This is a genomic window from Candidatus Polarisedimenticolaceae bacterium (genome assembly GCA_036376135.1).
Taxonomy (GTDB): Bacteria; Acidobacteriota; Polarisedimenticolia; order Polarisedimenticolales; family DASRJG01; genus DASVAW01.
This window is the reverse complement of sequence record DASVAW010000093.1, coordinates 1-54,196: the sequence shown is the minus strand read 5'-3', so window position 1 is coordinate 54,196 and position 54,196 is coordinate 1. Positions and strand designations below refer to the sequence as shown.

Sequence of the window (54,196 nt, the reverse complement as noted above, 5' to 3'; positions counted from 1 at the left end):
CGCGTCTCGAGAACGACGGCGTCCGCGGGATCCGCCTCTGGGCGGTCGCCTCCGAGGCGGGGGTCGCGGCCGCCGAGCAGGCGCTGCGGCTCGCGCTCCCCGCGGCGGGTTTCGCGAACTAGGACGGGAGCGCGCGTGCCGGCATCGTTCGAGTGGACGCTGGCCCTCCGGTACCTCCGGTTCCACCGGGGCCGGTCGTTCCTCTCGGTGATCACGTTCATCTCGGTGGCGGGGTTCGCGGTGGGGACCGCCGCGCTCGTCATCGCGCTCGCCCTCGCGAGCGGGTTCGAGAAGGACGTCCGCGACCGGATCCTCCGCGGAAGCGCCCACCTCCAGGTCCTCGCCGCGGGGGGCCCCTCCATCGAAGGGGCCGACGCGCTCGCGGAACGCGTCGCGGCGGTGCCCGGCGTCGTCGCCGCGGGGGCGGTCGTGTACACCCCCGCGATGATCACGGCGGACACGACGGGGGTTCCCGGCTACGGGGAGGTGCACGGCGTCGATCCGGTTAGGCACGACAAGGTCGTCGACCTCGAAGGGTCGGGCGGCGATCCGTTCGCGCCGCTGCGGGGGGAGGCGGGCGCGCACGGGATCGTGCTCGGACGCGATCTCGCCCGCAGGATCGGCGTCGGCTCCGGGGACACCGTCCGGGTGGTGGTCCCGAAGATGCGCCTGACCCCCTTCGCCCCGATTCCGAGAAGCCGCGTGTACGAGGTCGTCGGGACGTTCCGCTCCGCCGGGCAGGACGCCACGCGGGCCTATCTCACCCTCGACGCGGCGCGCGGACTCGTGGACGCCGGGGGCCGCGCCTCGTGGGTCGAGGTGCGCATCGACGACCTCGCGAAGCTCGAGCTCCGGAAGGGGGAGATCGCCCGCGCCCTCGGCGAGGGGTGGATCGTCATGGACCTGCTCGAGCAGAACGCGGACCTGATGAAGGCGCTCAACACCGAGAAGCTGATCCTGTTCCTGGCGATCGGCCTCATCGTCGTCGTCGCCTCGCTGAACATCGTCTCGACCCTGATCCTGATGGTGAACGACAAGATCCGCGAGATCGGCACGCTCACCTCGATGGGGGCGAAACCCGTCGAGATCGCCCGCGTGTTCATGCTGCAGGGGACGGTCATCGGACTCGCGGGCACCGCGTCCGGGCTTGCGCTCGGCGTCGTCGCCGCCGGGGCGCTCGACCGGTGGCGGATGATCCCGCTGAATCCCGACGTCTATTTCATGGACCACGTCCCGTTCGCCGTGCGCGCGGGCGACGTCGTCGCGGTGGGGCTCGTCGCGCTGGCCATCGCCTTCACCGCCACGCTGTACCCCGCGATCAAGGCCGCGCGCCTGGAGCCGGTGGATGCCCTTCGCTACGAGTGAGCCTCTGCTCGACGCGCGCGGGATCGTGAAGGCGTACCCCGGCGCGGGCGGCGCCATCGAAGTCCTCCGGGGCCTCGACTTGACGGTCCTTCCCGGCGAGGCGGTCGCCGTCGTGGGGGACTCCGGCGTGGGGAAGTCGACGTTGCTGCACGTGCTCGGGGGCCTCGACCGACCGCAGGCGGGGACCCTGCGTTTCCGCGGCGCCGACGTCTTTGCCGGCGACACCGCCTCGCTCGCGGGGTACCGCAATCGCCACGTCGGATTCGTGTTCCAGTTCCACCACCTCCTCCCCGAGCTCACCGCCCTCGAGAACGTGGTCATGCCGTTCCGCATCGGCCGCCGGACCGGCGGCGAGCCCGTCGCCCGCGCGCTCCTCGCGCGCCTGGGGCTGGGCGACCGGATCGACCACGTGCCGGGCGCCCTTTCCGGCGGCGAGCAGCAGCGGGTGGCGATCGCGCGCGCGGTGGCCCCGGGGCCCGCCCTCGTCCTTGCGGACGAGCCGACGGGGAACCTCGACCCCCGGACGGGGGCGTCGACCTTCGCGCTGCTCCGGGAGCTCCAGCGGGATCACGATTTCGCACTCGTGGTCGCCACGCACAGCGGTCGGCTGGCGTCTTCTTGCGATCGCGTGCTGCGGCTGGAAGACGGCCGCTTGCGAGTGCTGGACGCGGGAGAGGCCTCGTCGTATTTCGAAGGGGGCGGGGCCGACGGGGGGGGTCCCGATCGGATGCTACGATGACGGTCGTTCCCCCGTAACCGCCGCCGCGGTTGCCGAGGTGATCGCGCATGTTCGAGAAATTCACCGAGAAGGCGAAACGCATCCTGTTCCTCGCCCGCTACGAGGCGAGCCAGCAGGGGGGGAAGGTCATCGGGACCGAGCACCTCCTGCTCGGTCTCCTGAAGGAGGGCGAGGAGACCACCCGCGAGCTGTTCACGCGCGCGAACGTCTCGATGGACCTCCTCCAGGCCGAGCTCGAGCGCCGGAATCCGCCTCGCGAGAAGCTGTCGACCTCGGTCGAGATCCCGTTCAGCGAGGAGACGAAGAAGGTCCTCCAGTGCGCCGAGGAGGAGGCCGAGCGCCTCATGCACCCGCACATCGGGACCGAGCACCTGCTCCTGGGCCTCCTGCGGCTGGAGGACTCGGTGGCCGGGCGGATGCTCGTCGAGCGCGGCATGCGCCTGTTCGCGGTGCGCGAGGACGTCGTCAACATCTACAAGCGGCGGCAGCTCCCGAAGAAGAAGAAGGAGACGCCGTTCCTCAACGAGTTCGCGCGCGACCTTTCCGAGATGGCGCAGCGGCGCGTCTTCGACCCCCTCATCGGACGCGAGTCCGAGCTCGAGCGCGTCGTGCAGGTCCTCTCGCGCCGACGCAAGAACAACCCCGTCCTGCTCGGCGAGCCCGGCGTCGGCAAGACCGCGATCGTGGAGGGGCTGGCGACGCGCATCGTGGACGCCGACGTTCCGCCGACGCTCCTCAACAAGCGGATCCTGGCGCTCGACCTCTCGCTCGTGGTCGCGGGGACGAAGTACCGCGGCCAGTTCGAGGAGCGCCTGAAGGGGATCATCTCGGAGCTCACCTCCTCCGACGACGTGATCATGTTCATCGACGAGATCCACTCGCTGATCGGGGCGGGCTCCGCGGAGGGCTCGCTCGACGCGGCGAACATCCTCAAGCCGACGCTTTCCCGCGGCGAGGTGCAGTGCATCGGGGCGACGACCCCCCGCGACTACCACAAGTACATCGAGAAGGACCGCGCCCTCGTGCGCCGGTTCCAGCCGATCAGCGTGCGCCCGCCCACCGAGGACGAGACCTTCTCGATCCTGGAGGGCGTCAAGGAGCGCTACGAGCGCTTCCACGGCGTGCGGTTCGAGCCGGAGGCGGTGCGCGCGTCGGTCTACCAGTCCAACCGCTACATCACCGACCGGTTCCTTCCCGACAAGGCGATCGACGTCCTGGACGAGGCGGGGGCCCGGGTGAAGCTGGGGAAACGCATCTCCTACGCCGAGATCCGGAAGGTCGAGCAGGACCTCCGCCGCGCCGTCGACGGGATGAAAAACGCCCTCGCGCGGAAGGACTTCGACGAGGCGGTGGCGTACCACGACAAGGAGGTCACCCTCCGGCGCCGGCACGAGGAGCTCAAGCAGCGCTACGAGGAGGAGTCGAACCGCATCCTCGACGTGACGCGCGCCGACGTCGAGGACGTGATCGCGCGGTGGACGGGGATCCCCATCCAGTCGGTCCAGCAGGAGGAGATGGAGAAACTCCTCAACATGGAGGGTTACCTCCACGAGCGGATCGTCGGGCAGGACGCCTCGATCTCGGCGCTCGCGCGGGCGATCCGCCGCTCGAGGGCGGGGCTCAAGAGCCCCAATCGGCCGATCGGCTCGTTCATCTTCCTCGGCCCCACCGGCGTCGGGAAGACCGAGGTCGCCCGGACGATCGCGGAGTTCCTGTTCGGATCGGAAAAGGCGCTCGTGCGCTTCGACATGTCCGAATACATGGAGAAACACGCGATCGCGAAGATGATCGGCTCGCCCCCGGGGTACGTCGGCCACGAGGAGGGCGGCCAGCTCACCGAGCGGATCAAGCGCAAGCCCTACAGCGTGATCCTCCTCGACGAGATCGAGAAGGCCCATCCGGACGTCCTGAACATCCTCCTGCAGGTGCTCGAGGACGGGATGATCACCGACGCCTACGGCGAGGTCGTGGACTTCAAGAACACGATCGTGATCATGACCTCGAACATCGGCTCCCAGCACGTCGCCCGCACCGGCGGGAAGATGGGCTTCAAGAGCGACGACCGGGAGAGCCAGTTCAAGGACCGCCAGGACCTCGTGATGAACGAGATGAAGCGGACCCTCAGCCCCGAGTTCATCAACCGCATCGACGAGGTCGTCGTCTTCGACGCCCTCAGCGAGGAGCAGCTGCGGGGGATCGCCCGGATCATGATCCGCCGGGTCAACGGCGCGCTGATCGACCGCGGGATCGAGATCGTCGTGTCGGACGAGGTGTGCGACTGGCTGGTCCAGACGACGTGCACCGACCGGGCGTACGGGGCGCGCCCCCTTCGTCGCGCGATCCAGCGCTACATCGAGGATCCGCTCTCGGAAGCGCTGATCCGCGGGAGCGTCACGGCGGAAGCCGGTGCGATCGAGGTCTTCCTCGAGGACGGCAAGCCCGGGTTCCGATCGGCGGTACCGGAGCCGTCGGGCAGCTGAGCCGGGCGCCCCCTTTCCCCAGGGGCTACAATGGCGCGCCGCTTTCGGGACCCCCCGGTCCCGAAAGGGGTGCTGCGTCCATTTCGCGCGATTTCGCGCGGAGCGCGGCGAGGGGACGTCCGACGGTGATGATGTCCGCATGACGCTTCGCTCGACCATCGCGGCGCTGGGCCTCGCCCTTTGCGTCGCAACGCTCGCTCCGTTCCCCGCACGCGCCCAGACCGGAACGGTCGAAGGCGTGGAGGTGCAGGGTCTCGTGCGCATGTCCAACGAGGCGTTCCTTCGGGCCTTCGGGATCCGGGCGGGGGACCCGTACGAGCCGGCGCGCATCCGTGCCGCGTACAAGCGAGCTTGGGACCTCGGCCTGTTCGACGACCTCTCGATCGAGGCCGAGGACGGCGCCGGCGGCGGGAAGGTGCTCATCATCCGCGCGAAGGAGCGGCGGGTGCTCACCGGGATCACTTACGAGGACAACAAGGTCCTGACCCGCACCTCCATCGAGGACCGGCTCCGGGAAAAGAAGGTCAGCCTCGACGTCGGCAAGCCCCTGAACCTGCGCACGATCTTCGACGCGCAGCAGGAGATCCGCCTCCTGCTCGGCGAGAAGGGGTACCTGGACCCCGCCGTCCGTTACACGCTCGCGGAGCCGACGACCTCCACCGCGACCGTGCGCTTCGAGATCCGGCCCGGCGCCAAGACGCGCATCCGGGAGATCGAGTTCGTCGGCAACACCATCTACTCCGACCGGAAGATGCTCAAGCAGCTCAAGTTGACGCAGGAGTGGCGCTGGTGGTGGCCCCTCTCGCAGAAGAACCTCTACCACCCGGCGAAGTGGGACCAGGACACGGGCGGCATCCGCGACCTCTATCTGAACACCGGGTATCTCGACGTGGAGCTGCGCCCGCCGGTCGTGGAGGTCCGCGAGAAGGGGCGGGACGCCGGGAAGACCGCGGCCGACGTCGCCGCCCAGGCGCCGGCGCCCGAGCCCGCTTCCGAGCCGCCCAAGCCGGACACGGCGCCGATCTCCCCGGACGACCTCAAGCCGCAGTCCGAGCGCCAGATCCGCAAGCGCGCCGAGCGCGAGCGCAAGGAGGCCGAGAAGGCCCTCAAGCGCGCGGAGAAGGACGTCAAGAAGAAGGAGCCGAAGGTCAAGCGCTGGGCCTACCTCACCGTGCCGGTCGTCGAGGGGAAACAATACAAGTCCGGCGAGATCACCGTAACCGGCAACACGGTGTACTCCGAGGACGACATCAAGAAACGAATGGTCTTCCTCCGGCCCGGCCTCGTGTTCAACAACGGCCTGCTCGACCTTTCGATCCAGTCGATCCAGCGTCAGTACCAGGACAAGGGGTACGCCTACGCGACCGCGCGGCGCGAGATCACGCGCCGGCCGGGGGACGACCCCGTCGCCGACGTGAAGATCATCGTGACCGAGGACAAGCAGTACACCGTCGACCGTATCGAGTTCGCCGGGAACTCGGCGACGCAGGACCGGGTCCTCCGCCGCGAGTTCCGGCTCGCCGAGGGGGACCTCTTCAGCCAGTCGCTGCTCGATCTGTCGGTGAACAAGGTCAACCAGCTCGGTTACTTCGAGGCCAAGCGCGAGGACGTCACGGTCACGCCGGTCGAGGGGAAGGACAAGGTCCGCGTCACCGTCCCCGGCGAGGAGAAGGGGCGCAACGAGGTCCAGGTCGGCGGGGGCTACTCGGGACTCGACGGCGCGTTCTTCACCGGCTACTACTCCACGCGCAACCTTCTCGGCCGGGGGCAGGTGTTCTCCGCCTCGGTCCAGGTGGGAGGCAACGCGAACCGCTACCAGATCGCCTTTCAGGAGCCGTATTTCCTCGGGCGGCCCTGGTCGGCGGGATTCAGCCTGTTCCGCCGCGACATCGACTACAACTCGACGCAGTCCAGCTCGGGCTCCGGATTCGGGATCGCCCTGGGCCGGCTGCTCGGCAACTTCTCGAGCGTCGGCGCGCGCTACGACTTCGAGCGGGTCCGCACCAAGGGCTTCAACTTCTCGACGACCGTCGCCGAGAACGAGATCTCGAGCTTCACCCCGACCTTCGCCTACAACCGCATCAACAACCCGTACCGTCCCAGCGCGGGCTGGCAGTTCTCCGCGGACATGCAGGTCGCGGGCGGCCCCCTCGGCGGCGACACCAACTACCTCCGCCCCCGCCTCAACTACACCGGGTTCAAGCGCGGGCCGCGGCGCACCTTCTTCGGCTTGCACGCCGAGGCCGGCCAGATCAAGGCCTGGCAGGGCGGGGCCGCTCCGAGCTCCTCGAACATCAACGGCGTTCCCCGGTTCGAGCGGTTCTGGCTGGGCGGCGACACGACCGGGCCCCGCGTCTTCGAGACGCGCGCGGTCGCGCCGCTCCGGTACATCCGGTTCGACCCGAGCCGGCAGTACGTGGTCGAGGTCACCGACGACCCCTCGAATCGGCCGACGAGCGACTTCGACCTCACCCTCGACGGGGTCGTCGACGAGCGCGACCTCGTCGACGTCGGCGGCGACCGTTATTACCTCGCGCAGCTGGAGTACGTGATCCCGTTCTCGGGGCAGAGCCCGGTCGAGGCGGCGGTGTTCCTCGACGTGGGGAACGCGCTCATGGAGGACCAGCCGTGGGGATTCGACGACGTCCGGGCCGCGTGGGGCGTCGAGGTCCGCTTCTACATCCCGGTCTTCCCCGTACCCCTGCGTCTCATCTACGGCGCCCCGATCCGCAAGCTCCCGCAGGATCGGACCAGCGCGTTCACCTTCTCGATCGGCAGGAGCTTCTGAACCGGCCCGAAGAAAGGACTCCCATGAGCAAGACCGTCGGATTGACCCTCGCCGCCTTCACCCTCGCGGCCCTTCCCGCGTTCGCGCAGGGGGCCACCAAGATCGCCGTCTTCGACGCCGGCCGCATCTCCGAGGAGACCGACGAGGGCAAGCGCATCGCCGGGCAGCTGACCTCGCTCCAGGACAAGAAGCGCGCGGAGCTGCAGGAGAAGCAGAAGAAGGTGGCGGACATCCAGCAGCAGCTGCAGGCGCAGGCCCTGTCGCTGTCGGCCGAGAAGCGCCAGGCCCTCGAGAAGGAGGGGCAGAAGCTCGCCCTCGAGCTCAACCAGGCCCAGGAGTCGGCGCGCAACGAGCTGCAGATCGAGGTGCAGGAGGCGCAGAACCGCTTCCAGAACCAGCTCCTGCAGGTCGTGGAGCAGTTCGGCCGCGACGAGGGGTTCGACCTCATCCTCGAGAAGAGCCTCGTCGCCTACGCCGCCAGCTCGATCGACGTGACGACCGCGCTCGTCGACCGCTTCAACAAGCTCATCCCGGCCCCGGCTGCGGCGGCTCCCAAGCCGGCCGCCCCGGCGCCCAAGAAGCCCTAGGTTGTCCCAGGCTCCGAAACTCGGCGAGCTCGCGGCCCGTTTCGGCGGTCGCGTGATCGGCGACCCCGAATTGCGGGTCACGGGGGTGGCGAGCCTCGAGCGCGCCGGGCCGACCGAGCTCGCCTTCCTGACGAACCCGCGGTACCGGCGCGCGGCGGAGGCCACCGCCGCCGGCGCCGTGCTCGTCGCTCCGGGGACCGAGCTTGCCGGAAGGACCCTGCTCGAGATCGCGGAACCGTACCTCGCGCTCGCCGGGATCCTCGACCTGCTCTACCCCCCGTCGCGACCGGTTCCGGGAATCTCCCCGGACGCGCGCCTCGGGCGGGAGGTCCGGCTGGGGGAGGCGGTTCAGGTCGGGCCGTTCGCGGTGATCGGGGACCGATCCTCGATCGGCGCGCGTGCCGTCGTCGGCGCGGGTGTGGTCGTCGGCGAAGGGTGCGTGATCGGGGACGACACCGTGCTCGCGCCGCGCGTCGTGCTCTACCCTCGGAGCGTCGTCGGCGCGCGTTGCCTCGTGCACGCCGGCGTCGTGCTCGGCGCCGACGGGTTCGGTTTCGCGACGTCGCGAGGGGTCCACCACAAGGTCCCGCAGGTCGGCCGCGTGGTCGTGGGCGACGACGTCGAGATCGGCGCGAACGCGGCGGTCGACCGCGGCGCGGTCGACGACACCGTGGTCGGAGACGGCACCAAGATCGACGACCTCGTGATGGTGGCCCACGGCGTCTCCCTCGGGAAGGGATGCCTGCTCGCGGCGCAGTCGGGGATCGCCGGCAGCACCCGCGTCGGCGCGTACGGGGTCTTCGCCGGGCAGTCGGGGTCGGCCGGGCATCTCGAGATCGGGGAACGCACGGTCGTCGCCGCGAAGACGGCGGTCTTCGCCGACGTTCCCGCGGGGTCCTTCGTCGCGGGGATTCCCGCCGTGGATCACCGGCAATGGAAACGCGCCCAGGCGGCGCTGAAGAAGCTCCCGGAGCTCCGCGCCGAGCTGCGCGAGCTGCGCGCCCGGCTCGAGGCGCTCGAGAACCGGGCGAAGGGGGAGGCGTGAGCGCACCGTTGGACGTTCGCGGGATCATGAACTCGATTCCGCACCGGTATCCGTTCCTGCTGGTCGACCGCGTGCTGGAGATGGAGCCCGGCCGGCGCGTCGTGGCGATCAAGAACGTCACGATCAACGAGCCCTTCTTCCAGGGGCACTTCCCGGGAGCGCCGGTGATGCCCGGCGTCCTCATCATCGAGGCGCTCGCGCAGGCCGGAGCGGTGCTCCTGCTGCACGACATGCCCGATCGCGAGAAACGCCTGGTCTTCTTCACCGGCATCGACGAGGCGCGGTTCCGGCGCACGGTCGTTCCCGGGGATCAGCTCCGCTTGACCATGGAGGTATTGAAGCTCCGCTCCCGCACCTGCAAGATGCGGGGGATCGCGGAAGTGGACGGCCAGCTCGCCGCCGAGGCGGAGATCCTCTCGGCGATGGTCGACCGGGAGTAGGACGATGGGCGCTGCGGCGATCGATCCCAGGGCGGTGGTCCATCCCGACGCGACGATCGGCGACGACGTCGTGATCGGCCCCTTCTGCGTCCTCGGACCCGAAGTCGTCGTGGGCGACCGCTGCCGCCTCGAGTCGCACGTCGTGATCGACGGCCGGACCACGCTCGGTCCCGACAACGCCGTGTCCCCCTTCGCTTCGCTCGGTGGGCCGCCCCAGGACCTCAAGTACAAGGGAGAGCCGACCGGGCTCGTGATCGGGGCGCGCAACACGATCCGCGAATACGTCACGGTGAACCGCGGCACGCCCGGAGGGGGCGGGATCACGAGGATCGGCGACGACAATCTCCTCATGGCGCAGGCGCACATCGCCCACGACGGACAGGTCGGCTCCCGCTGCATCTTCGCCAACGCGGCGACCCTCGCGGGGCACGTCGAAGTCGGCGACGACGCCACCGTCGGCGCCTACAGCGGCGTCCACCAGTTCTGCCGGGTCGCGAAGTTCGCCTTCATCGGGGGGTATTCGGTCGTGACGCAGGATGCGCTCCCGTGGGTGATCACCGTGGGGAACCGCGCGGCGACGCACGGCATCAACCTCGTGGGGCTCAAGCGCCGCGGTTACTCCACCGAGACGATCGAGGGGATCAAGCGCTGCTACATGACGCTGTTCCGCTCGAAGCTCCTCCTGGAGCAGGCGCAGCGGAAAGTCGAGCAGGAGCTCGGCCACATCCCGGAGGTCGCGTACTTCCTCGACTTCGTCCGCACCGCCAAGCGCGGGGTGTGCCGGTGAGCGCGCCGGTCCCGGTGGGCGTCGTCGGCGTCGGCCATCTCGGTCGCCACCACGCGCGCCTCTATGCGTCGAATCCGAAATGCCGGCTCGTCGGCGTCGCGGACGCGAACGCCGAGCGCGCCCGAGAGATCGCGAAGGAGTTCGGGTGCCAGGCGTTCGCGCAGGCCCGCGACCTCGTGGGGAAGGTGGAGGCGGCGAGCGTCGCGACGCCGACCGTCCACCACCGCGAGGCGGCGGAGATCCTGCTCGCCGGCGGCGCGGACGTCCTGATCGAGAAGCCGATCGCCTCCTCCCTCGAAGATGCCGACGCGATCCTGAAACAGGCGGCCGCGTCCGGCCGTCTCGTGATGGTGGGGCACACGGAGCGTTTCAACCCGGCGATGCGGGCGCTCGCGAGGGCGGTGGACGCCCCGCGATTCCTCGAGATCCACCGTCTCGCGGGGTTCTCCGCGCGGTCGACGGACGTCGACGTCATCCTCGACCTCATGATCCACGACCTCGACCTCCTGCTGTTCCTCGACGGCACGGACGCCGTCTCCGTCGACGCGGTCGGGGTGGCGGCGCTGACCGACAAGGTCGACATCGCCAACGCCAGGATCCGCCTCGCGAGCGGATGCGTCGCGAACCTCACGGCGAGCCGGATCTCGGCCGAGCGCCTTCGCCGCATTCGCGTCTTCCAGTCGCGCACGTACATCGCGTGCGACACGGGCGCGAAGACGGTCGAGCGCTGGAAGCTCGCCTTCGGCGCCGACGGAGCTCCCGGGATCGCGCACGACCACCTGCCGGTCGAGGACGGGGAGCCTCTCGCCATCGAGCTCGACGCGTTCCTCGACGCCGTGGCCTCCCGGACACCCCCCCCGGTGGACGGCCTCCAAGGTCGTCGCGCCCTCGAGCTCGCCTTCCGGGTCCGCGACGCGATCGCCGCGAACCCCGGTCGCGTGTGAGCAGCGACCCGCTCCGCGCGTTCGTCGAGGCCGAGGTCTCCGCCGGTTCGATGCCCGGCGCCTGCTGGCACGTGGAGTCCTCCGGCAAGACGCTCGCCCGGGGCGCCGCGGGGTCCGTGACGTTCGAGACCCCCTTCGACCTCGCGTCGCTGACGAAGCCGCTCGCGACGGCGCTCCTCGCGGCCCTGGCCGAGCATCGCGGCGCGATCGATCTCTCCGCTCCCGCGGGGGCCTGGCTTCCCGAGCTTTCGGGCTCGGCGTGGGAGCGCGCCACCCTCCTGGACCTCGGCGCCCACCGTGCCGGGCTTCCGCCCTGGCGGCCGCTCTATCTCTCCGGATCGACGCGGGAGGCCTATCTCGCGGCGATCGCCGCGGAGCCGGCGGCCGCTCCCCCCGGCACCACGCTCTACTCCGACCTCGGGTACATCCTCCTGGGCATCGCGATCGAGCGGGCGCTCGGACGTCCCCTCGACGTCCTGTTCGACGTGCGCATCGCGGCCACGCTCGGCCTCGCCCGCGCGGGATACGCGGGGACCTCGGACCGATTCGAGGACGCCGCTCCCACCGAACGCGGGAACGCCTTCGAGCGCGAGCTCGCGGGGGAGGCCGGGCACGATCATCCGTTCCGGACGGAGGTCATCCGTGGCGCGGTTCACGACGGGAACGCCTGGGGGCTGGGCGGCGTCGCCGGGCACGCCGGCCTCTTCGCGACCGCCGACGCCGTCGCCGCGATCGCGCGCCACGTCCTGGACTCGCCGGCGCGGCGCCGGATGCTCGCCCCGGTCGCCGGGGAGGGGACGCGGTCGTTCGGCTTCACCTTCGCGCCGCTCACCGAATCGGTGCGCGGGGTGCTCGACGACGACGCGGTCGGCCACTTCGGGTTCACCGGGACTTCGGTCTGGATCGAGCCCCGTGTCCCGCGGATCTACGTGCTGTTGACCAACCGCGTGCACCCGACGGTGCCACGGGCGGAATTCTCCCGGGTGCGCCAGACTTTCCACCGGGTCGCCCAACGATGCAGCAACTCCACCTGACGGGCCCGGAGCCCCTCGAGAACGAGGAAACCGCGGCGCTTCGCCGGATCTTCCGGATGCAGCTCGCGGTGTTGCTGTCGGTGATCGCCCACCTGCTGATCGTGATCGGGATCCTCGTCATGCCCGACTGGAAGCAGCAGACCCTCGCGCAGGTGCAGCCGGCGAGTCCCGAAGTCGCCGCGTCGCCGCCGGTCGTCTTCATGAGCCCGAGGCCTCCCGCGCCCCCGCCGTCCAGTCCCGCGCCGGCTCCCGCGCCGGCTCCCAAGGCTCCCGCGGAGGAGATGCGGCTGCGGAAGGAGACGCCTCCTCCCGTCGATCCTCCTCGCGACGCGCGATACCGGATGGAGCCGAACCGCCGGATCCCGGAGGGTCCTCCCCCGGAGACGCCGAAGGTGTCGCGCTCGTCGGGGATGGAGGACTCCCGGCCGAAGGGCGGGGCGCGCGGCGGGCCGCTTCCCGATCCCGCGCCGGGAGTGCCCGACCGCGAGGAGGCCGGTCGGACGTCGATCGCGCCGCGCGACCTCGCCGGGCGGATCCGGAGCTTCCAGCAGGCCCTCCCCAAACCGGACCTCGCGCCGTCGAACAAGGGGCCGAAAGGCGGCGGCAAGGGGGAGGGAGGCCCGCTCGACCTCTCCTCGCTCCCGTTCGTCGGGTACGGCGTCGGCAACCTGCAGTTCGAAAGCGTCGACTACGACTGGGGAGACTACGGTCGCGCGATCTACATCGCGATCTGGCGCGCCTGGCACAACCGTCTCTGGATGACGTCGGGGGTATTCGAACGCTGGGCGGCGGAGAACCAGAGCTGGGCGCTCGACCACCGCAACGTGGTCCGGTTCACGATCACCAAGGACGGGCAGGTGGTCGGCGTGTCGATCGAGACCGAGTCGGGGTGTTACCCGCTCGACGACTCCGCCGCCGACGCCCTCCGCGAAGTCGTCCTGCCCCCGCTTCCGGCGGATTTCCCGCGCGGACAGGAAACCGTTCGCGCGATGTTCATCGCCGAAGGGGAGATCAAGCAGATGCGCAGGAGCCTGCAATACCTGAAGGATCGCGGGTACTTCTAGTCTGATAGCATCCCGGGCGAGATGCGCGAGGAGTTGATCCACGACTGGAACCACGCGGCGGCGGCCCTTCCGCCCATGCGTCCGGCGCAGGTCATGCTCAACGACGTGACCCTTCGGGACGGGCTGCAGTCGCCGTCGGTCCTCGATCCCCCGATCGAAAAGAAGCTCCGGCTCCTGCACCTGATGGACGACCTCGGCGTGGAGGCCGCGAACGTCGGGATCCCGAGCGCGGGTCCGCGGGCGGCGGCCGACGTCGAGGCGTTGTGCCGCGAGATCCGCGACGCGAAACTGGACATCGCGCCGAACTGCACCGCACGGACGCTTCCCCGAGACGTCGAGCCGATCGTTGAGGTGGCCCGCGCGAGCGGCGTCCCGATCGAGGTCTCGCTCTTCATCGGCTCCTCCGCGATCCGCCAGTACACGGAGGGTTGGGACGAGGAGTTCCTCCTCCGCCGGTCGGCGGAGGCGATCACGATCGCCGTGGCCGCGGGCCTTCCGGTCCTGTTCGTCGCCGAGGACACGACCCGCTCGAAACCCGAGACGATCCGGCGCCTCTACCAGGAAGCGGTGCGGCTCGGGGCGCGGCGCGTGGTCGTCGCCGACACGACCGGGCACGCGACGCCGTGGGGAGCGACCGCGCTCGTGAGATTCGTGCGGGAAGCCCTGGACGAAGCCGGCGGGCGCGAGGTCGGGATCGACTGGCACGGCCACCGCGACCGCGGCCTGGCGCTCGCCAACGGCCTCGCGGCCTTCGCCGCGGGGGCGACCCGCGTGCACGGCTGCGCGCTCGGCGTCGGCGAGCGCTCGGGGAACATGGAGCTCGATCTGATGCTCGTGAACCTCAGGCTCCTGGGGTGGATCGACCGCGACCTGACGAAGCTCGGCGAATACTCCCGCACGGCGGCCGACGCCCTGGGCGTCCCCATCCCCGACAACTACCCGGTCGTCGGGGCCGATGCCTTCCAGACGGCGACCGGCGTACACGCCGCGGCGGTGATCAAGGCGTTCCGCATGGGGGACGGCTGGCTCGTGGACCGCGTCTACTCCGGCGTGCCCGCGGCCGATTTCGGCTTCGCGCAGAAGATCCGCGTGGGGCCCATGAGCGGGAAGTCGAACGTGGTGTACTGGCTCGAGACGAAGGGGATCCCGGCGACGGAGGAGCGCGTGGCGCGCATCTTCGAGGCCGCCAAACGCTCCAACCGCCTGCTCGAAGACGCGGAGATCGAGGCCCTGGTCTGATGCACTCCAAGACCTTCCGAGACTTCTCCCTCCGACCCGAATCCCAGCAGGCCCTCGACGAAGCCGGCTACACGACGCCGACGCCGATCCAGGAGCAGGCGATCCCGATCCTGCTGCGCGGCCACGACCTCGTCGGCATCGCCCAGACGGGCACGGGGAAGACGCTCGCCTACCTGCTGACGATCTTCCAGGGTCTCCAGGACGGGGGTGAAGGGCCGCAGGCGGTCGTGATGTGCCCCACGCGCGAGCTCGCCATCCAGGTGGCGGGGGAGGCCGAGCGATTCGGCAAGCACCTCGGCCTGCGAACCGTGCTCGCCTACGGCGGAACATCCAGCGGGATGCAGAAGCAGGCGCTCTCCGACGGGTGCGACCTGCTCGTCGCCACGCCGGGGCGACTGCTCGACTTCCTGCAGCAGGCGACGTTGTCCCTCCGGCGGGTGCGCGTGTTCGTTCTCGACGAGGCCGACCGCATGCTCGACATGGGGTTCATCCGCGACATCGACGCGATCCTGAAGCGGGCACCGATGAGCCGTCAGACGCTCCTGTTCTCGGCGACCTTTCCCGAGGAGATCCGGCGGCTGTCCGAGCGCTACATGTTCCATCCGGAGACGGTGCGCATCGAGGCGCAGCAGATCGTCAAGGACACGATCGACCATTCCCTCATCTTCGTGGACAAGGCGAGCAAGGACGCCGCGCTCGTGGCGCTCCTGCAGCGCGAGAACCCCGCGAAGGCCCTCGTCTTCACGGCGACGCGCGAGGCGACCTCGGAGATCAGCCGCCGCCTGCGCGCCCGCAACATGGAGGTCGTCGCGTTGTCGAGCCTGCTCTCGCAGGCCAACCGCGAGCGCGCCCTCGACGCCTTCCGGCGCGGCGAGTTCCACATCCTCGTCGCCACGGACGTCGCCGCGCGCGGCCTCGACATCACCGACATCGACCTCGTCATCAACTACGACGTCCCGATGCACGCCGAGGACTACGTCCACCGCATCGGGCGCACCGGCCGCGCCCACCGCCTCGGACGGGCGATCACCTTCGTGACCCCGCTCGACGCAAGGCGCCTGACCGCGATCGAGCACCTCCTCGGCGAGCCGGTCCGCCCGGAGCCCCTCGCGGGTTTCTCCGGGGAGCGTGCCGAAGGGGGGGGCGGCGGGGGAGCGGGACGACGTCGGCGGCCACGCACCCGCGGGCGGCGGACCTCCGGCGCCCGTCGCGGCTGACCTTGGGTCTCGTCCGGATCGTCGCCGGAGACCTGAGGGGCCGGCGGCTCCGCGTCCCCGAGGCCCCGGGGCTGCGTCCGACCTCCGACCGGGTCCGCCAGGCCCTCTTCGACATTCTCGGCCAGCGCCTTCCCGGCGGGCGCGTCCTCGACGCCTATGCGGGGAGCGGGGCACTCGGGTTCGAGGCGTTGAGCCGGGGGGCCGACGAGGCGGTTTTCATCGAGTCGGGGCGGCTCGCCTCCGACGCGATCCGGGAGAACGCCCGTGCCTTGGGGATCGCCGACCGCTGCCGGCTCGTCCAGGGGGACGCCGTGGCTCTCCTGCGCGGCCGCCGCGTCGAGGGGCCGTTTGCCTGGGTTTTCGCCGATCCGCCGTGGGCCGACGGGGCAGGTCCACACTTCCTCGAGGCGCTCGTGGTTTCGGGGGTCCTCCCCTCCGGGGCGTCGATCGTCCTCGAGCGCGATACCCGGTCCGAGCCGGCCCAGCCCCCCCAGGGATGGGCGCTCACCCGGACCTCGGTTTATGGCCGGACGGCCCTCGACTTTTACCTGTCTTGAATTCCGCATTGTCGGGCCTATATTTGCCGGCGATTTGCCGTCCCGGTCTCTGGGATTCCCCCGGGTGATCGACGGGGGACCGGGAATGGAGCGGCGGGCATAGGAGCTGCGGATGAGCAAAGCGCTGAAGCTCGGGGCTTGGGGGGTGATCGCGGTCCTCGCGTTCGGTGCGACGTACGCCGAGGACGCTGCCTCGAAGAGCACCTCGACCCGGCCGCCGAAGAACCTGAAGCAAATGCCCGACGGCCACTGGACGCCGTGGGACCCTCCGCAGGCGACTCCGGAGGCCTACATCATCCAGAAGGGGGACACCCTCTGGGACCTCGCGGGGAAGTGGCTCGACAATCCCTACCTCTGGCCGCAGGTCTGGGACCAGAACCGGTACGTGCTCGACAGCCACTGGATCTACCCCGGCGATCCCCTGAACGTTCCCGGGAAGCCCGAGGTCGTGCCTCCCGAGGGACCCCCCGCGGGTGAGCCGGCCCCCGAGCCGACCGCCGATGCCGAGACCGGCACCGGCGCCCCCGAGGCGCCGGCCGAGAAGCCGGCCCCGGTCGCGCCGATGCCTCCGCCGCTGGTGCCGCTCGCGGACACGGCGGATCTCTACTGTTCGGGGTTCATCGAGACCGAGCATCAGGCCTCCGAGACCTGGATCGCCGGCCGCGAGATGGAGCGCAAGGAGGTCGCCGACGGCGATGTCGTCTACCTCAATCGCGGTTCCGCCCAGGGCGTCGCCGCCGGCCAGCAGCTCGCCGTGATCCGTCGCGGCTCCGCCGTCGTGCACCCGGTCACGGGACAGGCGCTCGGCACCATGATCCTCCGCCTCGGAAAGCTCCAGGTCCTCGCCGCCCAGGAGAACACCGCGATCGCGGTCATCTCGATGTCGTGCACCACGATGCGCGACAGCGACGAGATCGTGCCGTGGACCGATCTGGAGGCCCCCGCGACCCGCACCCTTCCCCCGTTCGACCGCTACGCCGTCGACCCTTCGGGGGGGGAGCAGGGGTACGTGGTGACCGCGAAGGACAAGCTCCAGGCGACCGGGCAAGGTCACGTGATCTACACCGACCTCGGGTCGGCCGCGGGGGTGAAGCCCGGAACCCTGCTCACGCTTTACCGCGACGTTCCCGAGCTGCCGCGCCAGATGCTCGGCCGGGCCGTCGTGCTCACCGTGGGGGACGGCACCTCCGCGGCGAAGATCGTGCAGACCGTTCGCGAGGTGCGCCTGGGCGACCGCGTCGAGGTGTACCGCTAGTCGGGAGTTCCCACGGGTCGGGAAACGGAAAGGGCGCCCGCGAGGGCGCCCTTTCCGTTTCTAGATCTCGCGAAGCTTGTTGCGCAGGAGCAGCAGCTCGAAGGCGAGCCCGGCCTTCATCGCGACCCGTCGCATGGAGGCGATGTCGGGATTGAGCATCCGCTCGTCGTCGTCGTCGAGGTAGAGGAGGGCGGCCGTCCGCTCCTTCACCAGGATCGGCAGGATCAGCACCGACGCGGGGAGGCGCCCGCCCAGCGCCGTGTAGAGGTCGCGATTGGGCGGGAGCGCCGGCACGACGCCGAAGTAGAAGTCGCGGCTTCCGAGCGCGGTGTCGAAGATCGTCCCGGACCCGGGCGGAAGGGACACGCGCCGGAGCTTCTCGGACTCGAAGGCACGGCCGCGTCCCGCGAGCCCCTTCACGCCGTCTTTCCCCACGGCGAAGATCGCCGATCGACGCACGCGAAGGCTCGTGAATCCCAGGAGGGCGTCGGCGACGGCGTCACGGTCGCGGGCGGTGACCAGGGCCTCCTCGAGATCGGCGAGGAGGGTCGGTTCCACGGGTCGAGCCGGTTCCGCCGGCATCGCGCGGACCGGCTCGGAAGCGGGATCCGGCTCCGCGATCGGGGCCGGCGACGCGAAGACGTCGAGCGCGTGGTGCGCCTCGGCGTCGAGCGGGAGACCGTCCAGACCGAACTGCGGCGGGGTCTCCTCGACGGAGGGGCCGGCCGCGGCCGACGGCCGCCGAGGGAGGTTCGCGGGCGGGGCGAGGGTGATCGCCTTCACGCCGGGGTAACGGATCTTCCAGTGGCGCTCGAGGGCCTGGTAGAGGCGGAACTCCGTCGTGATCCACGGATCCACGGGAAGGCCGGAGGCCTGCTGGATCTCGCGGATCGCCGCGAGGTCGCGCGGGTTGAGGGTGGCGATCCGCAAGCGGCCGTCCTCCACCCGGAACGGGCAGACCCGGTGCTTCTCGACGATCGCCGCCGGCACGCTGCGCATCGCGTCGTCGGGGATGGCCCGGAGCTGCTCGACCGCGGCGAAGGGGACCCCCGACGCTTCCGTGAGCGCCGCGCCGAGGGTCGCCTCGTCCACGTAGCCGAGCTTGAGCAGGTAGGTCTCGAGCTGGCCGCCGAAGAAGCCCTGCGTGCGCACGGCCTCGTCGAGCTGGGCCTGCGTGAGCCGCCCCGTCTCGATCAGATGCCTTGCGACGCGTCCTCCGAACATCGGGCCTCAGTCGCGGTCGTCGCCGCCGGGGCCGCCTTCGCCGCGACCGCCCCCCTGCGGGACGCCCTGCAACGCGTCGGCGGGACGGTCGCCGCGCGGGCCGCCGCCGTGGTGTCCGCCGCCGCCGCCGCGCGGGCCCCGACGCGGCCCGCGCCCCCCGCGGTCCCCCCCTCGGTACCCGCCGTCGCGAGGCGGACGTCCGCCGCCTTCCCCTTCCGGCGGCGGCCCGGTCTCGCCGCGCTGCTCGCGCAGGACCGCCTTGCGGCTCAGGCGCACGCGCCCCTCGGAGATCTCGATCACCTTGACGAGGACCTCGTCGCCCTCGTCGATCTCGTCCTGCACCTGGGCGATCCGCTGCTCGGCGATCTCGGAGATGTGCAGAAGTCCTTCGACGCCCGGCATGATCTCGACGAACGCGCCGAAGTTCACGACGCGCACCACCTTGCCGAGGTAGGTCTTGCCGAGCTCGGCCTCGGCCGTGAGCTCGCGGATGATCTCGACCGCCTTCTGCGCCGCCGCCTCGTCGGTCGAGGCGATGTCGACGCGGCCGTCGTCGTGGACCTCGATCTTGCAGCCCGTGCGCTCGACGATCGAGCGGATGGTCTTCCCGCCCTGGCCGATGACGTCGCGGATCTTCTCCTTGTGGATCTGGATCGTGATGATCCGCGGGGCGAAGGGGGAGATCTCGGCGCGGTGCGTCTGGATCGACTCCTGCATCCGGTCGAGGATGTGCAGCCGGCCGCGGAGCGCCTGATCGAGGGCCTGCGCCATGATCTCGGGGGTCACGCCGCCGATCTTGATGTCCATCTGGAGCGCGGTGATCCCGTTCCGGGTCCCCGCGACCTTGAAGTCCATGTCGCCGTGGTGGTCCTCGGCACCGGCGATGTCGGTCAGCACCGCGAACTTCGTGTCCCCCTTGATGAGCCCCATCGCCACGCCCGCGACCGCGGCGTCCATCGGGACGCCGGCGTCCATGAGCGCGAGCGAGCCGCCGCAGATGCTCGCCATCGACGAGGAGCCGTTGGACTCGAGGATGTCCGACACGATGCGGATCGTGTAGGGCCACTTCTCCTCGCTGGGCGCGAGCGGGACGAGCGAACGCTCGGCGAGGGCGCCGTGGCCGATCTCGCGACGACCCGGGCCGCGGAGGAACTTGACCTCGCCGACGGAGAACGGCGGGAAGTTGTAGTGCAGCATGAAGCGACGGAAGGACTCGCCCTCCACCCAGTCGAGCTTCTGCGCGTCGGCCGAGGTCCCGAGGGTGACCGTCACGAGCGCCTGCGTCTCGCCGCGCGTGAACAGCGCGGAGCCGTGGGTGCGGGGGAGAACCCCCACTTCGCAGGTGATCGGACGGACCTGGTCGAACGCGCGCCCGTCCAGGCGCACGCCCCGCTCGAAGACCTCCTCGCGGAGGATGTGATCCTGCAGCTCGTACCAGTATTTCGACGCGAACGACCTGGCCTCGGCCTCGGTTTCGCCGAAGGATGCGAGCATCTCCTTCTTCAGCGCGTCGACCTTGGCGTAGCTGTCGAGCTTCGCCTTGATCCGCATCGCTTCCGCCAGGCGCGGCTTCCACTCGCGGTCGAGCCTCTCGCGGACTCCCTCGGGCTCCGGCGCCTTCGTGAAGGTGCGCTTGGCCTTCCCGCACTCCTTCGCGAGCTCCTCCTGGGCCGCGACGATCTTCCGGATCGCCTCGTGCCCGAGCCGGATCGCCTCGAGCATCTCGGCCTCGGAGACCTCCTTCGATCCCGCCTCGACCATCACGACCGCGTCCTTCGAGCCGGCGACCACGAGGTCGAGCCGGCTCGTCTCGAGCTGGGTGAAGGTCGGGTTGAGAAGGTACGCGCCGTCGGCGGTCAGGCCGACGCGGACCGCCGCGATCGGCGTGGGGAAGGGGATGTCCGAGATGGCCAGCGCGAAGGAGGCGCCGGTGACCGCCAGGACGTCCGAGTCGTTTTCCTGGTCGGACGAGAGCAGCAACGCGACGATCTGCGTCTCGCACCCCCAGCCGTCGGGGAAAAGCGGGCGCAGCGGGCGGTCGATGAGCCGCGAGGAGAGGATCTCCTTCTCGTTGGGGCGGCCCTCACGGCGGAAGAACCCGCCGGGGATCTTTCCGGCCGCGTAGGTGTTCTCGCGATAGTCGACCGTCAGCGGGAGGAAGTCGATCCCCGGCCGCGGCTCCTTCGCGGCGCACGCGGTGACGAGGACCACCGTGTCGCCGTAACGGACCATCACCGATCCGTCCGCCTGCTTCGCCACCTTGCCCGTCTCGACGACGAGCGGTTTCCCGCCGATCTCGATTTCCTTGCGTCGCATCACGACCGCCTACCTCTCGTACGGCCCGAGCCGCGCGCTCCGCGCAGGCACAAGGGCCCATTGCGGGGCTCCCACGGCCCCAGGGTTCTCCGTTCCAAAGCTTCACGCACGGGAGCGAGCCGGTTTCCCGGCCCCGCGGTCCCGTGCCTTCTGGGCGCCGTAGGCCCGCCTCTCCGCTACTTGCGGATGCCGAGGCGGCCGATGACGCGCTGATAACGATCGAGGTCCTTGCGCTTGAGGTAATCGAGCAGGCGACGGCGCTTGCCGACCATCTTGAGCAGCCCCTGGCGCGAGTGGTGGTCCTTCGCGTGGGACTTGAAGTGCTCGGTGAGGTGCTCGATCCGCTTCGTGAGGAGCGCGATCTGGACCTCCGGCGACCCGGTATCGGTGCCGTGGGTCTTGTAGGACTCGATCAACTCGGACTTGTGCTGGGGATTGAGCGGCATCTCGCCGACCTCCGAACCCGTCGACAGATGCGAGCGGGTCAGAAAAAGGACTTCAGGAACCGCGGGAATCTAGCACACGACCACCCGCGGTGCGAGAAGACCGTTCCGGACCTCGCCGACCCCGACGAGCCGCCCGGGGGCCGTCACGCGCAACAGCCCCTCGCCCTGATCCCACGGAATCGCCACCCCCGAGGCGAATCGCGACGCGGCGGCGTCGTCGAGCGCGGCGTCCGGCAACCCCAGGGGCATCCCTTCCAGCGGGACGATCCGCGCGGGATCGAGCGCGGCGTCCCCCGCGATCGCGACGGCGTCCTCGACGCGGAAGGGGCCGATCGCCGTCCGGCGGAGCGTCTCGAGCGTCCCGCCGCACCCGAGGGCGGCCCCGAGGTCCCTGGCGAGGGAGCGGACGTACGTCCCGGAGGAGACCGCCACCGTGAAGGCGAAGCTCCACGGATCGCCGGTCGCCGCGAGGTCGAACCGGTACACCTCCACCTCGACCGGCGGGCCCACCGCCGCCTCTCCCCTGCGCGCGAGCCGGTACATCCGCTGCCCCGAGACCCGGCGGGCGGAGAAGGCGGGGGGGTGCTGGAGGAGGCGCCCGGAGAATCGGGCGGCGGCCGCGATCACCTCCGCGAGCGGCGGAGCGGGACCGTCGTGGCGCGACAACGCCTCCCCGGTCACGTCGTCGGTCGTCGTCGCGAGGCCGAGCCGGATCGAGCCGGCATACACCTTCGGGGCGGCGGGCAGGAACCGGATCAGACGCGTCGCGCGCCCGAGCGCGAGGGGAAGAAGGCCGGAGGCCATCGGATCGAGCGTCCCGGCGTGTCCGACCTTCGACGCCGCGAGACGACGCTTGACGAGCGCGACCACGTCGTGGCTGGTGGGTCCTTCCGGCTTGTCGACCAGGAGGAGCCCCTCGGGAGGGCTCATCGTTCCTCGTTCTCGATGTCCTTGAGGACCCGCTCGACACGGGCGCCGGTCTCGAGACTGGCATCGGCGAGGAACTCGAGGCGCGGCGTGTGTCGCAGCCCCGCGCGCTGCGCGACGATGCGCCGCAGGAACGGCGCCGCGTGATTGAGCGCCTTGACCGCGGCGACGCGCTCGGGCTCGGAGCCCAGCGCGGAGACGTACACCCGGGCGAGGTCCATGTCCTGGGTCACACGGACGCCGGTGAGGGTGATGAGGCCCTGGACCCGCGGGTCGCGAACCTCGTCGCGCACCGCTTCCGCCAGGATCGTCAGGATCTGCTCGTTGACGCGGGAGAGCCGGTGGCTCGTCATGCGAGGTCTCCCTCCAGGAACTCGGTCGAGGGCGAAAGCACGTGTCCGGGGACCTGCGACTCCGACTCGGCCAGGACCGTCTCGAACAGCCGCTCGAGGGGATCGCGCCGCCCCGCCACCGAGACGATCGCGAGGGTGGCTCGCTGCCACAGCTCCGCATGCTCCTCGAGCTCGGAGACCGCCACGTTGTGGCGCGAGCGCAGGCGCTCCTTGAGGCTGCGGACGATCTGGCGCTTGTCCTTCAGCGAGCGCGCGCCCGGAAGGTGCAGCTCGAACGTGAGGACGCCGACGGTCATCGGCCCCTCCGGTTAGAGGCTCTGCTGCGCGATCTTCTCGATCGTGAAGAACTCGATGACGTCGCCTTCCTTGAGGTCGTTGTAGCCGGCGATGCCGATCCCGCACTCGAAGCCGTTCTTCACTTCCGAGACGTCGTCCTTGAAGCGGCGCAGCGAGCCGACCTTGCCGGTGTAGATCACGACGTTGTCCCGGATCAGCCGCACGTCGGCCGTCCGCTTGAGGAGCCCGTCGGTGACGTAGCACCCGGCGATCACGCCGATCTTCGGGACCTTGAACAGCTGCCGGACCTCGGCCTGGCCGAGGATCGACTCCTTGAGGGTCGGCTCGAGCAGCCCCACCATCGCGGCCTTCAGCTCGTTCACGAGGTCGTAGATGATCGTGTAGAGGCGGATCTCCACCTCTTCCTGGCGGGCGAGCTCCGACGTCGCCCGGTCGGGACGGACGTTGAACCCGACGACGATCGCGCTCGACGCGGCGGCGAGGAGGACGTCGGCCTGCGTGATGGCACCGGTGCCGGCGCGGAGAACCTCGACGCGGACCTTGTCCTTGGGGAGCTCGCCGATCGCCTGCTGCAGCGCTTCGAGCGAGCCCGCCACGTCCGCCTTGACGAGGACCTGCATCTCCTTGATCTGCCCTTCGGCGATCTCGCGGGAGAGGCTCTCGAGGGTGCGTCGCGAGGACTTCGCGAGCGCCGCCTGGCGCGCCTTCTCCTGGCGGAACTGGGCGATCTGCCGGGACTTCTGCTCGTCGACGACGCCTTGGAAGGCGTCTCCGGCCGCGGGCTCGCTCTGGAAGCCCATGACCTCGACGGGGCTCGACGGGCCGACCTCGTCGACGCGGCGCCCGTGTTCGTCGGACATCGCCCGGACCTTGCCGTAGGCGTTGCCGGCGATGAAGGGGTCGCCGACCTTCAGCGTGCCCTGCTGGACGAGCACGGTCGCCACGATGCCGCGCGCGCGGTCGAGGCGCGCCTCGAGCACGACACCCGTCGCCGGCTGGTCGGGATTCGCCTTGAGGTCGGCGATGTCCGCGACGAGCAGGATCATGTCGAGCAGGTCCTGGATGCCCGTGCGTTTCTTCGCGGAGATCTGGCAGGCGACGGTCTGCCCGCCGTACTCCTCGATCAGGATGCCGCGATCGGCGAGCTGCTGCTTCACGCGCTCGGGGCGCGCGTCGGGCTTGTCGATCTTGTTGATCGCCACGACGATCGGCACACCGGCCGCCTTGGCGTGGTCGATCGCCTCGAGGGTCTGCGGCTTCACGCCGTCGTCGGCGGCCACGACGAGCACGACGATGTCGGTCACGCGTGCGCCGCGGGCGCGCATCATCGTGAACGCCTCGTGGCCCGGGGTGTCGAGGAAGGTGAGCTTGCGGCCCTTCTCCTCGACCTGGTAGGCGCCGATGTGCTGGGTGATCCCGCCGTGCTCCGTCGAGACGACGTTCGCCTCGCGGATCGCGTCGAGCAGCGAGGTCTTCCCGTGGTCGACGTGGCCCATCACCGTCACGACCGGCGGGCGGCGGACCATCTTGGCGGGGGAAGCCGCCGCGGCCGCGGCGAGCTTCGGGTCGAGGATCTCCTGGAGCTGCTGCTCCTCCTCGAAGGTGACGATCTCGGCCGTCGACCCGAACTCCTTGGCGACGTCGATCGCCATCTGCGGGTCGAGGGGCTGGTTGATCGTCGCGAGCACCCCGCGCGAGATCAGCTTCGCGATGACGTCCTTCGACTTGCGGTTGAGCTTCTCGGCGAGCTCCTTGACCGTCACCGCCTCGGAGAGGGTGATGTTCTCGGGGACCGGAGGGAGGTCGGGACGCACCCGGGCGATCGGCGGAGGGGCCTCGGCGCCCTTCCCTTTGCGCCCGCGCTCGCCGCGATCGCGTTCGCCTCCCGGACGCTGGCCGGGGCGAGGCGCTCCCGGAGGCGGCGGGCCGCCGGGGCCGGGCTGACCGGGACGGGGAGCGCCCGGAGCACCGGGACCTGCGGGACCTCGCACCCCCAGGGGGGGGCGGGCGCCGGGGGGCCCCATCGGGGGGCGGGCGCCGGGAGCGCCGGGGCCGCCCATGCCGGGGCGAGCGGAGGGACCGGTGGGACGTGCCCCTCGCGGGGGAACCATGATCGGCGTCGTCCGGCGGGCGGCGAAGACACGCGGCGCGCGCGGCTGGCCGGGGGCCGGAGCGGCGGGCGCGGGGGAGGCCGCCGCCGGCTGGGAGGCCGGGGCGGCCGCCACCGGTCTCGGCGCGGGGGTCGGCGCCGGCGCGACCGGCTTTTCGGCGACCGGGGGCGCTGCGGGGGCGGCGGGTTCGGCGACCGGTACGGATTCGGGCTCCGGCACCGCGGCGACGGCGGGCTCCGCCGCCTCGGCGACCGGCTCCGCGGGCGCGGCGGCCTGCTCGGCGGGGAGTTCCGCGACGGCCGGCGGCGCGGGGGCGGGGGTGGGCGGCACCTCCGGCTCGACGAGGATCTCCACCTCGACCGGGGCGGCTTCCTGGGCCGGCTCGGCGACCTCCGCGGGGTGCTCGACGAGCCGCCGCTTCTCGGCTTCCAGGGCCGCCGTCAGACGCTCGCGGACGAGCTTCGCCGTCGGCTCGTCGATCGCCGAGAGGTCCGAGCGGACCTCGCGGCCCATCCGGTCGAGCAGCTCGAGGATGAGCGCGCTCTGGACCTTGAGTTCCTTCGCGAGCTGGTAGACGCGTACGCCCGGCATGCAGTCTCCGTTCCGGTCCTAGCTTCGGTCGGCTTCGCCGTCGCCTTCGCCTTCGCCCGGTTCGGGCGAAGCTTCGGGCTCCGACTCGGAGATCGCTTCCGCCTCGGCGGCCGCGGCCTCCTCCTCTTCCATCTGGCGCATCCGCTCCTCGAGCGCGGTCTCGGCCGCGTCGTGGAGGTCGATCGCCTCGTCCTCGGTGATGCCTTCGATGCTGAGCAGATCCTCGAGCGACGCGAGCGAGATCTCCTCGATGCTGCGGAAACCCGCGTCCAGAAGGCGCGACACCATCGACGAATTCACGCCGGGGATGCTCGCGAGCTCGCGCGAGGCCTCGGCCATCCGTTCCATCTCCGCCTCGATCTCGGCCTTCTTTTCCGCCTCGCTCTTGATGTCGAGGCGCCAGCCGACGAGTTTCGAGGCGAGTCGGACGTTCTGCCCCTTCTTGCCGATCGCGAGCGAGAGCTGGTCCTCGGAAACGATGACCTCCATCTCCCGCTCTTCGTAGTCGCGGACCGACACGCGGTTGATCGCCGCGGGGTTCAGCGCGTTGCGGACGTAGTGCGCGATGTCGTCGTCGTACTGGACGATGTCGATCTTCTCGCCGCGCAGCTCGCGGATCACCGCCTGGACGCGGGAGCCCTTCATCCCCACGCAGGCGCCCACCGGATCGACGTCGCGGTCCTTGGAGCGGACCGCGACCTTGCTGCGCTCGCCGGGGTCGCGCGCGACGTTCACGATCTGGACGGTCCCGTCGTAGATCTCCGGGACCTCCATCTCGAAGAGTTTCTTGACCAGCAGCTCGCTCCCCCGCGAGAGGATCAGCTGCGGGCCCTTGCCGACCTTGTCGACGTTGATGAGCGCCGCGCGAATGCGGTCTCCGGGGTTGTAGTGCTCGGCGCGCGACTGCTCGCGGCGGGGGATGACCCCCTCGGTTCGGCCGAGGTCGAGGATCATGTCGCCGCGGTCGAAGCGCTTCACGACACCGGTGAGCAGGTCGCCGATGCGGTCGCCGTATTCGCGCCAGACGATCTCCCGCTCGGCTTCCTTGACCTTCTGATAGATGACCTGCTTCGCGGCCTGGGCGGCGATGCGGGTGAGAGGCGCGTCGTACCCCTCTTTCGGGGTCTCGATCACGTCGCCGACCTCGGCGTCGGGCTTGACCTCACGGGCCTCCTCCACCGTCATTTCGGTGTGGGGGTCCATCAGCTCGTCCTCGGTCACCACGGTGTGCTTCGCGAAGACCACGAACCGCCCCGACGCGCGGTCGAAGCGGGCTCCGTAGTCTTCCTTGCTCCGGTAGTACTTCCGGGACGCGGCCGCGTACGCCTCTTCGACGGCCTGGATGATGACATCCGGGTCGATGCCCTTCTCCCGGCCGATGATCTCGATCGTCTGGAACAACTCACTGCTCATGGCAAGACCACTCCCGTGCGGCGGGAACCGAGGCCCGTGAAGGCCCGGGTCCGCGCTGCTCGGTCCGCTAGCCCGCTCGAGGCGGGTCGTTCGTGGGAACGACGGTTGAGGTGGCGCGTCCGCCGCGTCCGCGCACCCCGCCCTTCAGGAAGACCCGTAGCGACGCGCCGCGCACTATACCACGCCGAAATCAACGCTTTCCCCGTCGCGGGGTGGGGGGAAGGTCGAGGTCCTGGTGGGCGAGTTCGACCACCTCGAACGTCACGCCGACCTCCACTCCGTCGTCGCGCAGGACCCGGAATCCCGCCGCATCGCCGCCGGCGAGGACCCCCTTGAACGCGCGTCGGCCGTCCACCGGCACGCGCGTGTTCACGACGACGCGTCTGCCGAGGTTCCTTCGGACGTCCTCGGGGTTCCGGATGGGGCGATCGAGACCGGGGGAGGAGACCTGAAGATCGTACGGAACGTCGCCGAAGGGGTCATCGGCCTCGAGCAGGGTGTCGAGGGTGTGGCTCACCGCCTCACAGTCCTCGAGGGTCACCCCCGGAGTACCGGGGCGGTCGATGTCGATCCGCAGCACCGAATGGCGCCCCTGTCGACGCAGGAGCACCTCGACCACCTCCACCCCCCGGGTGGAGGCCGCCTGAGCCGCCATGCTTTCGAGCCGGGTCTGGAGTTCGTCTCTGGCCACGCGTCGTCCCGCAGAAAAAGAAAAAGGTGGGCTTGCGCCCACCTCGAAGCGGTCACAACGGGCCGAATCCTAGCCCAGCGCTTCGACTCAGCGCAAACGCGCGGCGAGGTCCGCCAGAGCCCGGCTTTCGGGGAATCGTTGCGTGGCTTCGGCGAGGGCGCGGCGCGCCTGCGCCACCCTCCCCGCCCGGGCGAGGGCGAGGATCGTGCCGATCTCGGGGGCGGGACCCTGCGCGCCGAACTCCCGGGCCTTCGCGAACGCGGCCAGGGCCCGGTCGGGCTCGCCGAGTCGATCCCAGGCGCCCCCGATGGCGATCCAGGAGGGGGCCTCGCGTCCCGTCCATCGCTCGGCCCACTCGAGCGACTGCCGGGCTTCGGCCGTACGCCCGAGGGCCGCCGCGGCGTTTGCGAGGTGGCCGAGGTAGAGACCGTTCTCCGGCTGGATGTCCACGGCGCGGAGGAAATGGGCGTGCGCCCCCTTCGCATCGCCGCCCGCAAGGGCAAGCTCTCCGAGCAGGTGGTGATACGCGTCCGCTTTCGGGTTCTTCGCGACCCCCTGCTCCAGGAAGGGCACGATCCGCCCCGGCGCCCCCCGCGCCCGGTAGAGGTCCCCGAGGCGCATCGCCACCGAGACCAGCAGGGGATCCTGCGCGAGGGCCCGCTCATAGGCGGCCGTCGCCGCGTCGACGTTTCCGGCCGCGTCGGCGAGGCGCCCCTGGATCGCTTCACGGACCGCGGCGGTCGCCCGCGAGCCCAGGCGGGACACGACCGTCCCCGCCGCCCCGGGGTTCCCCGCCCGCAGGTACATCTCCACGAGCCAGAGGAGGCTCTCGGGCTCCATCATCGAGGGGATCGTGCGGTATCCCTCCTCAATCGCCTCCGCCGCTTCGGCGAAACGCCCCTGCGACGCCCGCACCTCGCCGAGCATGGCGTAGGTCTTGGGGAACGGCTGGCGCTCGTTGGCCAGAAGCAGCTCCTGCTCGGCGGCGGCGAGGTTTCCCTGCTTGCGGTGATAGGTGGCCAGATTCCGGTGGTAGTAAACCTGCGTCTGCGAGGCGTCCCCGCCCGCCGCCGTCTCCGGCGCCGTCGCGGCTCCGGTTGCGGCGGGCGCGGTCACCGGATCGGTGGTCTCGCCCCCGACGTACCCGAGTGCGCGCAGGTTCGCCATCATCTCTTCCATGGCGGCGGGATCGATCTCCGCCGGGGCCCGTCGCGCGATGCGATCGCCGACGAGCTCGTAGCTGCGGATCCGTGAGGGGGAGCGCGAGGCGAGAAGCCCGGGGCGAAGCGCCGCCTCGATGACGCGGCCCGGCATGTCGTCGGCCTGCGGGAATCCCTGCAGATAGAGGAGGGTCGGGGCGATGTCGTAGAGGCTCGCGGGCCCGATCCGGCCGGTCCGGAAAGACGGTCCGCGGGCGGCGAAGATCCCCCACGGACGGTGCCACTCCGCCGGCTGGCCGGTCGTGAAGGGCGCCACGTCCGTCGGTCGGTCGTCGCCGTTGCGGAAGCCGTGATCGGAGACGAGGACGACGTCGGCATCCGGCCCCGCCGCGGCGAGCACCTCGCCGAGCATCCGGTCCTGCACCTCGTAGTAGTTCCCCACCGCGTCGCGGAAACGCGCGAACTCCTCGTCCGAAACCATCGCCATCTTCGGCGGCATGTAGTGCTGGAAGCGGTGCCCCATCATGTCCGGCGCTTCGTAGTAGATGGACACGACCGGAAGCCCGGACTTCAGCATGTCGACCCCGACGTTATGGTACGTGCGCGTCGCGGAGAGCAGCTTCACGGTGAACGTCAGCGGGTCGGGAGCGGCCTTGGAGTCGGGGTCGACCTGTTCCTCGGGAGCGCGCCGTCTCGCGTCCTCGAACTCGGCGCGCGCGACGGGAAACAGCCGGGCCATCTCCTCGTAGGTGACGTCGGCTGCGGCGACGATCAGGTCGCGACGCTCCGAAAGCCAGGACTCGGGACTCGCGATCCCCTTCACCGCGAGGGCAGCGTCGGCGCCGCGCATCGAGACCGAAGCGAGCAGCTCGGAGACCATCGTTCCGCGGATCGGCTCGGCGGGGAAGGTCGCCCACCAGGCCACCCAGCCCGATTCGCGGCCGAGGTCGCCGCAGATGTTCCAGAGCGCCTTCACCTTGCGGAAGTCGCTCGTGATGGGGCGGCGTTTCCCGGTGCCCGGGTCCTTGACGAGGAAGTCCGCGATGCCGTGCTGGGTCGGGGGTTTTCCGGTCGCCATCGTCGTCCACAACAGCGGCGAGAACATCGGATCGTACGAGCGCAGGTCGGCACGCACTCCCGAGGCGAGCATCCCGGCGAGATGGGGCATCCGGCCGGCGGCGAGCATCGGGTCGAGGATCTCCCAGTCCGCGCCGTCCCAACCCACGACCACGAGGCGACGCGCCGACATCGGCCGCACTCGCTCCCGGGCTTCCGCGGTCCGGCGGCGGCCGAGCACCTCGTCCCCCATCGTCGAGCGCGCGCTCACCCGCGTCGCGGTGACGCCGTTCGAGCCGAACGCGGCGCGCAACGCCGCCTCGAGCGTCGACGGGTCGGAGAGGAGCGCTTCCGCCCCCGAGCGCTCTCCCAGGTCCTGCAGCACGTGCCCGGCGAGCGTCCCGAGGGCGGCGTCGAGGCCGCGCCGCGCGGCGTCGTCCCGGAACTTGTCGGGAATCGTCGTCGCGAGCGTGTAGTCCACGTCGACGTCGAAGACGAGCTCGGAGCCTTCGGGGGTCCGGAACGTCAGTCCGGCGAGGGCGGCCTTGCCGCCCGCCCGCACGACGGTCGCCCGGCCCCACGGCGGGGCGAACCCGAGGCCCGCGTCGACGACCGCTCCCGGCCGCAGCCCGATCGATCCTTCGGGGATCCGCTGGATCGACGTGGCGACCGCTGCGATCGCGAGAACCGAGGCTCCGCCGGCGAGGATGAAACGCTGACGCACGGACCGCATTATGCCCACCCGCTGGCATCCCGCGAGCCGGTCCCCCTAGAATCGGCCGGTCGGTGAGTCGCATCGGGGCCGGTCCCCAGGAGTGAAGGCATGACCTCCCATTCGCTTCGCACGGCGGCGCTCGGCGTCGTCTTCGCGTGTCTGGCCGCCTCGGCGGCCTTCGCCCAGCAGGGCCGCGTGCTCGGCACCGTGCACGACGAGGCGGGACAGCCCCTCGAGGGACTGACGGTCTCGCTGGAGCCCACGCCCGACTCGCGGGGCATCAAGGTCGCGGGCAAGACGAACAAGAAAGGGGCCTTCTTCTTCGCCCTCGTGCGTCCGGGCGACTACCACCTCGCGGTGGAGCTTCCCGGCAAGGCGATCGCCAATCTCAAGGCGCGCGCGGTGGACATGCAGAAGAAGGAGCTCTGGGCGATCGACGGCCGGCCGAACCCCGCCAAGCCCCCGACGCTCAACATCGCGGATGCCTCCGAGGTCAACGCCGACGTCACGATGGGCGAGGTGGCTCCGGTCGCGGCGGAAGGCGCGCCGCCCCCCGGCGCCGCCGAGGCGTCGTGGAACGCCATCGTGGCCCAGGTGCAGGCGGGCGACTGCGCGGGTGCGCTCCCGCAGATCGACGCCGGGATCCAGGCGAAGCCGGACGGCGCCCTGGGGCACTACCTCCGCGGTTTCTGCCTCGGGACGAGCCAGCAGGACGAAGAGGCCCAGGCCTCGCTCGCGAAGGCGCTCGAGCTGAACCCGAAGTTCGAAGGGGCGGCGCTTCTGCGCGCCCAGCTCCTGCGCCGGCTCGGGCGTCCGGCCGACGCCGAGCCGCTATTCCTCCAGGAGCTCGACACGACCCAGACCGCGCAACTGCGCACCGAGGCGCTCATCGGACTCGGGCTCGCGCGGCTCGACCTCAAGAACGACGCCGGCGCGCTCGAGGCGTTCCAGCAGGTGGCCGCGCTGGACCCCTCGCGTCCCGAGCCGTACCTCGAGATCGCGGCGATCCACACGCGCATGGGCCAGCCCGAGAAGGCGAAGGAGGTGCTCGATCAGGCGCAGAAGGTGGGCGCCGCGAGCCCGGAAGCGTTTCTCAACGTCGGGATCAGCTACTTCAACAAGAAGGACTACGTGAAGGCGGGGGAGATGTTCCGGCAGGTGCTCGACCTGCCGGGCGCCGGCAACGCCGACCTCGCGATGGCGCACGCGCTCAACGCCCGGCTGCTCCTGCGCGACGGCAAGATCGACGAGGCGGTGGCCGCGATGCGCAAGTCGCTCGAGCTCGACTCCAAGGGGCCGCTCGCGGAGGAGACCCGCGAGACCCTCAAGGCGATGAAGAAGTAGGCGCGGCCTCGACCACGATCGGCAGGCGCGCCTCCGCGCGCGCCTCCGGAGTCTCCCCCAGCGCGGCGACGCGGATCTGCCAGGCCCCGGGCGCCAGGCCCGCGAGCGACGCGCGGAGCACGCCGCGATACCGCTCGCCGTCGGGCTCGAAGAAGACGATCCCTCCGGGGAGAGGGGAGGTCGCCCCTTCGGGGCCGACCGCGGTCACGTCCATGGTGAAGCGTGGGGGAGCGTCCCCCACCGGAAGGCCCTCGAGCCAGAACAACACCAGCGCCGACTCCCGTCCCTGGAAGGCGGGGTCCACGGGAGGGAGCAGGCGCAGCCCCTGCGGAAGGGCGAGGGCGTCCTTCGCGTCCGCCTTCAGCTCCGCCTTGGCCAGGAGCGGAAGCGGCTCCGACTCGCGGGCGAGGATCGCCCCCGCGAAGCGCAATCCCGTGCCTCGCCCGGGGGGAGGCACGGCGATCGGCCCGCTCCACATCGCCAGCTGCGCCGGTTCCTCCAGGCGCACCGTCGTCTGCAGGTCGTAGATCCCCGCCGGGAGGTCGATCCTCCCCTCGACCCGGAATCCCCGGCGGACCGCCTCGAGCCCCTCGGGCCGCACGCGCACGCTCACGCGGCGCGAGTAGCGGCCGACGACTTCGCCCGCGACCCGCGCCACCGCGACGAAGTCGAGCTCCACGCGCCCGGCCCCTTCGGTGTCGGGGGCGAGGACGACCGGACCGACGACCTCCGCGACGATCGCGACGGGGATGCTCTTGTCGGACGGCGCCGGGAGGGTCGTTGCGCTCGTGCGCAGGAGCAGGCGCGCGTAACGTTCGATCCGGTCGGAGGCCGCCGTTCCCGCGCTCGAGGGATTCGGCGTCACGTCGGAGTAGCGGCCGCGCCGCGCGGTGACGCGCGCGTCGTCGATTCCGCGGACCTTCACGACGATGCGCCTGTAGCGGGCGTCCCCCGCCTGCTCGCGGACGCGGCACGAGACGCGATAGTAGTTCGCCGTGTCCTCCTGGATCGTCTCGAACGCCCGGTTCAGGTCGTTGCTCGTCAACATCCGCCCGCCGGTCTCGTTGGCGAGCACGCCGAGGAACTCCCGCCGGGACGAGGCCGACCCGGTCCCGAACGCGGAGTCGAACCCGAGGTCCGCCATGAACGACTCGTCCATGCCGAGTTTGCCGACGGCGACGCGCCAGTCGATGCGGTTCTTCACGTCCCCCATCGCGAGATCGTCGCCGACGTCGATCGTGTAGACCGCGACCCCCGAGCGCCCCATGGCCTTGACGAGGTCCCGGAACTCGTTCGTGAACCCCCCGCGCAGGCGCTCCACGTCCCCCGGCGCGGTCATCGGGAACCCCGCCGACACGAGCACCAGGACGCGTCGCCCGGGAAGCGAGTGGAAGACCTCGGCGAGCGAGGCGAGGCTCCGGTAGACGTGCTGGCGCGTCCAGTCGAGCCTTCCGCCCTCGATCGGGGCGGCGTTCTGAAGGCGGCCCTGCATCCGACTCGCCGCAGATTCCGACTGGTAGGCGAGGATCGACTCCGCGATCTGCTCCGAGAACGTGGAGCTTTCGAACCAGGCGACCTTCTCCACGGCACGCACGGTCTCCTCGGGGTTGGTCGAGAAGGGCGAGATCGGCCGGAGCGCGTGGTCGAGGGTGTAAACCGCCGCCAGGTCGTTGGCGCGGAGGTTCTCGCGGACGAATCGCGTCGCCGCCCGCTTGGCCTGGGTCAGGCGCATCGCGGTCGACGCGTTGAGATTGTCGAAGAGGATCAGGAACGCGCGTTGATCCTCGTCCTTTTTCGGGGCCGCGGGCGTGGGCGACGGGGCGTCGCCGGTCTGGGGTTCGGGGACCGGCTCGGGGGACGCCGGGGCGGGTTCGGCGGCGGCCGCCTTCTCGAGCGACTCCCAGGAATCGACCGCGACGACGTCGAGGGGAGAGCCGTCCTCGAGGACGACGAAGTCCTTCGCCTCCAGCCCCCGGATCAGCTTCCCTTCCTTGTCGCGCACGACGACGTCGAACTGCGCGAGCCGCACCACGACCTTCTCCACGGCGGGAGCCTTCACGGGGGGCGGTGCCGGAGCGGCGAAGGCGACGGCGCCGGCGAGTCCGGCGAGGGCGAGCGGGCGGCGGATCACGCGCATGCGCCGGAGGATAACGCCTCGCCCCGAACGCTGCGAACGAGGGGCAGCCGACTGCACGGCGAATCCGATTCCCTGTTCTCATCCAAAACCTTGAATCGAGCGAGGCGGAATCGCGACGCTTCGCTGCCGGCTCGCATCGGGCAACCTGCTGACGCACCAAGACTTCGCGTTTCGCTGCGGAAGGGGGTTCCTTGGCCCTGCGATTGCTTTCCTCCGAAAATGCGCTCCGTGTTCGGGCAACGTCTCCGTGAGGGAGGCGGGGTCCGCGGGGTTCGGAACCATTCAGGAGGAGGCAACCGGATGAATTCGAAGTTCTGGCTGAGGGTCGCCGCGATCGCCCTCGGCGCGATCCTCATGGCCATGCCGGTCTTCGCCCAGACGACGGCGACGACCGGAGCCATCGAGGGAAAGGTCACCGATGTGAACGGGCAGCCCATCGCCGGCGTGAAGGTCACGGCCAGCGGCGCGCGCGCTCCGATCAGCATCCAGACCACCGCGCAGGGCACCTACCTCTTCGCCAACCTGCCTCCCGGCGAGTACGAGCTGCGCGTCGAGAAGCAGGGCTTCGGCACGGTCGTGCAGAAGGACATCCTGGTCAGCGTCACGCAGCGTCGCTCCGTTCCGTTCGTGCTGACGGCGGGGCAGGTCGAGGCGGTGACGGTCACGGCCGAGGCGCCGCTGGTCGATCCGAAGACGACGACCATCGGGGGCACGTTCACGGTCGACAAGTACGTCGACTTCATCCCCGTGGGTCGCAACTTCTCGCAGACCTTCGCGCTCGCGCCGGGCGTCGAGAGCGGCGGCGGCACCGGGCAGGGGAACTACTCGATCTCCGGCTCGACCGGCCTCGAGAACTCCTACCTCGTCGACGGCGTGAACATCACGAACGGCGGGTACGGCGGCCTCGGAACCTACAGCGGCGTCTACGGCTCGCTGGGGAGCGGCGTGACGTACGCGTTCCTCGAGGAGATCCAGGTCAAGACCGGCGCCATCGACGCCGAGTTCGGCCAGGCCACCGGCGGCGTGATCAACACGATCGTGAAGTCGGGGAACAACAACATCGACGGCGCGGTCGGCGTCTTCGTGCAGCCCAAGGGGCTCATGAGCGCCTACAAGCAGGTCGACCTCATCGTCGGAGCGTCCAACCAGGACTCCATGTCGACGACCGACCTCGACCTTTCGGTCGGCGGGCCGATCATCAAGGACAAGCTCTTCTACTTCCTCGCCTACAACCAGGTCACCACCAAGGAAGCGTTCACGATCGAGGACCAGCTGATCCCGTTGTCCCAGACCGGCGACCAGACCGGTGTCGGCACGCGCCAATTCGCGACCGCCGGCCAGACGATCGAGCGCGAGCGCACGAGCAACAACTGGGCGGCGAAGCTGACGTGGTACCTGAACCCGAACCACCGCGTCGAGCTCACCGGCTTCGGCGACCCGTCCCGCGGCGCCAACGGCGCGCAGCGGACGACCCAGGACGTGAACAACTCCACGTCGCTGACCTTCCTCGACTACGCCCAGGGGGGCGGCCAGTCGCGAATCAGCTACGGCGCGGACAACTTCTCGCTGAAATACGACGGCGTGCTCGCCCCGAACTTCTTCGTCCAGGCGCAGGTCTCGCAGAAGACCGGCGAGTTCGACGAGACGCTGGCCCTCAACAAGCCGACCCTCACCGACCAGCGCGAGCTGCGCTGCGTCCTGGGTCTCGCGGGGTGCGCTCCGGACAGCCCGGGCACCGGGACCGTCTGGCGGTACGGCGGCGCGGGATTCCTCGCGCCCCAGGAAGACAAGAGCCTTCAGGTCAAGGCGATCGCCACCTGGGCGCTCGCGAATCACGAGCTCAAGTTCGGCGTCGACTACTACGACCTCGAGTTCTCCGAGGACCAGCAGTACCCCGGCGATCCGAGGGATTTCCAGATCCCGATCGACGTCAACAGCGACCAGGACTACAACACGCAGGGCGCCGGCCTCGTGGACTGCGCCGTCGCCCCGGCCGGGGACGACTGCTACATCAACCTGCGCTCGACGGCCGGTTACCTCGTGACCGGTCGCGCGAACAACAACTTCCGCGTCACCCGCGCGCGCTTCAGCCCGCTTCCTCCGCCGACCACCTCGACGGAGCTGAACTTCTTCATCCAGGACACCTGGTCGATCGGCACCCGCTGGAACCTCAAGCTCGGCCTCCGCGCGAGCCAGCAGGAGATCGCGGGTTCCGGCGAATACACGGTTCCGTTCCAGCGCGTCGCGCTCGACCCCGCGTTCCCGGGAGCTCTGACCCGCATCCCCGGTTCGACGGACTACACCGCGCAGGACTACAAGTTCGACTGGGCGTATTCGCCCCGCATCGGCGCGACCTTCGATGTCACGGGGGACGGCCGCAGCAAGATCTACGCGAACGCCTCCCGTTACTTCGAGCGGATCCCGAACGACCTCGCGATCCGCGCACTCTCGAACGAAATCGGCCTCTCCCTCTACCGCTACGGCGGATACGACATCCCCAACTACACCGGCCTCAACGACCACCTCGGCAACCCGAACTCCGCGATCTTCTTCCAGGGGCTCGATCCTTCCGTCCTCACCGAAGGAACGAAGCTCCCGTACGTCGATGAGATCGTGCTCGGGTACCAGCAGGAGCTCTCGAAGGACCTGTCCCTCGAAGTGCGCGGGATCTACCGCGAGCAGGGACGCGCTCTCGAGGACATCCAGCTGAGCGCCGTCGAGGCGACCCAGAACTTCTATTACGGCCTCGGGTACGGGTACCCCTTCAACCCGTTCCCGGACTACGGCGTCGAGGCGTTCAGCGCGTATGTGCTGGCGAATCCCGGCGAGAACACGCCGTCCACGTTCCCGGCTCCCGATCGCAAGTACCAGGCGATCGAGCTCGTCCTGAACAAGCGGTTCTCGGACAACTGGTTGTTCTTCGCGAACTACCGGTACGCGCGGCTGCGGGGCTTCTATGAAGGCCTGTACCGCAACGACAACCAGCAGGACGACCCGAACATCTCCTCCCTGTACGACTTCCCGAACTCGCCGCTCCTGTCGACCCAGTTCGGCAGCGGCCCGCTCAACACCGATCGCCCGCACTCCCTCAAGCTCTACGGCTCGTATCAGTGGGAGAACGGATGGACCGCGGGCGCCTCGTTCAACTACGCCTCGGGGACGCCCCGAACCTCGATGCTCGCACACCCGAACTACCAGAACGCCGGTGAGATCCCCGGCACCGACCCGATCTACGGGTGGTGGTCGGAATCCACGCAGGCCGATCTCGAGCTTCTCGGCGCGGACGTCGTCGGCTGCCAGGACGGCTTGTGCCTGGCGACCGGACCGATCGAGCTCGAGCAGTCGGATCCCCTCGTCTTCAGCGGGTTCTTCCTCTACGACTTCACCAAGGTCAGTCGCGGCAATCTCGGCCGCACGCCGAAGACGATGAACATCGACCTCCTCCTCAACTGGACGCGCAAGTTGAAGATGGGCGACCTGCAGCTCGGCGTCGTCGTCGTCAACGCGCTCAACTCGCAGAAGGCGGTCCGCGTCAACGACCAGGTCGAGCGCCAGGCCGGCATCCCCGACCCGGACTACGGCCAGACCGTGCTGTTCCAGGGCCCCCGGCAGGTCCGCCTGAACGCGCGCTGGTCCTTCTGATCGGTCCCACACCCGCGTGAGCGGCGAAGGGGGAGGGAGCAATCCCTCCCCCTTTTTCTTTCTTGCCTATACTGCGGCGGTCATGCGCCGGCTCGCCCTCGCGGCTCTGCTGCTCTTCCTCCCCGCGTGTTCCACCCCTTCCACGGGCACGCTCCCTCCCAGCCCCGATACGAAGGTGCTCGTGGTCGGCCTCGACGGCGCGGACTGGGAGATCCTCGATCGTCTCGAGCGGGACGGGAGAATTCCGAACCTCTCGCGGCTGCGGCGCGAGGGAGCTTGGGGTGTTCTGCGCGCGGAGAATCCGCTCCTGTCGCCGATCGTCTGGACGAGCATCGCGACGGGGCGGCACCCCGAGGACCACGGGATCGTCGGGTTCCTCACCAAGCGCGACGGCGTCGAGGAGCCGGTGCGCTCCGACGAGCGGCGCGTGCGCGCCTTCTGGAACGTGGCGACCGAGCAGGGGCTCTCCGTCGGCGTCGTCGGTTGGTACGCGAGCTGGCCCGCGGAGCCGGTCCGAGGGTTCCTCGTCTCCGACCGCGCGGGGTCGCACCAGATCGCGGGCGGCGCCACGCGCGCGACGACGGGTCTCGCCCACCCCCCCGAGGTCGCGGCGGAGATCGAGCGCGCGCGGGGGGAGGTCGACCGCGCGATCGGAGACGCGCACGCGATGACTTTCTTCGGTCCCGGGTCGCTCGCGCCCGACCCGGAGAAGCTCGAGACCTTCGTGGGGATCCTCCGGACGACCGAGCTCTACCGTCGACTGGCGCCGGAGCTGATCCGAAGGTACCGGCCCACGATCGCGGCGGTGTACCTCGAGGGAACCGACGCCGTCGGCCACCTCTTCGGCGAATACCAGCCGCCGCGCCTTCCGTGGGCGAGCGACGCCGAGGTCGCCCGGTTCGGGCCGGTGTGGGACGCGTATTACGCGGAGGCCGATCGCGTCGTGGGTGATGTCCTCGCCTCCGTCGACCCCGCGAAGACGACGGTGCTCGTCGTGAGCGATCACGGCTTCAAGGTCGGTCCGCGCCGGCCGCGCCTGTCCACGCAGAACCGGTATGGAAACCAGGCGCCGCTCAGCCACCGCGCGGAGGGGATCGTCGTCGCCTGGGGTCGCGGGGTGAAAGGACCCGGAGAGATTCCCGAAGCGAGCGTCTACGACGTCTTTCCGACGATCGCCCGGCTGGCGGGGCTGCCGCTCGCGGAGAACCTCGTCGGCCGCTCGATCGACGCGGCGTTCGTCCCCGGGACCCTCGCGGAGCCGATCCGCACCGTGCCGGACTACGAAACCGCCGGAGAGCGCGCGAAGGGGGAGGCGGGGGACATCCCCGGCGAGGACGAGACGATCGCGAAGCTGCGCGCCCTCGGTTACGTCGGCGGAGCGCCGGGAGCGGAGCGCGCCGCGGGAGGGCCGACGCAGGGACAGGCCGCCGTCCCGCTCAATCGCTACAACATGGCCTTGATCCTGGCCGCGCGCGGGAAACGCGAGGAGGCGCTGCGCGTCATCCGGGAGCTCCAGCGCGATGCGCCGACCTTCACGCTCGGGTGGGTCGGCGAGGGGCTCGTCCTCCTTCAGATGCAGCGGGCCGCGGAGGCGATCGTGCCCTTGCAGCGCGCCGTGAAGTTGGCTCCCGATCTCGTAACCGCGAATGCCTACCTGGCCGAGGCTTACGTGAAGGCCGGCCGCCGCGAGGAGGCGTTGCGCGGACTCGAGCGCACGCTCGCCCTCGACGCGTCCGACCCCCGCACCGCGCTCTTCTACGCCCAGATCCTGATCCAGGATAGACGGGTGGCGGAGGCGGAGCGCTGGTTCCGCGCGGCGTACGAGCTCGGCGACGTTCCTTCGGACCGCGCGCGCGCCTGCGTGGGGCTTGCCGTCGCGGCCGAGGAGCGGCGGGACCTCGTCGCGGCGGAGCGATCGTACGCGAAGGCGCTCGAGCTCGACCCGTCGCTTCCCGGCGCGCTCGAGCGATTCGGGAACCTCCGGCTGTACCAGCGGCGATTTGCGGATGCGATCGGGCTGTTCGATCGGCTCGTGACGGCGACGGGAGGAAACGCGGCCTCGCACATCCTGCGGGCGAGGGCGCTCGCGATCGCCGGACGACGCGCGGAGGCCCGCGAAGCGCTTCGCCTCGCGCTCGCGAAGGACCCGACCTCCGGGGAGGCGAAGGCGCTCCTGCGCGAGCTCGACGCGGGCTCGTGACCGCGACCGCCCCGCGCCGCAGCCGTTGGGTCGCCCTCGTCGCCGTCTTGCTCCTGGGCGCGGCGTTCGGCGCGCACCGTCTCGTCGATCCCGACCTCCCGCAGCAGGTCGCCGTCGGCCGGGCCATCCTCGACGGCGCAGCCCCCATCGGCGTCTCGACGTTCGTCCATCCGTTTCCCGGTTACCGCTACGTCGAGGACAAGTGGCTGGCCTCGGTCCTGGTGGCGGCGGTCGATCGCGCCGGCGGCGAACACGCGCTCATGGCGTACCAGATCGGCCTGTGCGCGCTCGTCGCGGCCGCCTGGATGGCGCTGCTCCGGCGAGGGGGAGCCCGGCCGGGTCCCGCGCTCGTGGGCACGTCGATCGTCCTCGTCGCGAACGCCTACCGTCTCGAGCCTCGCCCCGACACCCTCTCCCACGTGTTTCTCGCCTTCACGCTCGTCGCGGTCGGCGGGGCGATCCCGTGGAGGACCCTTCGCTGGGCCTTGCCCGCCGCGATCGGGCTCTGGATCCACTTCCACGGCTACTTCGTCAACGGCATGCTCGTCGCCGCCGCGGGGCTTGCCGCGGGTCTCGCGGGGGACCGCCGCGGCGCCATCGGCGAAGCGGGTCGCGCGACTTCCCTCCGCCGGGGTGCGCTGGTGATGGCGTCCGCGGCCGTGGCGTGCCTGACGCACCCGCAGGGATTCCGCGCGCTGGCGTGGCCGGTCGAGCAACTCGCGCTGCTGCGTCGGGAGCCCGTGCTTCGGGGGGCGCTGACCGAGTTCGTTCCGACGACCGAGCTGTTTCGTGGCGCCGGACCGGCCACGTGGGCAGTGCTGGGAATCGCGGTGGTGCTCGGGTTCGTGTTCGCCCTCCGGCGCGGCGGCTCCTCCCCTCCGGTTCGCGGCGCGGTGGGCTTCGTCCTTGCGGTGGCCTGGTGCGTGCTTCCGACGGACGCGGCGCGTGGATGGCCCTACCGCCTCGCGATCGCCGTGGCCGTCGCCGCCGCGGTCGAGGCGCCGTCCGCCTGGCGCGAGGGGCGTCGGCTGGAACCGATCGCCTTCGTCGGGTTCTCGATCCTCGCGATCCCGATGATCCGCAACCTCGCCCTGGTGCCGCCGGTCGCCGCCATGCTTGCGCTTCCCTCCATCCAGGGGGCGTGGGAGCGCCTCTTCCGCCGTCGTGAAGCGAGCGCGTTCGTCGCGGCGGGAGTCGTGCTCTTCGTCGCGTGGGCGCGACTCGCCGATCACCTGCCTCCGGGGACCTATCGCGCACCGGGATGGACCGGCTGGGGATGGGACGCCGGCCGATTCCCGGTCGAGGCGACGGCGTACGTCGCGCGCGCGCGACCCGCGGGTACGGTGCTCAACAACTTCGACACGAGTGGGTGGCTCCTGCGCGAGCTCCGCCCGCCCGGGGGCGTCTTCATCGCCGACAACACGTCGATGTACCCCGTATCGTTCCTGAAGGAGTATCGCGAGCAGGTCATGGCGGGCCGCGTCGATCCCGAGTCCCTCCACGCCCGATACGGCGTGCGGATCGCGATCCTGGATCACGCGGCGATGGAGACCCCCGGACTCGTCGCGCGGCTCGCGGCGAGTTCGGCGTGGGTGCTCGTCCACGTCGATCGCGCGGCCGCGGTCTGGGTGCGCGAGGAGGGGACGACCCCGGCGGGGCGCGTGAGCCTCGACCGCACGCAGGCCGAGCTGGCGTCGCGGGTCGGTCCCGTTCGGGGATCGTTGCCCGGCAGCGCCCGCCGGCTCTTCCCGGAGTTGAATCTCGGGATCTTCCTCCGTGCCGCCGGACGCCCGGACTTGGCGCTGCGCGAGGCCGACCGGATGTGGAGTGCCGGGGCGCATCCCGCGATCGCGACGTTCGCCGCCGCGAGCGCCGAGGAGGCCGGCGTGCTGGAGGGCCAGGTGGAGCGGCTCGAGCAGGCCCTGGCCCGCTTCGGCGAGGGGAGGTCGGTCGGCCGATGGCTCGCGCGAGCCTGCTTCGTCCGCGGGGTCCGGAGCGCGGCGGAGGGAAGGCTCGCCGAGGCCACCCGGGATCTCGAGCGGTCCTGGGAGCTGGCTCCGGACAGCCCCGGTACCGCGCTCGCCCTGGCCAGCGTCGCGGCGGAAGCCGGTCGCGAGGCGACCTCGCTCGAGTACCTCGCCCGGGCGCTGGCACTGAGCGCGGACCCGGCGATACGGCGCGCCGCCGAGGCGGACCCCAAGCTCGCTCCACTCCTCCCACGGCTGCCGTCCCGTTGATTCAAGAGTTTGGACGCCTTCAAAAAAGCGGCCGGACGGAGGTCCGGCGCAGCCGAAGTGCGAATTGTAAAGTCATGCAAACGAATGACTTACAGAAGTCGTTCCCGGGGTACGGGGATTGCTTTCGGACCACGTTCGGTGAGTTACGCCCGGGGGTTGAGTTCGAAGGGGATACCGGGAGAGCTCGATTCGTGTGCGCCTGCCGCCGCCGAGAGGGGCGAAGCGGCGGGACGGTGAAGGCGATAGGTCTCAACGATAGCGAAGGAGGACCTGCACGATGAGACGGTGGAAGGTTCTGGCGGCGCTCGGCGTCATGGCGTTGGGCGTCATGCCGGCGTTCAGCGCTGAGGAGGGCGACGGCTCGACCGCGAAGTGGGACTGGTTCGGCAGCCTGCGCGTTCGGCCGGAGTACAACGACAACCTGAGCGACTCGTTCCTCGGCAGGGACGACAAGATCGGGTACATCGGGTACCGCGCGAACATCGGGACCCAGATCTCACTCGATCGGGACGTCAACGTCCTCTTCGACGTGCAGGGTCTCGGGGCCGCCGGCGAGGACTACACGCCGGTGAAGGGTGGATCGACGCTGGACTTCACCTTCGGGAAACTGAGCCTGTACCGAGCGTACATCGAGGCGAAGCAGGTCTTCGGCGAGAAACTCGACCTTCGGCTCGGGCGCCAGGAGGTCGTGCTCGGCGACGAATGGCTCGCGGGCGACAACGACTTCTACGGCGGCCTGTCGTGGGACGCCGCGCGCGCGGACATCGGCAATCGTTGGGGCGCCCTCTCGCTCGTCTGGGCGAAGGTGGCCGACTTCGACAATCCCGAGCTGCTCACCGATGTCTCCGCCTCCGAGGACAACACCGGCGACTGGGACTTCTACGTCCTGTACCAGTCGATGAAGTTCGGCGAGAACGTCGAGGTCGATCTCGGCGTCCTCTACAACTTCAACCACACCTCGCTGGAGTCCATCGGCGGTCCGTCGTTCATCGACAAGCGTTTCACCTACACCGGCCGGTACGCCTACAACCCGGCGACCGGCTTCTTCGCGAAGGCCAACGCCGCGATCCAGGACGGTCGCACCGTGGACGAGAACACGCTGCTCCTCCAGGACGCGAATGCCGACGCGTTCGAGGCCTCGCTCGGCTGGCGCTGGGAGCGCAACGGCCGGACGTCGAAGGTCTACGGGCTGTACGCCGACTTCTCGGGCGACGACCCGGCGAGCGCGGACGTCGAGACCTTCAACCCGCTCGCGCAGGACTTCCACAACCGTTACGGCATGCTCGACTTCTGGAACGGCACGTGGGGCCGCACCTACATCGGCGGCGCGCCGGGCCTCCGCGCGATCCAGGTCGGCTTCGAGGCCGAGATCACGAACGGGATCACCCTGATGGGCGTGGCGCAACGCATGATGCGCAACACGGAGATCAGCCCGACCGCCACCAACAAGAACCTCGGCCAGGAGTTCGGCGTCGCCGCGCGCTACGCGTACGGCAACAACCTGACCCTGGACTTCTGCTTCGCCCAGCTGTTCCCGGGCACGGCGATCGGCAACGAAGAGCCGCTGTTCGGAAAGAGCACCTCGCGCCGCCTGTACGTCAGTGCGACGGCGAAATTCTGACCCGGACGCAACGCGAAAGACCTGCTCAGGAGGCATGACCATGCGACGCTTCTCGAGACTCCTGGTCGGCGCGCTTCTCGCCCTGCCGCTGATGTGGCTTGCGGGCGGGGAGGTGCTGGCCGGCTCCACCCTCTACGGAACGCTCCGTGGCAAGGTGGCCGATGAAAAGGGCGAACCCCTCGTCGGCGTCACCATCCAGGTGCGCTCCCCCGAGCTGATCCGCGACGTGGTGCGCATCACCGACGCGGAAGGCAATTTCTTCGTTCCCGATCTTCCGCAGGGCAAGTTCACCGTCGTCGCCCAGCTTCAGGGGTACATCACCCTGTCGATCGAGACCGACATCCAGAAGGACCGGACGACTCAGCTTCCCGTCGTGCTCAAGGAAGGCGAGCTGTCCGAGACGGTCACGGTCACCGCGACCCGTCCGGTCGTCGACAAGACGGCGACGGAGTCGGCGGGGAACTACGACAAGGCCTTCACCGACAGCCTGCCCGCCGGACGCAGCTACCAGTCGCTCGTTCAGTTCGCCCCCGGCGTGACCGGCGGTTCGAACCCGAACGTCCTCGGCGGTACTTCGAGCTCCAATCAGTACCTGGTCGACGGCGTCTCGACGCGCGACCCGGTCACGGGGACGTTCGGCTCCAACGTGAACTTCGACGCGATCGAGTCGGTCGAGATCAAGCTGACCGGCGTCTCGGCGGAATACGGCGAGTTCCAGGGTGGCCTGACGAGCGTCACCATCAAGTCGGGGGGCAACGAGTTCACGGGCTCGTTCCGCGACGTGATCAGCGCCCCGCGCTGGACCCGGCTCTATTCTCCCGCGTCCGAAGGAGAGTTCGCCGCGCCGGTGACCGCCGGGCAGGGGCTCGGGTTCACCTACAACCGGCCGGCCCGGAGAACGACCTACGACCCGGGGGCCGACAAGGAAACGAACCGCATGAGCCTGACGCTCGGCGGGCCCATCGTCGTCGACACGGCCTGGTTCTTCATGAGCTACGACCGTATCGACAACCGCGCGAACGCCGTGCTCGGCAACCCGACCGGCGGAACGTCGGGGAACGGGACCTACATCAACTTCTTCGACGGGGACATCCCGTCCCTGAAGCTGACCTGGCAGGCGACGAACAACCATCGCTTCCAGTACAGCTTCTTCGAGGATCCGGCCCGCACGACGCGTTGCTACGGCCAGCTGTTCTTCGGCGGGGATTGCTACGACAGCTATACGGTCGACCTCCAGGGCCAGGGCGGCTTCTCGTACATCCTGAACTGGACGGCGAACTGGTCCCCGACCCTGACCACCGACTTCAAGTACACGCGGTTCAAGAACTCCTTCAAGATCCAGCCGCTCACTCCGATCCCGTCGAAACCGCAGTTCATCTTCGACGAGGCGCTCGGCTCCGGTCCTGCGGCCGGCAACGGTCCCGCGATCGAAGGTCCGTACGATCCGTTCGGCGCCATCCCGAACGACACCTACGACGCCAACATCTTCGACGAGACCCCCGAGGATCGGCGCCGCGAGCAGTGGGAACTGCAGGCCACGAAGTTCCTGGACACCGACTCCATCGGGAGCCACACGATCAAGATCGGCGCGGATTACAAGGAACAGGACCGGGTCGGCGCGTCGATCATCCAGGGGAACTCGCTCACGTATTTCTACCGCCTGGACGCGCTCGCCGATCCGGACGATCCGGCGAACCGCGCGTTCTTCTACATGATCGACTACGCGGAGCCGAACACCGCGATCCCGATCAACAAGTTCACCGCCCTCTACGTCAACGACGAGTGGCAGCTGAACGAGAACCTCGCGTTCAACCTCGGGTTGCGCTGGGAGAAGTCCGACAACCGCAACGACGTCGGAGAGAAGATCATCAAGGACGACGGCTTCGCGCCGCGCCTGGGCGTCGCGTGGGACGTCACCGGCCAGGGCAAACACCTCGTCAAGGCGACCGCGTCCCGCTACCTCGCGGGCGTCAACATCACGACGCTATCGCCGTTCGTGCGCGGCGCGGGCGGCCAGTCGTCGTACAACTTCCTGTTCAATGCCAACTTCCCGAATCCTCCCGGACCCTCGGGAAGCCCGACCGGCTGGCAGACGCTCTTCGAGGTCCGTCCCGATCCGGGATCGAACCTCTTCGAGCCGGGCATCCAGCCCCAGTCGATCGACGAATACACTTTGGGGTACGAGTTCCAGTTCAATCCGACCTTCGGTGTCGGCGCGAAGTACGTCAAGCGCGACTGGGACAACATCATCACGCAGACGTTCGACTTCGACTACGTGTTCACGCCGCCCGACGTCGTCACCTCCCGGCAGATCCAGACCCTGGGGATCAATGAGGACGCCAAGCGCTCCTACGAGGGGGTCATCCTGACCGCCGACAAGCGCTTCGCCAACAACTGGGAACTGCGCGCGAACTACGTCTGGTCCAAGACCGAGGGCAACGTCGAGACGGAGAACGGGTTCGACTCGTTCGGCGCCTATGACGTTCCCGACGCCACCCAGAATCGGTACGGACTGCTGTCGTTCGACGTGAAGCACGCCGTGAAGTTCCAGGCGAGCTACGAGATTCCCCTCAAGAGCGCGAGGCACGGCCTCTCGGTCGGGTCGATCTTCGACTTCCGGGCGGGCAACCCGTGGGCGCGTAACCGCACGTACAGCCAGATCGTCGGACCGGGATACAACGGCACTCAGGACCTGCCGCTCGGGACCGAGTGTCTCGCCAGCGCACCCTGTGCCAATGCGCTGACCGGCGATCAGGTCGCTACCGTGCAGCACTTCACCGACCCGCGCGGCTCCACGGGCCGCGAACCCAACGCCTGGAACCTCGACCTTTCCGCGAAGTATCGGTTCAAGTTCAGCAAGAACACGAACTTCGAGGCGATGTTCGAGTGTTTCAACGTCACGAACGAGCAGAACACCCTGGTCGTGAGCTCGACCTGGTTCGAGGCTCCTGGGTCGGCCGCCCAGCGTCGCACGAACTACACGCTGGGCTTCCCGACCGCCTACGGCACGGCGGGCACCAACTTGCAGACGCCTCGGGCTTACCGCCTGAATTTTGCGTTGACCTGGTAACGTCGGAACGGCCTTGGCCGCGAAGAGGGGGCCCGACCGGGCCCCCTCTTCTTTTTGTCGGCCTCACTCGGCGATCGACTCCACGAATTCCCGCCGGGATCCGCTACCCGCATCCGTGACGGTGAGGATCGCGGTGTAGGCTCGGCAGGGCAGCGTCAGTCGTTGCTCCACGGTGGGATCCGCCGGTCGGCCGGACTCGTGCTCGCGCACGGGGCTCGAGACACTCAGCGTCCGGAAGTCCTCGAAGTCCGGGGGCCCCCCCGCGCCCGGGGCGATGCGAAGGAACATGGAGAAGTTCGCGACGAACTTGCCGGCGAGGCGCGTGAAGGCGAGGCTCGATCGGTCGAGGCGAAGGCGCAAGGTGACGGGTCTTCGGCCCGCTTCGTCGCAGGCGCCGGACTCCAGCACGAACTGCCCTGCGATCGGGGCCCGGTCGGGAGGCGGGGGAGGGATATCCCGCTGGAATTCGGCCTTCACGTCCTTGCGAAGGACGCGGATCTTGACCTTGCGTTCCGCGGGCTCTCCGTCGGACGCGTAGTACCCGAGCGTGTAAAGCGCCGCCGACACGGCGTCGATCCGCTCGAGCTCGGCAAGCACATCGGCACCTTGCGCGGCGATCCCCCCGGTGCGCCAGGAGATCTCCTGCAGCGACTGCTGCGCGTTTCGCTCCGCCGAGCGCCACGGGTCGATCTGGAGCGCGTTGCCGGCTCCGGCCTCGGTGCCGGGGCGTGCCGCGCTGAGGGAGGTCATCCGCGGGGCTCCGCCCGGATTGATGGTGAAGACGGCGGCCTTCGCGAGCGACGCAGCCTCGGCGACCTCGTCGAATCGCTCCTCGGTTTCGAATCGCGATGCCGCACCGCCGGTGCGACTCGTTCCGATGCCGAGCACCGCAGCCGCGGCATCCGTGCCGTCCCGCGACGGATCTCGGGAGACCCCCTCGCTGAAGACCACGACGGTCTTCGCCTCCGGGACGCCTGCCACGGCGTACAGGACCCAGCGAAGCGCGGAGGCGAAGGCATCGAGCTCGCGAACCCGGTCGTCCGCGTACGACGTAACCACCCGATTCGCGCACTGCTCCGTCGCGCTCGCGCCACGGTCGCGGCAGTTTTGGAGCTCGAGGATCAGCTGGTCGATGGCACGCGCGCGTTCGGCCGACGCGCGCGGCGTTCCCGCCCGGAGTCCCTCGATCGTGGCGAGCAGGCTCGACCGATCGCGGGTGAAATTCTGGACAAAGCGCAGGCGGGAGTCGAAGACCGCGATCGCAACGCGATCGGCGGGGCGAAGGCGTTGCATCAGGAACGACTCCGCGGCGAGAAGGGACTCGACCCGCGTCCGCGGCGAGGCCTGGACGTGGTCGAACAGGAAGACGATCCACCGCCCGCGGTCGGCATCGGTGGGCACGCCGCCCGGCGTCCTCCGGGTGTCGAGTGGGGGCGTAGCTTCGGGATTGGCAAGACCTCCTGGCCGCGGCTCCGGGGTCACCGGCGAAGGCGATTGGCCCTGCAGGAAGGCGAGCGGCGTGCGGACGCCGTCGATGCGCAACTCGACCTCCTCTGCGCGGAGGTCGGTCACCGGCCGACCGTCGTCTTCGACGGCCACGAAGTTGAGCTGGATCAGCCTGACGGTTACGCGCTCGACGAGGTTGCGTTCGGTCGGTCTTTCGGCGGCCGGAACCGCGGCGGGCGCTGCCGGGGTTGCCCGAGCCACCACAACGAAAAGTGCGAGGGCCGTGGGCAAGGAGCGCATGGGGCCTCCTCGAGAAAGGCCTGCCGGCGGCAGGCGGGCTACAGCTCCGCGAGCAGGTTCCGAGCGAGTGTATCGTCGGGATGACGGGTGAGGTGCAGCCGAAGCAGCGAACGTGCCTCCTCGACCCTGCCGGCGAGCACGACCAGCCGGATGAGGCGGAGGGAGGCCGCGCCGAACGCCGGGTTCACCTCCAGAGCGGCGCGGTAGTCCGCCTCGGCCGCCCCGGGGTCTCCGGTCATCTCCCGCCCCGCTCCCCGGAAGAGGAGGCCTTCGGCGTCACTCGGTGCCTCCAGGAGATGCTTGTTCGCCTCGCGAAGGGTCCGGGGGCCGTCCCCCATGGCCGCAGCGATCCGTGCTCGTTCCAGCGAGGCGCCGGGAAAGCCCTCGAGCTGAGCGAGCTCCTCCGAGGCCTCCGAGAGGCGCCCGAGCATGCGGAGCGCCCGCGCCCGCTGGAATCGGATTCCGTCGGTCTCACCGGCCCGGGTCAGCCGATCGAGGACGGGGAGGGCGTCTTGGGGACGGCCTGACTCCAGGAGCCTGCCTACACGTTGGAAGTCGCGGTAGATCGCGAGCATGTCCTTGGGATCCGCGGGCGCTCCGTTTCGAGGCTTGCTCGCCCCGGAACCCACGTACCCGAGGCTCGCCAAGCGAGGGTCCGGCGACGCGGCGGAAGCGTCGCGCCCCGATCCGCGCAACTCCCGAAGCCAGCCCGCCAGCTCCTCGGCTTCCTCGTTCCACTCGCCGAGGCGGTTGTGGGCCTCCTGCGGATCGTCCACGACGTCGTAGAACTCCGCTCGAGGCGCCTCGATGTACTTCTTGCGCCCGTCCACCGCGGAATGGAGCGCACTCCATCCGTAATGCCGGGCCGGCAGCAGCGTTTCGATCGCGATGGGTCGACCGGAGCCGGACGCGGTTACGGGGCGTCCGTCGAGCCCTGGAGGGACCGGGACGCCAACTCGGTCGAGGATGGTTGGGGTCACGTCGACGGTGCCGACCGGTCCCGGGATTACGCGGCCGGCTTCGACTCCCGGCCCGGCGAGGAGCAGCGGGACACGGACGGTCGGTTCGTAGAGAAAGAAGCCGTGGGTTTCCTCACCGTGTTCCCCCAGACCCTCGCCGTGGTCGGACACCACCACCCAGAGCGTGGGCTCGGCCCCGAGCACGGGCCGCAGTCCGCTCTCGAGATCGGCCAGGGCGGCATCGACCCTCGCGATCTCTCCCTGGTACGGATCCTCCTTGTATCGCGATCGCCAGGGATCCGGAGGTTCGTAGGGGTCGTGTGCGTCGAACAGGTGGACCCAGAGGAACAAGCGGCGACCGCCGCGACCCGACGCCGCCCTGATGGCCGCACGGACGACTTCCCCGGCATCCCGTTCGAGCCCCGCGGGATTCCTCGCGTCCACGAACCGGTCGTCGAATTGCTGGAAGCCTCTCGCGACGGGGAAACGCGAGGCTACCGGGAATCCGCCGACGGCGGCCGCGGTGAAGAACCCCGCTTCCGACAGGCGTTCGGCGAGCATCCGGACGCCCGGAACGGTCTTCGTGTCGCCGTTGTCGTGCACCCCCGTGTGGGGGGGAATCAGTCCGCTGAGCAGCGAGACGTGCGACGGGAGCGTGATCGGCGCTGGGGCGTAGGCGCGCTCCACCCGCATCCCGCGCGCTGCGAGGCCGTCGAGCCAGGGCGTCCCCGCGGAGGGCCTCCCGTAACAACCGATTCGATCCGCGCGGACGGTGTCCAGCGTCACCAGGATCACGTGCCGGGCGTGTTCGGTCTCGGCGGGCCGGCAGGCGGCGACGACGCAAAGCGCCGTCAGGGCGGCGGCGAGGCCCGGCCGTATGCCCTTGCTCAAGGCCCTACGGATCCCGAGAAGTCGCCGATCGCCCCGGAGGTCCCGTCGGACGCGGTGACGTGGATCGTCACGGCCGCGCAGGGAAGGGCGAAGCGCTGTTCGATCACGGGGTTCGGAATCTCGCCCGAGGCGTGCTCCTCCCCGGTGTTGCTGATATTGAAGAAGCGATAGTCGTCCGAGGTCGCGACGACGCGACCGGCGGGAACGAATCGCGTGTAGACGGAGAAGTTGGCCGTTACGCTCTTCTTCTGCCGACTGAAGGTGAGGCTCGATCGATCCAGGCGAAGCCGGACGACGACGTTTCGCCGGCCGTCCGCACCGCAGGATTCCGGCTCGACCTCGAGGGAGCCGACAAGCGGCGGCGCGTCGCGCAGGGGGCCGGCCTCACGCCGGTATTCGGCCCGAACGCCCTTCCGGAGGATCCGGATCCTCGCTTCCCGACGGTCGTCCAGCAGCGCCTTCAACGTAGGGTAGTAGCCGACCGTGTAAAGGGCGGGCGACAGCGCGTCGATCCGCTCCAACTCGCGTCTGACGTCCGCGCCCTGAAGCGCCACACCGCCCGTGCGTGTGGCGACGTCCGAAAGCGAATTCTGCGCGTTCAACTCCGCGGTTCGGTACGGGTCGACCTGAATGACGTTGGTGCGGTTGTCCGCGAAACGCCCGTTCGCCGCGCTGATCGTGGTAAGCCGGGACGCACCCCCAGGATTGATCGTGAAGAAGGAGGCCTTGGTTTCCGCAGCCGCGACGACGATGGCGTCGATCTTCTCACGCATCGTGTGGCGATTGCGCGACGACACGTACCGGGACACTTCGGAGCCCATCGCAGCCTCGGCCGCGTCGCGGGCGTCCTGGCCCGGATCCTGGGGGAAACCCTCGGAGAACAGGATCACCGCCTTCGGGTCGGGAATCGCGCGCGACGATCGCAAGAGGGTCACGACCGCCGTCGCGAGGGCGTCCGCTTCCCGAACGCGCGTGTTCTCGTAGTCGTCGACAATGCGCTGCGCGCACAGCGGACGCGACGGCGCATCGACCGCCGTCGCGCAATGTTCCATGGAATCCACGAGGCCCTTCACCGCGCGGGACCGATCTTCCGCCGCGTGCTCGGTGAACTGCAACGCTCGGGTCAACGCGCCGAGCAATTTCGATTGGTCCGAAGTGTAGTTCTGGAGAACCTGCAAGGTGCCGTCGAAAACAGCGATACCCACGCGGTCGAGCGGGCCCAGCTTCTGCGACACGAATGACCGCGCGGCCTCGATCGACTCGAGCCGGGTTCGTGGTGAGGTCAGGTAGTTGTCGAAGACGAGCAGGAACCAGCGCCGCGTGGTCGTGTCTGGCCGCAGCGTCGGAGCGGTTCCCTGCGCCGGCGTCGGTTCGGGGCGCCCGCCGGCCCCCTGGGGTGCTGATTCGTACGGCGCCTCTTCGGCGAGCGGCTGATAATAGGGCTGCAGGAAGGCGACCGTCTGCCTCTCACGCCCGTGGATGATCTCGATCTCTTCGGGCTTCAAGTCGACGACCGGCCGGCCGGATTTGTCCACCGCGATGAAGTTGATCTGCACGAGCTGAACGGTTACGCGCTCCTCGTAGCCCGTATCGATGGGTGAAGCGGGAGCGGCAGGTTCCGAGGCGCGTTCGATCGCCAAGGCCGGGCCCGTGAGGGCGAGCATCATGGCAACCACGTGTTGTCGAAGCCGTCGCGACATGAGCACTCCCGAAGGGCCATTCTAACCGTGCCCCGCGCGCCAGGCCCGTGACCGTTCCCGAGAGGCGGATCTGTCGAGATTCCTATAATGGCCGATCCAAGCGAGGGAGGTCCGGAATGACCGCAATGCGAGGCATGGGAATAGCGTTGGGTTTCGTCGCCGCGGTGGCGATGCCTTTATCGGCCCGGGCTCAGCGACCGGGAGCCGTCACGTTCGAGGGCACCGTCGCGACCGCGGACGGTACGCCCGTTGCGGAGGCTGAGGTCTCAGCGATCACCGCGCCCGAGCGAGGGGGCACGAAGTCGATCAAGACGAAGAAGGACGGGCGATTCAAGATCCCGTTCCTCAATCCCGGTCCTTATCGACTCGCCGTGACGAAGGGCGACCTGAAGCTCGGTGCCCTCCACGTCGTGGTGAAGAACATCCGCAAGGACGTCACGTTCGACGCGGATGTGGCCGTCTCAGACGGTCGAACGACCGAGGAAATGGGCATCGAGCCTTCCTCCACCGTGCAATTCACTGCGATCCTCGGGGTTCCGGTCGCGAGCGGGGGAGGAGTCCCCGCCGCGGGCGGGCCGGACATGCTCGGCGAAGCGAGCCGGGCGATCCGTGAAAGCCGACATGCGGAAGCCGAAGGGATGCTGAAGAACTTCCTCGAGGCCAACCCGGACGATCCTGCGGCGCTCTACCTGCTCGGCGTGTGCACCCTCCAAGTCGGGCGCGCCGCCGAAGCGAAGGTCCACCTGGAGCGGGCGCTCGAATTGAATCCCGCTCAGCCGGGTGTCCGCGCGCAACTGGCCACGGCAAGTTACGAGTCCGGGGACAAGGAGCGGGCCGTGACGCTGCTCCGGGAGGAGGCCGACCTGTCGCCGGGGGAGGCTGCACCGTTCGTCAACCTCGGGATCATCCTGCTGGACCTGGGTCGCAAAGAAGAGGCTGCAAAGGCCTTCGAGCAAGCGGTGGCCCTGGCCCCGTCCGATGCGGGCGCATACCTGGAGTTGGTGTCGCTGTACACCGACCTCGGGCGCGAGGCGGACGCGGAGGCGATCCTCAAGCAGCTGGAGAGCGTCGCCAAGCCCGATCCCAAGCGGTGGTTCAACATCGGCGCGAACTACTCGAATCGGGGCGACGAGGACAAGGCGGAGATGGCCTATCGCAAGTCCCTGGAGGTCGACCCCGACTTCCCCGAGGGAAACCGCGAGCTCGGGTTCACCTTGCTGCGAAAGGGCGACATGAAAGGGGCGATCACCTTCCTGGAGACCTACCTGAAAGTGAGCCCCAACGCGGCGGACAAGGCCGAAGTCCAGGAGATGCTGAAGGAGGCGCGGAAGTCGACGAAATGAGGTCTGTAACTCCTGTCTTTGCAACAATTTAGGCTTCGATCGGTCCGGGCAAAAAAAATTGAGTTGACCTCTTGCGTCGGTCTGAATCACTGCTAGTATTCTCCGCGCTTCGCACGGGATCGGTAACTCGGACGACATAGTCCCGAGGCCGTCCGGACGGTCGGAAGGCCGTTCTGTCCCTGCGATGTTCTTTGAAAACTAAATAGAGCGTGCCAGTCTTGCGAGGTCTGCTTCAACAAAGAAGGCTTCCGAGAGGAAGCCAGGCTCCAATGCAAGCGAACCGGTGGGCTTGCCCATCGGATCCACACTTTTATTGGAGAGTTTGATCCTGGCTCAGAACGAACGCTGGCGGCGTGCCTAACACATGCAAGTCGCGCGGGAAAGTTCCCTTCGGGGAGCGAGTATAGCGGCGCACGGGTGAGTAATACGTAGGTAACCTGCCCTCAAGTTTGGGACAACTTGTCG

At 69.6% G+C, this 54,196-nt stretch carries 36 protein-coding genes and 1 rRNA gene; 23 read left to right on the top strand and 14 right to left on the bottom strand.

The features are described 5' to 3' along the window. The first annotated feature begins 135 nt into the window (after positions 1 to 135). The 15 genes from VF139_09345 (at position 136) to VF139_09275 (ending at position 17,541) form a co-directional block, all read left to right on the top strand. On the top strand, positions 136 to 1,365 hold the full coding sequence (locus VF139_09345) for an ABC transporter permease (protein ID HEX6851599.1): 1,230 nt from the start codon (positions 136 to 138) through the stop codon (positions 1,363 to 1,365). Beyond that, the gene (locus tag VF139_09340) at positions 1,346 to 2,104 is read left to right on the top strand and encodes an ABC transporter ATP-binding protein (protein ID HEX6851598.1); all 759 of its coding nucleotides are present in this window, start codon (positions 1,346 to 1,348) and stop codon (positions 2,102 to 2,104) included. The genes VF139_09345 and VF139_09340 overlap by 20 nt, the downstream gene beginning before the upstream one ends. Positions 2,105 to 2,151: 47 nt before the next feature. Next, the gene (locus tag VF139_09335) at positions 2,152 to 4,584 is read left to right on the top strand and encodes an ATP-dependent Clp protease ATP-binding subunit (GenBank protein ID HEX6851597.1); all 2,433 of its coding nucleotides are present in this window, start codon (positions 2,152 to 2,154) and stop codon (positions 4,582 to 4,584) included. Positions 4,585 to 4,723: 139 nt separating this feature from the next. Further along, positions 4,724 to 7,372, top strand: coding sequence for an outer membrane protein assembly factor BamA (gene bamA, locus VF139_09330; GenBank protein ID HEX6851596.1), 2,649 nt, complete (start codon positions 4,724 to 4,726; stop codon positions 7,370 to 7,372). A 23-nt stretch (positions 7,373 to 7,395) separates the two neighbouring features. Beyond that, positions 7,396 to 7,959 (top strand): OmpH family outer membrane protein, encoded by a 564-nt coding sequence (locus tag VF139_09325; GenBank protein HEX6851595.1) that lies wholly within the window; start codon positions 7,396 to 7,398, stop codon positions 7,957 to 7,959. Position 7,960: 1 nt separating this feature from the next. Beyond that, a complete protein-coding gene (lpxD, locus tag VF139_09320) occupies positions 7,961 to 9,004 on the top strand; it encodes a UDP-3-O-(3-hydroxymyristoyl)glucosamine N-acyltransferase (protein HEX6851594.1) in 1,044 nt (347 codons plus the stop codon). Next, entirely contained in the window at positions 9,001 to 9,444 is a 444-nt protein-coding gene (fabZ, locus tag VF139_09315; protein HEX6851593.1) for a 3-hydroxyacyl-ACP dehydratase FabZ, read from the top strand. Before lpxD ends, fabZ begins: the two co-directional genes overlap by 4 nt. A 4-nt stretch (positions 9,445 to 9,448) precedes the next feature. After that, positions 9,449 to 10,231: an acyl-ACP--UDP-N-acetylglucosamine O-acyltransferase gene (lpxA, locus tag VF139_09310; protein ID HEX6851592.1), complete on the top strand. Its 783-nt coding sequence runs from the start codon at positions 9,449 to 9,451 to the stop codon at positions 10,229 to 10,231. Then, on the top strand, positions 10,228 to 11,175 hold the full coding sequence (locus VF139_09305) for a Gfo/Idh/MocA family oxidoreductase (GenBank protein ID HEX6851591.1): 948 nt from the start codon (positions 10,228 to 10,230) through the stop codon (positions 11,173 to 11,175). The genes lpxA and VF139_09305 overlap by 4 nt, the downstream gene beginning before the upstream one ends. Beyond that, a complete protein-coding gene (locus VF139_09300) occupies positions 11,172 to 12,209 on the top strand; it encodes a serine hydrolase domain-containing protein (protein ID HEX6851590.1) in 1,038 nt (345 codons plus the stop codon). The genes VF139_09305 and VF139_09300 overlap by 4 nt, the downstream gene beginning before the upstream one ends. After that, the gene (locus VF139_09295; protein ID HEX6851589.1) at positions 12,191 to 13,273 is read left to right on the top strand and encodes an energy transducer TonB; all 1,083 of its coding nucleotides are present in this window, start codon (positions 12,191 to 12,193) and stop codon (positions 13,271 to 13,273) included. Before VF139_09300 ends, VF139_09295 begins: the two co-directional genes overlap by 19 nt. A gap of 21 nt (positions 13,274 to 13,294) precedes the next feature. After that, positions 13,295 to 14,512, top strand: a complete 1,218-nt coding sequence (locus tag VF139_09290) for a LeuA family protein (GenBank protein ID HEX6851588.1) — start codon at positions 13,295 to 13,297, stop codon at positions 14,510 to 14,512. Continuing rightward, positions 14,512 to 15,729, top strand: coding sequence for a DEAD/DEAH box helicase (locus VF139_09285; protein ID HEX6851587.1), 1,218 nt, complete (start codon positions 14,512 to 14,514; stop codon positions 15,727 to 15,729). Before VF139_09290 ends, VF139_09285 begins: the two co-directional genes overlap by 1 nt. Positions 15,730 to 15,731: 2 nt before the next feature. After that, positions 15,732 to 16,286, top strand: a complete 555-nt coding sequence (gene rsmD, locus VF139_09280) for a 16S rRNA (guanine(966)-N(2))-methyltransferase RsmD (GenBank protein ID HEX6851586.1) — start codon at positions 15,732 to 15,734, stop codon at positions 16,284 to 16,286. 112 nt (positions 16,287 to 16,398) lie between these two features. Then, positions 16,399 to 17,541 carry a LysM peptidoglycan-binding domain-containing protein gene (locus VF139_09275; GenBank protein HEX6851585.1) on the top strand — a complete coding sequence of 381 codons (1,143 nt, stop codon included), beginning with the start codon at positions 16,399 to 16,401 and terminating at the stop codon, positions 17,539 to 17,541. A gap of 60 nt (positions 17,542 to 17,601) precedes the next feature. Here VF139_09275 and VF139_09270 read toward each other — a convergent pair whose 3' ends face one another. The 10 genes from VF139_09270 to VF139_09225 form a co-directional block, all read right to left on the bottom strand. Then, positions 17,602 to 18,765 carry a hypothetical protein gene (locus tag VF139_09270; protein HEX6851584.1) on the bottom strand — a complete coding sequence of 388 codons (1,164 nt, stop codon included), beginning with the start codon at positions 18,763 to 18,765 and terminating at the stop codon, positions 17,602 to 17,604. Between the two features lie 6 nt (positions 18,766 to 18,771). Further along, positions 18,772 to 21,081, bottom strand: coding sequence for a polyribonucleotide nucleotidyltransferase (gene pnp, locus VF139_09265; GenBank protein ID HEX6851583.1), 2,310 nt, complete (start codon positions 21,079 to 21,081; stop codon positions 18,772 to 18,774). 176 nt (positions 21,082 to 21,257) lie between these two features. Next, positions 21,258 to 21,527 carry a 30S ribosomal protein S15 gene (gene rpsO / locus VF139_09260; GenBank protein HEX6851582.1) on the bottom strand — a complete coding sequence of 90 codons (270 nt, stop codon included), beginning with the start codon at positions 21,525 to 21,527 and terminating at the stop codon, positions 21,258 to 21,260. Between the two features lie 69 nt (positions 21,528 to 21,596). After that, positions 21,597 to 22,457: a tRNA pseudouridine(55) synthase TruB gene (gene truB / locus VF139_09255; GenBank protein ID HEX6851581.1), complete on the bottom strand. Its 861-nt coding sequence runs from the start codon at positions 22,455 to 22,457 to the stop codon at positions 21,597 to 21,599. Continuing rightward, positions 22,454 to 22,807 (bottom strand): 30S ribosome-binding factor RbfA, encoded by a 354-nt coding sequence (gene rbfA / locus VF139_09250; protein ID HEX6851580.1) that lies wholly within the window; start codon positions 22,805 to 22,807, stop codon positions 22,454 to 22,456. Before rbfA ends, truB begins: the two co-directional genes overlap by 4 nt. Beyond that, a complete protein-coding gene (locus VF139_09245; GenBank protein ID HEX6851579.1) occupies positions 22,804 to 23,103 on the bottom strand; it encodes a DUF503 domain-containing protein in 300 nt (99 codons plus the stop codon). The genes rbfA and VF139_09245 overlap by 4 nt, the downstream gene beginning before the upstream one ends. Before the next feature lie 12 nt (positions 23,104 to 23,115). Next, positions 23,116 to 25,806, bottom strand: coding sequence for a translation initiation factor IF-2 (gene infB, locus VF139_09240; GenBank protein HEX6851578.1), 2,691 nt, complete (start codon positions 25,804 to 25,806; stop codon positions 23,116 to 23,118). A gap of 18 nt (positions 25,807 to 25,824) precedes the next feature. Beyond that, entirely contained in the window at positions 25,825 to 27,219 is a 1,395-nt protein-coding gene (gene nusA, locus VF139_09235; protein ID HEX6851577.1) for a transcription termination factor NusA, read from the bottom strand. Positions 27,220 to 27,409: 190 nt separating this feature from the next. Next, positions 27,410 to 27,910 (bottom strand): ribosome maturation factor RimP, encoded by a 501-nt coding sequence (rimP, locus tag VF139_09230; protein HEX6851576.1) that lies wholly within the window; start codon positions 27,908 to 27,910, stop codon positions 27,410 to 27,412. Positions 27,911 to 27,997: 87 nt separating this feature from the next. Continuing rightward, positions 27,998 to 30,850 (bottom strand): alkaline phosphatase family protein, encoded by a 2,853-nt coding sequence (locus VF139_09225; GenBank protein HEX6851575.1) that lies wholly within the window; start codon positions 30,848 to 30,850, stop codon positions 27,998 to 28,000. A gap of 99 nt (positions 30,851 to 30,949) precedes the next feature. Between VF139_09225 and VF139_09220 the strand changes: the two genes are divergently transcribed. Then, positions 30,950 to 32,185, top strand: coding sequence for a tetratricopeptide repeat protein (locus VF139_09220; protein ID HEX6851574.1), 1,236 nt, complete (start codon positions 30,950 to 30,952; stop codon positions 32,183 to 32,185). Here VF139_09220 and VF139_09215 read toward each other — a convergent pair. After that, positions 32,166 to 34,322: a VWA domain-containing protein gene (locus VF139_09215; GenBank protein ID HEX6851573.1), complete on the bottom strand. Its 2,157-nt coding sequence runs from the start codon at positions 34,320 to 34,322 to the stop codon at positions 32,166 to 32,168. The two genes, VF139_09220 and VF139_09215, sit on opposite strands and share 20 nt — an antisense overlap. A gap of 300 nt (positions 34,323 to 34,622) precedes the next feature. Between VF139_09215 and VF139_09210 the strand changes: the two genes are divergently transcribed. The 5 genes from VF139_09210 (at position 34,623) to VF139_09190 (ending at position 47,092) form a co-directional block, all read left to right on the top strand. Continuing rightward, on the top strand, positions 34,623 to 37,964 hold the full coding sequence (locus VF139_09210) for a TonB-dependent receptor (GenBank protein ID HEX6851572.1): 3,342 nt from the start codon (positions 34,623 to 34,625) through the stop codon (positions 37,962 to 37,964). A gap of 82 nt (positions 37,965 to 38,046) precedes the next feature. Next, the gene (locus tag VF139_09205; GenBank protein ID HEX6851571.1) at positions 38,047 to 40,164 is read left to right on the top strand and encodes an alkaline phosphatase family protein; all 2,118 of its coding nucleotides are present in this window, start codon (positions 38,047 to 38,049) and stop codon (positions 40,162 to 40,164) included. Next, positions 40,161 to 42,401, top strand: a complete 2,241-nt coding sequence (locus VF139_09200) for a hypothetical protein (protein ID HEX6851570.1) — start codon at positions 40,161 to 40,163, stop codon at positions 42,399 to 42,401. The genes VF139_09205 and VF139_09200 overlap by 4 nt, the downstream gene beginning before the upstream one ends. 277 nt (positions 42,402 to 42,678) lie before the next feature. Beyond that, complete coding sequence (locus tag VF139_09195; protein HEX6851569.1) at positions 42,679 to 44,022, top strand: alginate export family protein; 1,344 nt, start codon at positions 42,679 to 42,681, stop codon at positions 44,020 to 44,022. A 40-nt stretch (positions 44,023 to 44,062) separates the two neighbouring features. Further along, a complete protein-coding gene (locus tag VF139_09190) occupies positions 44,063 to 47,092 on the top strand; it encodes a TonB-dependent receptor (GenBank protein HEX6851568.1) in 3,030 nt (1,009 codons plus the stop codon). Between the two features lie 63 nt (positions 47,093 to 47,155). On the opposite strand, the gene VF139_09185 is transcribed toward VF139_09190, so the two are convergent. Genes VF139_09185 through VF139_09175 form a run of 3 tightly spaced genes read right to left on the bottom strand, consistent with a single transcriptional unit; the run spans position 47,156 to position 52,355 of the window. Beyond that, positions 47,156 to 48,838 carry a VWA domain-containing protein gene (locus VF139_09185; protein ID HEX6851567.1) on the bottom strand — a complete coding sequence of 561 codons (1,683 nt, stop codon included), beginning with the start codon at positions 48,836 to 48,838 and terminating at the stop codon, positions 47,156 to 47,158. A gap of 38 nt (positions 48,839 to 48,876) precedes the next feature. Next, the gene (locus tag VF139_09180; protein ID HEX6851566.1) at positions 48,877 to 50,688 is read right to left on the bottom strand and encodes a sulfatase-like hydrolase/transferase; all 1,812 of its coding nucleotides are present in this window, start codon (positions 50,686 to 50,688) and stop codon (positions 48,877 to 48,879) included. Further along, the gene (locus VF139_09175) at positions 50,685 to 52,355 is read right to left on the bottom strand and encodes a VWA domain-containing protein (protein HEX6851565.1); all 1,671 of its coding nucleotides are present in this window, start codon (positions 52,353 to 52,355) and stop codon (positions 50,685 to 50,687) included. The genes VF139_09180 and VF139_09175 overlap by 4 nt, the downstream gene beginning before the upstream one ends. A 149-nt stretch (positions 52,356 to 52,504) precedes the next feature. On the opposite strand from VF139_09175, the gene VF139_09170 reads away from it, so the two are divergent. Both VF139_09170 and VF139_09165 read left to right on the top strand, forming a co-directional pair. Further along, positions 52,505 to 53,731 carry a tetratricopeptide repeat protein gene (locus VF139_09170; protein HEX6851564.1) on the top strand — a complete coding sequence of 409 codons (1,227 nt, stop codon included), beginning with the start codon at positions 52,505 to 52,507 and terminating at the stop codon, positions 53,729 to 53,731. Between the two features lie 310 nt (positions 53,732 to 54,041). Continuing rightward, a 16S ribosomal RNA gene (locus tag VF139_09165) occupies positions 54,042 to 54,196 on the top strand; the annotation flags it as partial.

Excerpts from the sequence above, each read along its gene's own strand:
- VF139_09340 (HEX6851598.1), top strand. The coding sequence starts at position 1,346 with ATGCCCTTCGCTACGAGTGAGCCTCTGCTCGACGCGCGCGGGATCGTG.
- VF139_09335 (HEX6851597.1), top strand. The coding sequence starts at position 2,152 with ATGTTCGAGAAATTCACCGAGAAGGCGAAACGCATCCTGTTCCTCGCC.
- bamA (HEX6851596.1), top strand. The coding sequence starts at position 4,724 with ATGACGCTTCGCTCGACCATCGCGGCGCTGGGCCTCGCCCTTTGCGTC.
- VF139_09325 (HEX6851595.1), top strand. The coding sequence starts at position 7,396 with ATGAGCAAGACCGTCGGATTGACCCTCGCCGCCTTCACCCTCGCGGCC.
- lpxA (HEX6851592.1), top strand. The coding sequence starts at position 9,449 with ATGGGCGCTGCGGCGATCGATCCCAGGGCGGTGGTCCATCCCGACGCG.
- VF139_09295 (HEX6851589.1), top strand. The coding sequence starts at position 12,191 with ATGCAGCAACTCCACCTGACGGGCCCGGAGCCCCTCGAGAACGAGGAA.
- VF139_09290 (HEX6851588.1), top strand. The coding sequence starts at position 13,295 with ATGCGCGAGGAGTTGATCCACGACTGGAACCACGCGGCGGCGGCCCTT.
- VF139_09285 (HEX6851587.1), top strand. The coding sequence starts at position 14,512 with ATGCACTCCAAGACCTTCCGAGACTTCTCCCTCCGACCCGAATCCCAG.
- VF139_09275 (HEX6851585.1), top strand. The coding sequence starts at position 16,399 with ATGAGCAAAGCGCTGAAGCTCGGGGCTTGGGGGGTGATCGCGGTCCTC.
- VF139_09270 (HEX6851584.1), bottom strand. The coding sequence starts at position 18,765 with ATGTTCGGAGGACGCGTCGCAAGGCATCTGATCGAGACGGGGCGGCTC.
- pnp (HEX6851583.1), bottom strand. The coding sequence starts at position 21,081 with ATGCGACGCAAGGAAATCGAGATCGGCGGGAAACCGCTCGTCGTCGAG.
- rpsO (HEX6851582.1), bottom strand. The coding sequence starts at position 21,527 with ATGCCGCTCAATCCCCAGCACAAGTCCGAGTTGATCGAGTCCTACAAG.
- truB (HEX6851581.1), bottom strand. The coding sequence starts at position 22,457 with ATGAGCCCTCCCGAGGGGCTCCTCCTGGTCGACAAGCCGGAAGGACCC.
- rbfA (HEX6851580.1), bottom strand. The coding sequence starts at position 22,807 with ATGACGAGCCACCGGCTCTCCCGCGTCAACGAGCAGATCCTGACGATC.
- VF139_09245 (HEX6851579.1), bottom strand. The coding sequence starts at position 23,103 with ATGACCGTCGGCGTCCTCACGTTCGAGCTGCACCTTCCGGGCGCGCGC.
- infB (HEX6851578.1), bottom strand. The coding sequence starts at position 25,806 with ATGCCGGGCGTACGCGTCTACCAGCTCGCGAAGGAACTCAAGGTCCAG.
- nusA (HEX6851577.1), bottom strand. The coding sequence starts at position 27,219 with ATGAGCAGTGAGTTGTTCCAGACGATCGAGATCATCGGCCGGGAGAAG.
- VF139_09220 (HEX6851574.1), top strand. The coding sequence starts at position 30,950 with ATGACCTCCCATTCGCTTCGCACGGCGGCGCTCGGCGTCGTCTTCGCG.
- VF139_09215 (HEX6851573.1), bottom strand. The coding sequence starts at position 34,322 with ATGCGCGTGATCCGCCGCCCGCTCGCCCTCGCCGGACTCGCCGGCGCC.
- VF139_09210 (HEX6851572.1), top strand. The coding sequence starts at position 34,623 with ATGAATTCGAAGTTCTGGCTGAGGGTCGCCGCGATCGCCCTCGGCGCG.
- VF139_09205 (HEX6851571.1), top strand. The coding sequence starts at position 38,047 with ATGCGCCGGCTCGCCCTCGCGGCTCTGCTGCTCTTCCTCCCCGCGTGT.
- VF139_09195 (HEX6851569.1), top strand. The coding sequence starts at position 42,679 with ATGAGACGGTGGAAGGTTCTGGCGGCGCTCGGCGTCATGGCGTTGGGC.
- VF139_09190 (HEX6851568.1), top strand. The coding sequence starts at position 44,063 with ATGCGACGCTTCTCGAGACTCCTGGTCGGCGCGCTTCTCGCCCTGCCG.
- VF139_09185 (HEX6851567.1), bottom strand. The coding sequence starts at position 48,838 with ATGCGCTCCTTGCCCACGGCCCTCGCACTTTTCGTTGTGGTGGCTCGG.
- VF139_09175 (HEX6851565.1), bottom strand. The coding sequence starts at position 52,355 with ATGATGCTCGCCCTCACGGGCCCGGCCTTGGCGATCGAACGCGCCTCG.
- VF139_09170 (HEX6851564.1), top strand. The coding sequence starts at position 52,505 with ATGACCGCAATGCGAGGCATGGGAATAGCGTTGGGTTTCGTCGCCGCG.